This window comes from Falsiroseomonas stagni DSM 19981 (genome assembly GCF_900114315.1).
GTDB lineage: Bacteria > Pseudomonadota > Alphaproteobacteria > Acetobacterales > Acetobacteraceae > Falsiroseomonas > Falsiroseomonas stagni.
The window spans coordinates 1-55,327 of the sequence record NZ_FOSQ01000004.1; the positions used below are offsets into that span (position 1 = coordinate 1).

At 70.5% G+C, this 55,327-nt stretch carries 53 protein-coding genes and 2 tRNA genes (1 of these 55 cut by a window edge); 24 read left to right on the forward strand and 31 right to left on the reverse strand.

The annotated features are described in order from the left end of the window. From BM041_RS12365 to BM041_RS12380, 4 genes are all read right to left on the reverse strand, one after another. Window positions 1–234, reverse strand: a 234-nt coding sequence (locus BM041_RS12365; protein ID WP_245762059.1) for a helix-turn-helix domain-containing protein, incomplete at its 3' end; no start/stop codon positions are given. A gap of 67 nt (window positions 235–301) precedes the next feature. Continuing rightward, window positions 302–844, reverse strand: coding sequence for a 4-phosphopantoate--beta-alanine ligase (locus BM041_RS12370; RefSeq protein ID WP_092959893.1), 543 nt, complete (start codon window positions 842–844; stop codon window positions 302–304). A 78-nt stretch (window positions 845–922) separates the two neighbouring features. After that, window positions 923–2,431: a YifB family Mg chelatase-like AAA ATPase gene (locus BM041_RS12375; RefSeq protein WP_092959895.1), complete on the reverse strand. Its 1,509-nt coding sequence runs from the start codon at window positions 2,429–2,431 to the stop codon at window positions 923–925. 32 nt (window positions 2,432–2,463) lie between these two features. Then, window positions 2,464–3,495 (reverse strand): histone deacetylase family protein, encoded by a 1,032-nt coding sequence (locus tag BM041_RS12380; protein ID WP_092959897.1) that lies wholly within the window; start codon window positions 3,493–3,495, stop codon window positions 2,464–2,466. Between the two features lie 140 nt (window positions 3,496–3,635). On the opposite strand from BM041_RS12380, the gene BM041_RS12385 reads away from it, so the two are divergent. The 8 genes from BM041_RS12385 to BM041_RS12420 all read left to right on the forward strand — a co-directional run bounded on the left by BM041_RS12385 (window position 3,636) and on the right by BM041_RS12420 (window position 13,245). Next, window positions 3,636–5,186, forward strand: coding sequence for an ABC transporter substrate-binding protein (locus BM041_RS12385; RefSeq protein ID WP_245762060.1), 1,551 nt, complete (start codon window positions 3,636–3,638; stop codon window positions 5,184–5,186). 5 nt (window positions 5,187–5,191) lie between these two features. Beyond that, window positions 5,192–6,175, forward strand: coding sequence for an ABC transporter permease (locus tag BM041_RS12390; protein WP_175533894.1), 984 nt, complete (start codon window positions 5,192–5,194; stop codon window positions 6,173–6,175). After that, window positions 6,172–7,008: an ABC transporter permease gene (locus BM041_RS12395; protein WP_092959899.1), complete on the forward strand. Its 837-nt coding sequence runs from the start codon at window positions 6,172–6,174 to the stop codon at window positions 7,006–7,008. The genes BM041_RS12390 and BM041_RS12395 overlap by 4 nt, the downstream gene beginning before the upstream one ends. Then, on the forward strand, window positions 7,005–8,606 hold the full coding sequence (locus tag BM041_RS12400; RefSeq protein ID WP_092959901.1) for an ABC transporter ATP-binding protein: 1,602 nt from the start codon (window positions 7,005–7,007) through the stop codon (window positions 8,604–8,606). Before BM041_RS12395 ends, BM041_RS12400 begins: the two co-directional genes overlap by 4 nt. A gap of 11 nt (window positions 8,607–8,617) precedes the next feature. Continuing rightward, window positions 8,618–9,913 carry an ArgE/DapE family deacylase gene (locus tag BM041_RS12405; RefSeq protein ID WP_092959903.1) on the forward strand — a complete coding sequence of 432 codons (1,296 nt, stop codon included), beginning with the start codon at window positions 8,618–8,620 and terminating at the stop codon, window positions 9,911–9,913. After that, entirely contained in the window at window positions 9,910–11,148 is a 1,239-nt protein-coding gene (locus BM041_RS12410) for a Zn-dependent hydrolase (protein WP_217648706.1), read from the forward strand. The genes BM041_RS12405 and BM041_RS12410 overlap by 4 nt, the downstream gene beginning before the upstream one ends. Window positions 11,149–11,152: 4 nt before the next feature. Then, on the forward strand, window positions 11,153–12,658 hold the full coding sequence (locus tag BM041_RS12415) for a M81 family metallopeptidase (protein WP_092959907.1): 1,506 nt from the start codon (window positions 11,153–11,155) through the stop codon (window positions 12,656–12,658). Window positions 12,659–12,747: 89 nt separating this feature from the next. Then, window positions 12,748–13,245 (forward strand): GNAT family N-acetyltransferase, encoded by a 498-nt coding sequence (locus BM041_RS12420; RefSeq protein WP_175533896.1) that lies wholly within the window; start codon window positions 12,748–12,750, stop codon window positions 13,243–13,245. A 28-nt stretch (window positions 13,246–13,273) separates the two neighbouring features. Here BM041_RS12420 and BM041_RS12425 read toward each other — a convergent pair whose 3' ends face one another. The 5 genes from BM041_RS12425 to BM041_RS12445 form a co-directional block, all read right to left on the reverse strand. Continuing rightward, window positions 13,274–14,203 (reverse strand): sugar kinase, encoded by a 930-nt coding sequence (locus tag BM041_RS12425; RefSeq protein WP_092959911.1) that lies wholly within the window; start codon window positions 14,201–14,203, stop codon window positions 13,274–13,276. A gap of 85 nt (window positions 14,204–14,288) precedes the next feature. Next, window positions 14,289–14,918 carry a bifunctional 4-hydroxy-2-oxoglutarate aldolase/2-dehydro-3-deoxy-phosphogluconate aldolase gene (locus tag BM041_RS12430; protein ID WP_092959913.1) on the reverse strand — a complete coding sequence of 210 codons (630 nt, stop codon included), beginning with the start codon at window positions 14,916–14,918 and terminating at the stop codon, window positions 14,289–14,291. After that, a complete protein-coding gene (locus tag BM041_RS12435) occupies window positions 14,915–15,763 on the reverse strand; it encodes a MurR/RpiR family transcriptional regulator (protein ID WP_092959915.1) in 849 nt (282 codons plus the stop codon). The genes BM041_RS12430 and BM041_RS12435 overlap by 4 nt, the downstream gene beginning before the upstream one ends. Window positions 15,764–15,810: 47 nt before the next feature. Next, window positions 15,811–16,140, reverse strand: a complete 330-nt coding sequence (locus BM041_RS12440) for a hypothetical protein (protein WP_092959916.1) — start codon at window positions 16,138–16,140, stop codon at window positions 15,811–15,813. Between the two features lie 135 nt (window positions 16,141–16,275). Then, window positions 16,276–16,707 (reverse strand): DUF3429 domain-containing protein, encoded by a 432-nt coding sequence (locus BM041_RS12445; protein ID WP_175533897.1) that lies wholly within the window; start codon window positions 16,705–16,707, stop codon window positions 16,276–16,278. Between the two features lie 118 nt (window positions 16,708–16,825). Between BM041_RS12445 and BM041_RS12450 the strand changes: the two genes are divergently transcribed. Next, entirely contained in the window at window positions 16,826–18,163 is a 1,338-nt protein-coding gene (locus tag BM041_RS12450; protein WP_408735402.1) for a hemolysin family protein, read from the forward strand. A gap of 33 nt (window positions 18,164–18,196) precedes the next feature. On the opposite strand, the gene gpt is transcribed toward BM041_RS12450, so the two are convergent. Both gpt and BM041_RS12460 read right to left on the reverse strand, forming a co-directional pair. Continuing rightward, window positions 18,197–18,694 (reverse strand): xanthine phosphoribosyltransferase, encoded by a 498-nt coding sequence (gene gpt, locus BM041_RS12455; protein WP_092959920.1) that lies wholly within the window; start codon window positions 18,692–18,694, stop codon window positions 18,197–18,199. A gap of 26 nt (window positions 18,695–18,720) precedes the next feature. Further along, window positions 18,721–19,059, reverse strand: a complete 339-nt coding sequence (locus BM041_RS12460) for a tRNA-binding protein (RefSeq protein ID WP_092959922.1) — start codon at window positions 19,057–19,059, stop codon at window positions 18,721–18,723. Between the two features lie 122 nt (window positions 19,060–19,181). Here BM041_RS12460 and BM041_RS12465 point away from each other — a divergent pair, with 122 nt between their 5' ends. The 3 genes from BM041_RS12465 (at window position 19,182) to BM041_RS12475 (ending at window position 23,236) form a co-directional block, all read left to right on the forward strand. Further along, window positions 19,182–19,943 (forward strand): SDR family NAD(P)-dependent oxidoreductase, encoded by a 762-nt coding sequence (locus tag BM041_RS12465; protein ID WP_092959924.1) that lies wholly within the window; start codon window positions 19,182–19,184, stop codon window positions 19,941–19,943. A gap of 162 nt (window positions 19,944–20,105) precedes the next feature. Further along, a complete protein-coding gene (ggt, locus tag BM041_RS12470) occupies window positions 20,106–21,713 on the forward strand; it encodes a gamma-glutamyltransferase (protein WP_245762062.1) in 1,608 nt (535 codons plus the stop codon). Window positions 21,714–21,739: 26 nt separating this feature from the next. Further along, window positions 21,740–23,236 carry an amidase gene (locus tag BM041_RS12475; RefSeq protein ID WP_092959926.1) on the forward strand — a complete coding sequence of 499 codons (1,497 nt, stop codon included), beginning with the start codon at window positions 21,740–21,742 and terminating at the stop codon, window positions 23,234–23,236. A 41-nt stretch (window positions 23,237–23,277) separates the two neighbouring features. Here the strand turns inward: BM041_RS12475 and BM041_RS12480 are convergent, their stop codons facing one another. Next, on the reverse strand, window positions 23,278–23,526 hold the full coding sequence (locus tag BM041_RS12480) for a hypothetical protein (protein ID WP_092959928.1): 249 nt from the start codon (window positions 23,524–23,526) through the stop codon (window positions 23,278–23,280). A gap of 126 nt (window positions 23,527–23,652) precedes the next feature. Further along, window positions 23,653–23,907: an Lrp/AsnC ligand binding domain-containing protein gene (locus BM041_RS12485; RefSeq protein WP_092959930.1), complete on the reverse strand. Its 255-nt coding sequence runs from the start codon at window positions 23,905–23,907 to the stop codon at window positions 23,653–23,655. 280 nt (window positions 23,908–24,187) lie between these two features. Between BM041_RS12485 and BM041_RS12490 the strand changes: the two genes are divergently transcribed. From BM041_RS12490 to BM041_RS12500, 3 genes are all read left to right on the forward strand, one after another. Continuing rightward, on the forward strand, window positions 24,188–25,303 hold the full coding sequence (locus tag BM041_RS12490) for an efflux RND transporter periplasmic adaptor subunit (protein WP_175533898.1): 1,116 nt from the start codon (window positions 24,188–24,190) through the stop codon (window positions 25,301–25,303). Window positions 25,304–25,329: 26 nt separating this feature from the next. Further along, entirely contained in the window at window positions 25,330–28,500 is a 3,171-nt protein-coding gene (locus tag BM041_RS12495) for an efflux RND transporter permease subunit (RefSeq protein WP_092959934.1), read from the forward strand. A gap of 96 nt (window positions 28,501–28,596) precedes the next feature. Beyond that, on the forward strand, window positions 28,597–30,267 hold the full coding sequence (locus BM041_RS12500) for a thiamine pyrophosphate-dependent enzyme (protein WP_175533899.1): 1,671 nt from the start codon (window positions 28,597–28,599) through the stop codon (window positions 30,265–30,267). 111 nt (window positions 30,268–30,378) lie between these two features. Here BM041_RS12500 and BM041_RS12505 read toward each other — a convergent pair whose 3' ends face one another. Genes BM041_RS12505 through BM041_RS12520 form a run of 4 tightly spaced genes read right to left on the reverse strand, consistent with a single transcriptional unit; the run spans window position 30,379 to window position 34,033 of the window. Further along, window positions 30,379–31,347, reverse strand: coding sequence for a Bug family tripartite tricarboxylate transporter substrate binding protein (locus BM041_RS12505; protein ID WP_092959936.1), 969 nt, complete (start codon window positions 31,345–31,347; stop codon window positions 30,379–30,381). A 35-nt stretch (window positions 31,348–31,382) separates the two neighbouring features. Continuing rightward, on the reverse strand, window positions 31,383–31,784 hold the full coding sequence (locus tag BM041_RS12510) for a hypothetical protein (RefSeq protein WP_092959938.1): 402 nt from the start codon (window positions 31,782–31,784) through the stop codon (window positions 31,383–31,385). 54 nt (window positions 31,785–31,838) lie between these two features. Further along, window positions 31,839–32,186 carry a hypothetical protein gene (locus BM041_RS12515; protein ID WP_217648707.1) on the reverse strand — a complete coding sequence of 116 codons (348 nt, stop codon included), beginning with the start codon at window positions 32,184–32,186 and terminating at the stop codon, window positions 31,839–31,841. A 59-nt stretch (window positions 32,187–32,245) separates the two neighbouring features. Then, window positions 32,246–34,033 (reverse strand): gamma-glutamyltransferase family protein, encoded by a 1,788-nt coding sequence (locus BM041_RS12520; RefSeq protein WP_092959942.1) that lies wholly within the window; start codon window positions 34,031–34,033, stop codon window positions 32,246–32,248. Between the two features lie 88 nt (window positions 34,034–34,121). On the opposite strand from BM041_RS12520, the gene phnN reads away from it, so the two are divergent. Continuing rightward, complete coding sequence (gene phnN / locus BM041_RS12525; protein WP_092959944.1) at window positions 34,122–34,700, forward strand: phosphonate metabolism protein/1,5-bisphosphokinase (PRPP-forming) PhnN; 579 nt, start codon at window positions 34,122–34,124, stop codon at window positions 34,698–34,700. On the opposite strand, the gene BM041_RS12530 is transcribed toward phnN, so the two are convergent. From BM041_RS12530 to phnG, 8 genes are all read right to left on the reverse strand, one after another. Next, a complete protein-coding gene (locus BM041_RS12530) occupies window positions 34,639–35,310 on the reverse strand; it encodes a DUF1045 domain-containing protein (RefSeq protein ID WP_092959946.1) in 672 nt (223 codons plus the stop codon). The two genes, phnN and BM041_RS12530, sit on opposite strands and share 62 nt — an antisense overlap. Beyond that, window positions 35,310–36,452, reverse strand: a complete 1,143-nt coding sequence (locus BM041_RS12535) for an alpha-D-ribose 1-methylphosphonate 5-triphosphate diphosphatase (protein WP_092959948.1) — start codon at window positions 36,450–36,452, stop codon at window positions 35,310–35,312. Before BM041_RS12535 ends, BM041_RS12530 begins: the two co-directional genes overlap by 1 nt. Continuing rightward, a complete protein-coding gene (gene phnL, locus BM041_RS12540) occupies window positions 36,449–37,150 on the reverse strand; it encodes a phosphonate C-P lyase system protein PhnL (protein WP_092959950.1) in 702 nt (233 codons plus the stop codon). Before phnL ends, BM041_RS12535 begins: the two co-directional genes overlap by 4 nt. 62 nt (window positions 37,151–37,212) lie before the next feature. Further along, window positions 37,213–37,971 carry a phosphonate C-P lyase system protein PhnK gene (gene phnK, locus BM041_RS12545; RefSeq protein WP_092959952.1) on the reverse strand — a complete coding sequence of 253 codons (759 nt, stop codon included), beginning with the start codon at window positions 37,969–37,971 and terminating at the stop codon, window positions 37,213–37,215. Next, window positions 37,968–38,819 carry an alpha-D-ribose 1-methylphosphonate 5-phosphate C-P-lyase PhnJ gene (locus tag BM041_RS12550; protein ID WP_092959954.1) on the reverse strand — a complete coding sequence of 284 codons (852 nt, stop codon included), beginning with the start codon at window positions 38,817–38,819 and terminating at the stop codon, window positions 37,968–37,970. The genes phnK and BM041_RS12550 overlap by 4 nt, the downstream gene beginning before the upstream one ends. Next, window positions 38,816–39,892 carry a carbon-phosphorus lyase complex subunit PhnI gene (locus BM041_RS12555; RefSeq protein ID WP_092959956.1) on the reverse strand — a complete coding sequence of 359 codons (1,077 nt, stop codon included), beginning with the start codon at window positions 39,890–39,892 and terminating at the stop codon, window positions 38,816–38,818. Before BM041_RS12555 ends, BM041_RS12550 begins: the two co-directional genes overlap by 4 nt. Window positions 39,893–39,895: 3 nt before the next feature. Beyond that, complete coding sequence (phnH, locus tag BM041_RS12560) at window positions 39,896–40,468, reverse strand: phosphonate C-P lyase system protein PhnH (protein WP_092959958.1); 573 nt, start codon at window positions 40,466–40,468, stop codon at window positions 39,896–39,898. Further along, on the reverse strand, window positions 40,465–40,953 hold the full coding sequence (gene phnG / locus BM041_RS12565; RefSeq protein WP_092959960.1) for a phosphonate C-P lyase system protein PhnG: 489 nt from the start codon (window positions 40,951–40,953) through the stop codon (window positions 40,465–40,467). Before phnG ends, phnH begins: the two co-directional genes overlap by 4 nt. Window positions 40,954–41,047: 94 nt before the next feature. Here phnG and phnF point away from each other — a divergent pair, with 94 nt between their 5' ends. Then, complete coding sequence (gene phnF / locus BM041_RS12570; RefSeq protein WP_245762064.1) at window positions 41,048–41,806, forward strand: phosphonate metabolism transcriptional regulator PhnF; 759 nt, start codon at window positions 41,048–41,050, stop codon at window positions 41,804–41,806. Beyond that, entirely contained in the window at window positions 41,807–42,946 is a 1,140-nt protein-coding gene (locus BM041_RS12575) for an alpha-D-ribose 1-methylphosphonate 5-triphosphate diphosphatase (RefSeq protein WP_092959962.1), read from the forward strand. Window positions 42,947–43,063: 117 nt separating this feature from the next. On the opposite strand, the gene BM041_RS12580 is transcribed toward BM041_RS12575, so the two are convergent. Together BM041_RS12580 and BM041_RS12585 are read right to left on the reverse strand one after the other, a co-directional pair. After that, the gene (locus BM041_RS12580) at window positions 43,064–46,351 is read right to left on the reverse strand and encodes a calcium-binding protein (RefSeq protein ID WP_139226043.1); all 3,288 of its coding nucleotides are present in this window, start codon (window positions 46,349–46,351) and stop codon (window positions 43,064–43,066) included. Window positions 46,352–46,408: 57 nt separating this feature from the next. Further along, on the reverse strand, window positions 46,409–47,077 hold the full coding sequence (locus tag BM041_RS12585) for an HAD hydrolase-like protein (protein ID WP_092959966.1): 669 nt from the start codon (window positions 47,075–47,077) through the stop codon (window positions 46,409–46,411). Between the two features lie 175 nt (window positions 47,078–47,252). Between BM041_RS12585 and BM041_RS12590 the strand changes: the two genes are divergently transcribed. After that, window positions 47,253–47,594: a hypothetical protein gene (locus tag BM041_RS12590; RefSeq protein WP_092959968.1), complete on the forward strand. Its 342-nt coding sequence runs from the start codon at window positions 47,253–47,255 to the stop codon at window positions 47,592–47,594. 104 nt (window positions 47,595–47,698) lie between these two features. Here the strand turns inward: BM041_RS12590 and BM041_RS12595 are convergent. Both BM041_RS12595 and BM041_RS12600 read right to left on the reverse strand, forming a co-directional pair. Continuing rightward, window positions 47,699–47,773: transfer RNA gene (locus tag BM041_RS12595), tRNA-Asn, on the reverse strand. Window positions 47,774–47,889: 116 nt separating this feature from the next. Then, window positions 47,890–47,960: transfer RNA gene (locus BM041_RS12600), tRNA-Cys, on the reverse strand. A gap of 146 nt (window positions 47,961–48,106) precedes the next feature. Here BM041_RS12600 and BM041_RS12605 point away from each other — a divergent pair. The 3 genes from BM041_RS12605 to BM041_RS31815 all read left to right on the forward strand — a co-directional run bounded on the left by BM041_RS12605 (window position 48,107) and on the right by BM041_RS31815 (window position 50,881). Further along, window positions 48,107–48,805, forward strand: a complete 699-nt coding sequence (locus BM041_RS12605) for a protein-L-isoaspartate O-methyltransferase family protein (RefSeq protein WP_245762065.1) — start codon at window positions 48,107–48,109, stop codon at window positions 48,803–48,805. Window positions 48,806–48,912: 107 nt separating this feature from the next. Then, a complete protein-coding gene (locus BM041_RS12610) occupies window positions 48,913–50,313 on the forward strand; it encodes a TolC family outer membrane protein (protein ID WP_092959970.1) in 1,401 nt (466 codons plus the stop codon). A gap of 4 nt (window positions 50,314–50,317) precedes the next feature. Then, on the forward strand, window positions 50,318–50,881 hold the full coding sequence (locus BM041_RS31815) for a DUF2497 domain-containing protein (protein WP_281244541.1): 564 nt from the start codon (window positions 50,318–50,320) through the stop codon (window positions 50,879–50,881). Window positions 50,882–50,899: 18 nt separating this feature from the next. Here the strand turns inward: BM041_RS31815 and BM041_RS12620 are convergent, their stop codons facing one another. Beyond that, window positions 50,900–51,868, reverse strand: a complete 969-nt coding sequence (locus tag BM041_RS12620; RefSeq protein WP_092959972.1) for a tripartite tricarboxylate transporter substrate binding protein — start codon at window positions 51,866–51,868, stop codon at window positions 50,900–50,902. A 102-nt stretch (window positions 51,869–51,970) separates the two neighbouring features. Here BM041_RS12620 and BM041_RS12625 point away from each other — a divergent pair, with 102 nt between their 5' ends. Then, window positions 51,971–54,661, forward strand: coding sequence for a valine--tRNA ligase (locus BM041_RS12625; protein ID WP_092959974.1), 2,691 nt, complete (start codon window positions 51,971–51,973; stop codon window positions 54,659–54,661). Window positions 54,662–54,665: 4 nt separating this feature from the next. Continuing rightward, window positions 54,666–54,851, forward strand: coding sequence for a hypothetical protein (locus BM041_RS12630; protein WP_092959976.1), 186 nt, complete (start codon window positions 54,666–54,668; stop codon window positions 54,849–54,851). 4 nt (window positions 54,852–54,855) lie between these two features. Here BM041_RS12630 and BM041_RS12635 read toward each other — a convergent pair whose 3' ends face one another. Further along, on the reverse strand, window positions 54,856–55,327 hold the 3' portion of the coding sequence (locus BM041_RS12635; protein WP_092959978.1) for a Uma2 family endonuclease. 98 nt of this gene lie beyond the right edge of the window; the window shows 472 of its 570 coding nt (coding positions 99–570); its start codon lies off the right edge, out of view — the gene reads right to left on this strand; it ends in the stop codon at window positions 54,856–54,858.

The window sequence follows — 55,327 nt, forward strand, 5'->3', positions numbered from 1 at the left end:
GCCCTCCTTACGGTTCGACAGACCGGAAACGCCTTCGGCATTGTAGCGATGAACCCAGTCCCGCAGCGTCTGCCGATCCATCCCGCAGGTCTCTGCCGCAACCGCTCGCGGCACGCCCTCCAGCACCAGTGCCAGGGCCAGCATGCGGCGCGCCGCCGAGGCGTCACGGCTTCCCGCCGCCAGGCGTCGCAACTCCGACGCCGTATGGTCCTTCCGGTCTACCGACACCGCCATGATCCGCCCCTTCCGCCCTCAGGCGCAGCGAATCACACATCGACAGCGCACCAACATCACCATCGAGTCAGCCATTCAGGGCGCTGGTATCATGCGGGATGATGCGGATCGGCAGGTCGAGGTCCGCGACCACGCGCTTCACCACCTGCAATTGCTGCCAGTCCTTCTCCCCGAACACCGCGACATCCGCACCGGTCTGGCTGAACAGCTTGGTGCAGACGGTGGCGACGCCGCGGAAATGGCCGGGGCGGGCGGTGCCCTCGAAGCCCTGGGCGGGGCCGGTCACCTCGATCGTGGTGGCGGCGCCGGGGGGATACATGGTGGCGACATCGGGCATCCAGACGAGGTCGGTGCCGAGGCTTTCCAGCTTGCGGAGGTCGCCATCCTCGTCGCGGGGATAGCGGGCGAGGTCCTCGGTGGGGAGGAACTGCAGCGGGTTGACGAAGATGGAGACGACCACCGCCTCCGCATGGCGCCGCGCCTCCGTCACCAGCGCCAGGTGACCCTCATGCAGCGCGCCCATGGTGGGGACGAGGGCGAGGCGCTGGCCGGCCATGCGGCAGGCGGCGGTGGCGGCGCGCAGCGCCGCAAAGTCGCGGATGACCCGCATGGTGGTGGCTTCTCCCGGGCTTGTTGGGCGGGAGAGTGGGGAGGGTGGGCAGGGCGCGGCAAGGGTGCGGGGCGCGGATCACCCATTCCGCCCGGGCATCCGGTGCCGGAAGGCGAGCGCCTCCGCCACATGCGCCCGGGCCGTGCGCGCCAGGCCGGCGAGGTCCGCGATGGTGCGCGCCACGCGCAGCGCGCGGACGGTGCCGCGGGTGGAGAGGCGAAGCCGCGTGCTGGCGGTTTCCAGCAGCGCCAGGGCTTCCGGATCGGCCGTGGATTGCAGCGCGTCCCACTCGGTCTCCGCATTGCAGCGGGCGCCGCCGCGGCTGCGCTGGCGGTCGCGGGCCGCGGCGACGCGGGCGGCGACGATGTCGGATGTCTCGCCGATGGGCGCGCGGGCGAGTTCGGCGGGGGGCAGGGGCTGGATCTCAATCGTCAAATCCATGCGGTCCAGCAGCGGCCCCGACAGGCGCATCTGGTAGTCCTGCCCGCAGCCCGGCGCCTTGGCGCATTCCCGCGCGGGATCGCCGAGATGGCCGCAGCGGCAGGGGTTCATCGCCGCGATGCATTGGAAGCGCGCGGGGTAGGTGACATGGGCGTTGGCGCGGCTGATCGTCGTGCGGCCGGTCTCCATGGGCTGGCGCAGCGCCTCCAGCGCCGGCCTCGGGAATTCGGGCCATTCATCGAGGAACAGCACGCCGAGATGCGCCAGGCTGATCTCCCCCGGCCGCGCGCGATGCCCACCGCCCACGAGGGCGGCGACGGAGGCGCTGTGATGCGGTTCCCGGAAGGGCGGGCGGCGCAGCAGCAACCCGTCCTCCAGCATCCCCGCGACGGAATGGACCAGGGAGACGTCGAGCGCCTCCGCCGGCGTGAGGTCTGGCAGCAGGCCGGGCAGGCGCGCGGCGAGCATGGATTTCCCGGCGCCGGGCGGGCCGACCATCAACAGATTGTGGCCGCCGGCGGCCGCGATCTCCAGCGCGCGCTTGGCGCTTTCCTGGCCGCGCACCTGGCTGAGGCAGGCGGTGTGGTGGACGCGGTCATCGAGCCGGGGCGGGGAGGGGGCGGAGAGGGTCTGCGTGCCCCTGAAATGGTTGATGAGCGCGGGCAGGTCGGGCGGCGCCAGCACCTGGATGCGCCCGGCCCAGGCGGCTTCCGGCCCCTGGCGTTCGGGGCAGACCAGGCCGAGTTCCCGCGCGCTGGCCGCCATCGCCGCGGGCAGCACGCCGGCCACGGGGGCCAGCGTGCCATCCAGCGCCAATTCGCCGAGCGCCGCGAAATCGGCGAGTTCGTCGCGTGGCAGGATCTCCATGGCCGCCAGCACGCCGAGCGCGATGGGCAGGTCGAAATGGCTGCCCTCCTTCGCCAGATCGGCGGGCGCCATGTTCACCAGCACGCGCTTCGGCGGCAGGGACAGGCCGATGGCGGTCAGCGCGGCGCGGACCCGTTCGCGCGATTCGCCCACGGCCTTGTCGGGCAGGCCGACGACGAGGAAGGCGGGCAGGCCCGGCGCGATCTGGACCTGGACCTCGACAGGCAGGGCTTCGACGCCGCTGAAGGCGAAGGTCTGGATCCGGGCGATGGTGCTCATTCGCCCCAGGGTTGATTAATTCCGCGCCGGGATCAACCATTCCATCCGCTGATGAAACGGACAAGCAGCGTGCCCAGCAGGTCCACGTTGTAGCCGCCCTCCTGGACGATCGCGCTCGGCAGGCCGGCCTTCGCGATCATGGCACCGGCGCGGGCGAAGCCGTCCTCCGTCACGCTCAGGGCGTTCAGCGGTTCATGCTCGCTGGCGTCGAAGCCGAGCGAGACGACCAGCGCCTCCGCCCCGAATTGCCGGATGGCGGCCAGGCCGTGCTCGATGGCGGGAAGCCAGGCGGCGTCGCCGGAACCGATCGCGAGTGGCAGGTTGAGGTTGCAGCCGAGGCCCGCGCCGCCGCCCCGCTCGCCCTGGTAGCCGACATACCAGGGGTAATAGCCCGTGGGGTCGCCATGGACGGAGACGGTGAGCACATCCGGCCTCTCCCAGAAGATGCCCTGAGTGCCGTTGCCGTGGTGGCTGTCGATGTCGAGCACGGCGACGCGGTCGGCGCCGGCGCGACGCAGCGCCTCCACCGCGATGGCGGCGTTGTTGAGGTAGCAATGCCCGCCGGCGCGCGCAGCGTAGGTGTGGTGGCCGGGCGGGCGGCAGAGGGCATAGGCGCTGCGGCCGGCGGCGGCTTCCTCCGCCGCCGCCAGCGCGCAGGCGGCGGCGCCGAGGCTTGCTGCCCAGGTGCCGGGGCCGATCGGGCAGGCGGTGTCGGCGGTGTACCAGCCGATGCGGCCGATCAGGCCGGAGGGGCAGGGCGCGCCCTGGGCCAGCATCTCCGGGCTGGGATGGACATTCGCCACGATCTCCGGCCCCGCGCCCGGCAGCGCGGCCCATTCGGCCGGCGCGTCGCGCAGGAAGTCGAGGAAGGGCGCGGGGTGCACGGCCTCCAGCGCCGCCCGCGATGCGTCGGTCGGCGTGGCGGGCGGCAGGCCGAGGCGATGGAGGCCTTCGAGGAGCGAGGCTGCGCGGGCCGGAACCTCGAAATTCGGGCGCACCTGGCCGCGCATCAGGAAGAAGCGCGGGCTGTGCAATTCCTGGGCAGGATGGGCGAAGGTTTTCATGGGGCTGACGGTAAGTGGCGTTTCGTGGCCTTGTCCATGCGAGGCCGGGCGGCGTAGCGTTCGCCGGTAGGGTTGGGAGACTTCATCAAATGAGCATTTCGCGCCGCGGCCTCATCGCCGCTTCCGCTGCCGCTGCGGGCATGGGTCCGACGCTCATGCGGGTGGAGGATGCGCTGGCCCAGGGCATCGCGCCCCGCCGTGGCGGCACGCTGACCACCATCCTGCAGCCGGAACCGCCGGTGCTGCAGATCGGCGTGAACAACCAGGGGCCGACGCTGATCGCGGCGGGGAAGATCTTCCAGGGGCTGGTGAAGTTCAGCCCGACGCTGGAGCCGCTGCCGGAACTGGCGGAATCCTGGACCATCAGCCCGGACGCGCTGACCTACACCTTCAAGCTGCGCAACAACGTCAAGTTCCATGACGGCACGCCGATGACGGCGGATGACGTCATCTTCTCCATCATGAAGTTCCACATGGAAGTGGCGCCCCGCGCGCGCGCCATCTTCCAGCGCATCGACAAGGCGGAAGCGCCGGACGCGCATACGGTGGTGCTGACGCTGAAGGCGCCCTTCGAGCCCTTCCTGCTGATGTTCGACGTGACGGCCTGCGCCATCGTGCCGAAGCATCTGTTCGACGGGCAGGATTACCGCACGGCGCCCGCCGTGCAGCGCCCGATCGGCACGGGGCCCTTCCGCTTCGCCGAATGGCAGCGCGGCAATTTCATCCGGCTGGAGCGTTTCGCCGACTACTGGAAGCCGGGGCAGCCCTACCTCGACGCCATCATCTATCGCATCGTACCGGACAGCCAGAGCCGCCGCCTGGCGCTGGAGACGGGCCAGGTGCTGATGACGGCGGCGGGCGATATCGAGCCCTTCGACACCCCCGCGCTGCGCGCGCGGCCGAACCTGGAGGTGCTGACGACGGGGTGGGAATACTTCTCTCCCTTGAGCTGGATCGAGACCAACCATCGCGTCGCGCCGCTCGGCGATGTGCGCGTCCGCCAGGCGATCAGCCGCGCCATCGACCGCAACTTCATCGCCCAGCGGCTGTGGTTCAACATCGGCAAGCCGGCGACGAATCCCGTGGCCAGCACGACGAAGTTCCACGACCCCAGCGCCCGCATCGCGGGCTTCGATCCCCGCGCGGCAATGCAGCTGCTGGATGCGGCCGGGCTGCGGCCGAACGCCCAGGGCGTGCGCGCCACCATCAAGCACCTGGTCCTGCCCTATGGCGAGGTCTGGACGCGGCTCGCGGAATATCTCCGCCAGTCGCTCCGCCAGGTCGGCATCCAGCTGGAGCTGGAAAGCACCGATGCCGGCAGTTGGGCGCGGCGGATCGGGGCGTGGGAATACGAGACCTCGATCAACTTCGTCTACCAGTTCGGCGACCCGACGCTGGGGGTGGAGCGGACCTACGTCTCCTCCAACATCCAGCGCGTCACCTTCACCAACACCGGCGGCTATTCCAACCCGCGGGTGGACCAGCTGTTCGCCGCCGCACGCGATGGCCAGACGGCGGAGCAGCGCCGCGCGGCCTTCAGCGAGGTGCAGAAGATCCTGGTCGAGGAAGTGCCGCAGATCTGGCTGATGGAAATGGCCTTCCCCACCATCCATGACAAGCGCGTGCAGAATGCCGTGCGCCTCGGCACCGGCGTGCATGCGAGCTATGACGACGTGTTCCTGACCTCGTAAGAGGGATGGACCCGTCGAAGCTGCCGGGGTTTCTCGCGAAACGGCTGGTGAAGGCGGCGATCGTCGTATTGGCGATCGTCGTCTGCAATTTCTTCCTGATCCATGCGGCGCCGGGCGACCCGGCTTCCGTCATCGCCGGCCAGTCCGGCGCGGCGGATGAACGCTTCCTGCAGCAGCTGCGGACCCAGTTCGGGCTGGACCAGCCGCTTTATGTCCAGCTCTGGATCTATGTGAAGGGCGTGCTGACGCTCGACCTTGGATTCAGCCACCGCCAGCAGATGCCAGTGGCGACGCTGATCCTGGACCGGCTGCCGGCGACGCTGCTGCTGACGGGGGCTGCCTTCGCCTTCGCCATCACGCTGGGCATCACGCTCGGCACGCTGGCGGCGCAGCGCGTGGGGTCCTGGGCGGACAGCGTCATCACCGTGCTGGCGCTGACCTTCTACGCCACGCCGCTGTTCTGGGTCGGCCTCATGCTGGTGCTGTTCTTCAGCGTCTGGCTGGAATGGCTGCCGAGCTTCGGGATGATGAGCGTGGGGGCCAACCTGACCGGCATCGCCGCGGTGCTTGATGTGGCGAAGCATTTGCTGCTGCCGGCGCTGACGCTCGGCCTGTTCTACATGGCGGTCTATGCGCGGCTGACGCGCGCCACGATGCTGGAAGTGGCGGACCAGGATTTCGTGAAGACGGCGCGGGCCAAGGGCGTGCCGGAGGGGCAGGTGGTGCGGCGGCATGTGCTGCGGAACGCGCTGCTGCCCGTCATCACCTTCGCGGGAATCCAGGCGGGGCAGTTGGTCGGCGGATCGATCCTGGTGGAGACGGTCTTCGCCTGGCCGGGCATCGGGCGTTTGGCGTTCGAGGCGCTGCTGGCCCGCGACTATCCCGTGCTGATGGGCGTCTTCTTCGCGACCTCCGTCATGGTCGTGCTGTTCAACCTGCTGACGGACCTCCTCTACGCCGTGGTCGATCCCCGCGTGGAGGTCGCATGATGGCCTTCTTCAGGAGCTTCGCGCGCAACAAGGGCGCGGTGGTCGGGCTGGTGGTGCTGGCGCTGGTCTTCGCCATGGCCGGGCTCGCGGATGTGATCTTCCCCGGCACGCCCTGGGACATGGTCGCCGCGCCCTTCATGCCGCCGGGCGAGATGGACATGTGGCTGGGCTCCGACAGCCTCGGCCGGGACGTGGCGGCGGGCATCGCGCATGGGTCGCGCATCTCGCTGCTGGTGGGCGCGGTCAGCACGGTGGTGGCGCTGGCGCTGGGGGTTTCGCTGGGGGCCGTCGCGGGCTACCTCGGCGGCTTCGTCGATGACCTCGTGATGCGCTTCACGGAGTTCTTCCAGACCATCCCGAGCTTCGTGCTGGCGATCCTGCTGGTCGCGATCTTCACACCGACGATTTCGTCGGTGGTCTTCGCCATCGCGGTGGTGTCCTGGCCGCCGGTCGCGCGCGTCGTCCGCGCGGAATTCCTGTCGCTGCGCTCCCGCGAATTCGTGCAGGCGGCGGAGGTGCTGGGGAAATCGCGGCTGTCGATCGTGGTCGGTGACATCCTGCCCAATGCGCTGTCGCCGATCATCGTGCTGTCGTCGCTGATGGTGGCGAATGCGATCCTGCTGGAAAGCGCGCTGTCCTTCCTGGGCCTGGGCGATCCGAACCTGATGACCTGGGGCTTTCTCATCGGCTCCGGGCGCAGCGTCATCCGCCTTGCCTGGTGGATGAGCGTCTTCCCCGGCATCGCGATCTTCCTGACCGTGCTGGCGCTGAACCTGGTGGGGGAGGGGCTGTCGGACGCGCTGAACCCGCGCCTGGCGGGGCGCCGGACATGAGCCTGCTGCGCGTCGAGGGCCTGACCGTCGCGCTGCCGCCGGGCGGCGACCGTCCCCATGCGGTGGAACAGATCGACCTGACGGTGGATCGGGGTGAGATCGTCTGCGTCGTGGGCGAATCCGGATCGGGCAAGTCCATCACCGCCAATGCCGTGATGGGGCTGCTGCCGAAGACGCTGCCGCGGAAGGCGGGGCGCATCTGGCTGGGCGATACGGAGCTGACGGCGCAATCGCCGGAGCAGCTGCGCGCGCTGCGCGGCAGCCGCATGGCGATGATCTTCCAGGAACCGATGACGGCGCTGAACCCGCTCATGCGCGTCGGCGACCAGATCGCGGAAGCCCTTGCCGTGCATGGGGAGAAGCGGCGGGCGCGGGACCGCGTGCCGGAATTACTGGCGGCGGTGAACCTGCCGGACCCGGCCGCGCTGGCGAAGGCGCATCCCTTCCGCCTCTCGGGCGGGCAGCGGCAGCGCGTGATGATCGCCATGGCGCTGGCGCTGGAACCCGCGCTGCTGATCGCGGATGAACCGACCACGGCGCTCGACGTCACGACCCAGATGCAGATCCTGCGCCTGGTGCGGGAGATCCAGTCGCGCAAGGGCATGGGGGTGATGTTCATCACGCATGATTTTGGCGTGGTGGCGGAAATCGCGGATCGCGTCGCCGTGATGCAGCGCGGCCGCATCGTCGAACAGGGTCCTGCCAGCGCGGTGCTGAACAACCCGCGGCACGACTACACCCGCGCGCTGATCGCCGCCGTGCCGCATGGCGCACCCGCGCATACCCGCGCGCCCGTCACGACGGAAACCGTGCTGGAAGCGAAGGGCCTGGCGAAGACCTACAGCCGGGGCGGCTGGTTCGGGGCGCGGGCCGTGGTGAAGGCCGTCCATGATGCGGATTTCACGCTTCGACGAGGCGAGACGCTGGGCCTGGTCGGTGAATCCGGGTCCGGCAAATCGACCCTCGCCCGCTGCGTGGTGGATCTGGTGCGGCCGGAGGCCGGGCACATGCTGTTCCATGGCCAGGATCTGCGGCCCCTGTCGCGTGCCGACCGAAAGCCTTTCCGCAAGCGCATCCAGATGGTCTTCCAGGACCCCTATGCCTCGCTGAACCCGCGCCGGCGCGTGGGGGATATCATCGCCGAAGGCCCCATCACCCATGGGGAGCCGCGCGCCCAGGCGCTGGACCGGGCGCGGGATCTGCTGCGGCTGGTGAAGCTGGATCCCGGCGCCATGGATCGCTTCCCGCATGAATTCTCCGGCGGCCAGCGGCAGCGCATCGGCATCGCCCGCGCGCTCGCGATGGAGCCGGAACTGCTGATCGCGGATGAACCCGTCTCGGCGCTCGATGTCTCGGTCCAGGCGCAGGTGCTGGCGCTGCTGGCGGAGATCCGCGCGCGGCTCGGCCTGACCATGCTGTTCATCACGCATGACCTGCGCGTCGCCGCCCAGGTCTGCGATCGCATCGCCGTCATGCAGCGCGGTGCCATTGTCGAGATCGGGCCGACGGCGGAGGTCTTCGGCAATCCGCAGCACAGCTATACGCGCGCGCTGCTGGACAGCATCCCCGGACGGGGGTGGACTCCGCCCGTTTTCTGACAGGACTTTCCATGACCGAACCCGCTCTCGACCCCGGTGCCCGCCGGGCCATCCTGGAGGCCTGCGACAGCTTGCGGGCGGAGGCGGAGCAGGTGCTGATGCGCCTGGTGCGCTGCCCCTCTACGCTGGGCAACGAACATTCGGCGCTGTCGGAGATGGGGCGGCAATATGAGGCGCTGGGCCTGAAGCCCTTCGCGGTGCCGACGGATGTCGCGGCGCTGGAAGGCCATCCCGGCTTCTCGCCGCCGCTGATCCCCTATGCCGGGCGCGACAACATCGTGGCCGTGCATCGCCCCCGCCAGGCCACGGGCCGCAGCCTGGTGCTGCAGGGCCATGTGGATGTGGTGCCGGAAGGGGCGGAGGATGAATGGACCACGCCGCCCTATGAGCCCGTGATCCGCGGCGGGCGCATGTATGGCCGCGGCGCGGGGGACATGAAGGCCGGCATCGTCAGCTACCTCACGGCCTTCCGCGCCATGAAACTCGCGGGGCTGCAACCCGCCGCCGAGGTGCAGATGCAGTCGGTGATCGAGGAGGAATGCACCGGCAATGGCGCCCTGGCCTGCATGGTCGCGATGCCCAAGGCCGATGCCGTCATCATCCCCGAACCCGGGCCGGGTCTGCCCGCCCTCTATTCGGCGGAGGTCGGCGTGGTCTGGGCCTGGGTCACCGTCACGGGTCGCCCGGCGCATGTGCGCGACAAGCAGGCAGGGGTTAACGCGGTCGAGGCCGCGATGGCCGTGTGGCGCCGCTTCGAGGAATACGAGCGGGAGATGAATGACGGGTCCCGCATCCATCCGAGCTTCCGCGGCGTGAACCATCCCGTGAACGTCAACCTCGGCACTTTCGAGGGCGGCGAATGGAATTCCTCCGTGCCCACGCGCGCGAAGCTCGGCCTGCGGGTCGGCGTGATGATGGGCAACACGGCCGCCAAGGTCCGCGCCGACATCGAGCGCATCGTGGATCAGGCGCGCGGCGATGGCGCGATGAAGGGCGCCAAGGTGAAGCTGGAATTCCAGGGCTTCATGGCGGATCCCTGCGTCTTCGACATGCAGGCGCCGATCGTTCGCATGGCTGCAACAAGTTACGCCGATCTGACGGGGCATGAGCTTCGGCACTACCCCGCCACGGGCCTCACGGATGGACGATTCTTCCAGCTCTACCAGGGCACGCCGGTTGCCTGCTTCGGGCCGGATGCGCAGGACATCCACGGGATCGACGAAAGCGTCGGCATGGACAGCATGCACGACATCACGCGGACCATCGCGGTGACGATGGCGGGCTGGTGCGGAGTGGAGAAGCTGTGAGCAATTTTCGTCCGTCCGGAGCGCGGCTCTGGGACAGCCTCATGGAGTTTTCCCGAATTGGCGGCACGGCCAAGGGGGGCTGCAACCGGCAGACGCTGACGGACCTCGATGCCGAAGGCCGCGCGCTGTTGCAGCGCCAGGCGGAAGCGGCCGGCGCCACGCTGACCGTCGATCGCGTCGGCAACATGGTGCTGACGCGCCCCGGGCGTGATCCTGCCCGCAAGCCGGTCGCCATCGGCAGCCACCTCGATACCCAGCCGACGGGCGGCAAGTTCGATGGCGTGCTCGGTGTCCTCGCGGGTCTCGAAGTGCTGCGCGCGCTGCAGGAGGCGGGGATCGAGACCGAGGCCCCCATCACCCTGGTGAACTGGACCAATGAGGAAGGCGCCCGCTTCTCCCCCCCCATGATGGGCAGCGGCGCCGCCATGGGCATCTTCACCGAGGCCGAGGTGCTGGCGAAGCAGGACAGCACCGGCGCGGTCTTCGGTGCGGAACTCGCCCGCATCGGCTGGGCCGGGGCCGCCGATCCGGCGGCGTTGCAGGACCTCGGCGCCTATTTCGAACTGCATATCGAACAGGGGCCGGTGCTGGAGAGGCTCGGCCTCGACCTCGGCATCGTCACTCACGCCCTGGCGCAGCACTGGTTCGAGGTGACGGTGACGGGCGAGGAAGCCCATGGCGGCAGCGCCATGACGGGGCGGCGCGACGCCATGATGGCCGCGGCCGAGATGATGGTGGCGATCGAGCGCCTGGCCCTGGCCTGCGGCGCCCGCGCCACGGTGGGCCGCGTCACGGTCCATCCGGACAGCCGCAACGTCGTCCCCGGCCGGGTCTGGTTCAGCCTGGACACCCGCCACGACCACGAGGACGATCTGGCGAAACTCGCCGACGGGTTGCGGGCGGAGGCCGCCGCCATCGGCGCGCGGCGCCCCGGCATCGCGATCGAGGTCGCGGATTTCTGGATCTCGCCAGCCACGCCCTTCGATGCCGGGCTGGTGGGCAGGTTGCGCGACGCCGCGGTTTCCCGGGGGATTCCGCACCAGGAGATGCCGACCGCCATCGGGCACGATGCAGTGTATTGCGCGCGTCGCGTGCCGAGTGTGATGATCTTCGTGCCCTGCCACGGCGGCGTCAGCCACAACGAGGCGGAGAGCATCACCCCAGAATGGGCCGAAGCCGGGCTGCTTGTCCTCGCCGATGCGGTGCTCGCCACCGCCGGTGTCGCGAAGGAGTAGGGGCGTGACGCGCATCGCCATCGGGGGCTTTCTGCACGAAAGCCATTCCTTCGCCCCCGTGCCGACCACCTGGGCGGATTTCCTCTCCCCCGGTGGATGGCCCGCGGTGCAGCGGTCGGCCACGCTGCTCGACACGTTGCGACCCTCCGCCGTGCCAGCCGCCGGTGCCATCAAGGCGGCGGAAGCCGCTGGCGTGACGCTTGCGCCGCTCTCCTGGGGTTTTGCCAATCCCGCAGGCCCCGTCACGGCGGAGGCCTTCGAACGCCTGGCCGCGCTGATCTTCCACGACCTCCAGGCGGCGCTGGATGAAGGCCCGCTGGATGGCCTCTACCTCGACCTCCATGGCGCCATGGTGGCGGAGCATTTCCCGGATGCGGAGGGCGAGTTGCTGCGGCGCGCGCGGGCGATCCTCGGCCCCGATGTGCCCATCACCGCCAGCCTCGACCCCCACTGCAACCTGACGGCGGCGATGGTGCAGCACGCGGATGCGCTGGCGCCCTTCCGCACCTATCCGCATGTGGACATGAAGGAAGCGGGGGCGCGGGCGATGGCGCTGCTGCTGGAGCGCATCAAGCTGGGGCGGCCCTTCGCCAAGGCGTTTCGGCAGCTGGACTACCTGATCCCGATCACCGGGCAATGCACGCTGGTGCCGCCGATGGCGGATGCCATGGCCGCACGCGCGGCGCTGGCGTCCCGCATGGGCGTCGCGGAACTCGGCCTCTGCTTCGGCTTCCCTTATGCGGATTTCCCGGATTGCGGCGTCGGCATCGCGGCCTATGCGGTGGACCAGGCGCGCGCCGATGCGGCGGCGGACGGGCTGCTGGCCGACCTCAAGGCGCGGGAGGCTGCCTTCGTGCCGGACATCCACACCGCCAAGGACGGCGTGGCGAAGGCGATCAAGCTGGCGGACAAGGCCCGCAAGCCCATCGTGCTGGCCGATACCCAGGACAATCCCGGCGGCGGCGGCCATGGCGACACCACCGGCCTGCTGGCCGAGCTGATCGCCCAGCGCGCCGAAGGCGCCGTGCTGGCGCTGATCAATGACGCGGAGAGTGCCCGCGCCTGCCATGCGGCCGGGGAGGGGGCGCTGGTGCCCCTCAGCCTCGGCGGCAAGTCGGATGGCGCGCCGCTGGCGGTGCAGGCGCGGGTGCTGCGGCTGACCGATGGCGGCTTCATGTGCACGGGGCCGATGGCGGGCGGCAACTGGGCGGATCTCGGCCCCACCGCGCTCATCAGCCCCGCGCCGGGCGTTCGCGTGATCGTGACCAGCCGGAAGATGCAGGCCTATGACCAGGCGCTGTTCCGGCATGTGGGGATCGAGCCTTCGGCGCAGCGCATCCTCGCGCTCAAATCCTCCGTGCATTTCCGCGCGGATTTCCAGCCGATTGCGGAAGCCGTGCTGGTGGTGGCGGCCCCCGGCCCGGTGGTGGCGGACCCCGCCACGCTGCCCTTCACGAAGCTCAGGCCGGGGCTGAGGCTGCGCCCCGGGGACAACCGACGGACCGCATGATCGCTTCCCCTCCTGGTGTCGCCGCTTCTACACCCCCAACTGCGCGCGTGATCCCGATCAACCTTCGCAGCCCGCAAAGGACCCCGCCCGTGTTCCGCCCCGCCCGCCCGGTCATCCCCCAAGGCGCCGCCCCTGGCACGACGACGCTCCGCATCGAGCGCATCGTCCAACTGCCCGCGGGCTTCGCCGACCTGGCCGCGGATGCCCATGGCAGCGGGGAACGGATGCTGGAGGTGCTGCGGGAGGATTGGGAGGCCGGGACCATCCGCTTCGATGGCTGGGGGGAGGCGCTGTTCGCGGCGCTGGGGCCGAATGGCCTGGTCGGCATCGGCGGGCTGACGCGCGACCCCTTCGCGGGGGATGACGTGGTCGGCCGCGTGCGGCGCTTCTACATCCGGCGCTCCGCCCGCCGCGCCGGCGCCGGCCGCGCGCTGCTGGCTGCCATCGTCGCGGAGGCATCGGCCTCCGGCTATCCGCGCCTGCGCGTGCGCGCCCCGGCCTCCGCCTTCGCCTTCTACGAAGCCTGCGGCTTCCTCCGCGCGGTGCGGGAGAAGGGGGCGACGCACATCATGCCCCTCACGGCCTGACCGGCCGCGCCTCGGTCAGAAACCCCGGTCAGGCACCCCTGGCCGCGAGGAAGGCGTTGACATCCGCGGCGCTCGGGATGGGGGCGACGGCGCCGTAGCCGGTGGTGGACAGCGCCGCGGCCGCATTGGCGTAGCGCGCGGCCTGCCAGACATCGTCGCCCGCCACGGCGCGGGCCAGGAAGGCGCCGGCGAAGGTGTCCCCCGCGCCGGTTGCATCCACCGTGTCCACCGCGAAGCCCCCAACCGTCGCGCGGGCTTCGCGCGTCGCGACCATCACGCCATCCGGCCCCAGCTTCAGCAGCACCAGCGGGCAGAGCGCCAGGTAGAAATCGGCGATGGCTTCCGGCTCCTGCAACCCGGACAGCAGCCGCGCATCGTCCAGGCTGGGGAAGCAGATATCCGCCAGGCCCACCGCGGTATGGATGCAGGCGGAAGCGCGCCGCAGCGGCCAGAGGCGCTGGCGCAGATTGGTGTCGAAGCTGACCGTCACGCCCGCGCTGCGCGCGACCTCGATCGCGCGGAAGGCGGCATCGCAGGCGCTGTCGGAAATGCCGAGGCTGATGCCCGAGAGGTGCAGGACCCGCGCGCGGCGAATGGCCTCATCCGGCACATCGGCGGGCTTCATGCGGCTGGCGGCGCTGCCCTTGCGGTAGAAGGTGAAGTGGTGACCTGAATCGTCATGGGTGACGAAATAGACGGCGGTCGGCGCATCGGGGTCCATCCGCACGCAACTGGCATCCACCCCCTCCATCGCCCACAGCGCGCGGAAGCTGTCGCCGGCCGCATCCTCGCCAAGGTGGGTGAGCATGCCGACATCGGCCCCGCTGCGCGCGGCGGCCACGGCGGCGTTGGAGATGTCGCCGCCATGGCCCTCCAGATAGAGGCGCCGGCCATCGGGCCCCGGGGGAAGCTGGTTGAACTCCAGCATGGGTTCACCCAGGCACAGGATGTCCGGCATGGCGGCTTCGTCCCCCGATCAGGCCTTACGCTACACTGTCTGCTTGGGCGACTTCGCCCGCGGGATCAAGCGGGTGTGACCGCATTCAGGCCTGCATGAGGCCGAGCACGTCGCGCGCCGCGGCTTCGATGCCCGCGCGGTCGCCGCGGGCGAGCAGCCCTTCATCCACCAGGCGCCCCCCGATGCCGACAAAGGCGGCGCCGGCGGCCAGGTAGTCCGGCGCGTTGCGCGAATCGACGCCGCCGGTCGGGCAGAAGACCGTGTCCGGGAAGACGGCGCGCAGCGCCTTCACATGGGCGGGGCCGCCGGCGGAACTGGCGGGGAAGATCTTCACCACATCGGCGCCGCCGGCGATGGCCGCGCGCACCTCGGTCGGCGTCATCGCGCCGAGCATGGCGATCGCGCCCGCGCCATGCGCGGCTTGCGCCACGACAGGATCGACCCAGGGGCAGACGAGGAAGCGCGCCCCGGCCGCCAGGCAGGCTTCCGCCGCCGCGCGGTCCGGCACCGTGCCGGCACCCACCAGCAGCGCGGGATCGCTGGCGAGGTCGCGGATCAGCGCCGGCGCATCCGGCACCGTCATCGTGATCTCGAACACCGTCAGCCCCGAAGCGCGCAGCCATTCGACCGCGCGGGCGGCAAGGGCGGCACTGCTGGTGCGCACCACGGGGATGACTCGGGCCTGGCGGAGGCGGGGGATCAGGGATTGGCTCATGGGGCGATCCTGCGCGATTCGAGGGCTTCCGTCATCCGGGCGTGCCGTGCCTCCGCCGCCGGTGGCGCCAGCAGCGCGACCGCGACGCAGATTGCGTCGCCGAACGCGAATTGTACCAGCCGGGAGGTCAGCGGCGCCCGCAGCGCCGTCCGCTCCTCCACCACGCAAGACACCAGGTGGGTGGCAGCGGCCGCGAGGGGGGAGGCCGGGCGCGTCAGGGCGATGACGGTGGCGCCGGCCGCCGCTGCCTCTCGCGCGGCCTGCACCACCGCGCGCGACCGGCCGGTGAGGGAGAGGCAGAGCACAACGGATTCGCCATCCAGCGTCGCGGCGGCCAGGGCCTGGGCGTCCGGATCATGCCGCGCGACCACGCCGCGGCAGGTCGCCATCAGGCGGTGGGCGAGGTCCATGGCCAGGCCGGCGGCGGCGCCGAGGCCCCAGACCTCCACCCGCCCGGCCCGGACCAAGGCGATGGCCGCGCGTTCCACCGCCGCGCCGTCCAGCTGCCGCCGTGCCGCCGTGAGGGAAGCGATGGCGCTGTCGAATACCGCGCCGGTTGCCTCCGCGATGGGCATGCCGGCTTCGATGACCCGCGGCGGGCGGGGCGGCGCCGTGCCTTCCGCCACCGCATCGGCGCGGTTCAGCGCCAGCCGCAGATCGGCGAAACCCTCGTACCCCAGGCTGCGGCAGAATCGGACGACGGTGGGTTCGGAGACGCCGGCAGCCCGCGCCAGGCTGGCGACGGTGGCCGCCATGGTGCCGGCCGGGTCGGCCGCGACCAGCTCCGCCACCTTGCGCTCGGCCGGGCTCAGCCGGTCGAGCACCTGGGCAATGCGATCCCGCACCCGTCACCCCCCCAACCATCGCGGCGTCACTACACCGCGGCGGGGTCTCAGGCGAGGCGGGACATCGCCTCCGCGGTGGCCTGCAGGCGCAGCGCCTCCGCCTGGGCGCGGGCGGTATCCTCGGCGGCGGCGGCGAGGTTGGTCTTCAGCGTCTCCGCGCTCTGCCCGAGGCCGGTCATGGCGGTGTTGAGGCTGGCGATCTGGGCGCGGAATTCCGCGACGGCGGCGCGCTGTTCCTCCAGCGCGTCATCCAGGCGGCGGAGCGCGAGGCGGAGGCGGCGTTCCCCGGCATCGGGGAAGGCCAGGATCTGCGCATCCTGCGCGGGGGTGGATTCGGCCTCGGGGGAGGGGATCAGGCTGGCCGTCTCGTCGCGCATCGGATGCCTCCGGTGTGGGAAGTGTTGCCGGAACCTTAATCCGTCTTGGAAAAGAGACAAGCCAATTTTAAAGGGACGGTTCATCTTTTCCCTCTACCCACCACGGATTGCGCTCACCCACCGGTGGGTGGCGGGTCAGGCCAGCAGCGCGCCCAGGCCCAGGCTGGTCGCCGCGCCGATGGAAAGCGCCCACCGCAGCCGCATATAGGCCGGCGGCACCAGGCCGCGGGCCGCCGCCGCCGCTTCCGCCGCCGAAGTCGCCAGGATCGCCACCGCCAGCAGGGCCAGCCCCGGCCGCAGCGGCAGCAGCAGCGCCACCCAGGCGATGAGGGAGGGCAGGACGCCGAGCGCCAGGCGCGGCAGTTCCGCGCCCGATTCGGAGTCCGGGGCGCGCAGCGCCAGGCCCCAATGGACGGCGCCGAGGAAGGCCAGGATGGCCGCGCCATAGGCGGCCAGGGCCGATGGCGCCCAGCCGAAGCCCAGCGCGCTGGCCGCGGCCAGGCCAAGAAAGGGGATCAGCCCGGCGGCGCCGAGCAGGAGGGCGGAGGGGGGCAAAGGGCGGTTCATGGCCGCCATATGCGCCGATCCCGCCGGCGGGAAAGCCCCGTCCTGGACCGATCGTGCATGGGATGCCGTTTCAACCGGGGCCCCGCACCGCTACATGATGCGGCTTCAACCACCAGGGATGACCATCGCGATGGCCTCGGGCCTCGAACTGCTGCTGATCCTCGTCCTCGTCCTGCTGAACGGTGCCTTCGCGATGAGCGAGCTGGCCATCGTCTCCGCCCGCCGAACCCGGCTGGCGGCCATGCAGCGCAAGGGCAGCGCGGGGGCCGCGGCGGCGATCGCGCTGGCGGAGGATCCGCAGCGATTCCTGCCGACCGTGCAGGTGGGCATCACCCTGGTCGGCATCCTGGCCGGCGCCTTCGGCGGCGCCCGCCTGTCATCCACCATCGCCGATGTCCTGGCGCCGGTCCCGGTGATCGGTGCCTTCGGCGCGGAGATCGGCTTCGCCCTGGTGGTGATGCTCATCACCTATCTCAGCCTGATCCTCGGGGAGCTGGTGCCGAAGCAGCTGGCGCTGCGCAACCCGGAGGCGATCGCGATCGTCGTCGCTCGCCCGCTGGCGACCCTGGCGCGCGTCACGGCGCCGGTGATCTGGCTGCTTTCCACCTCCTCCGCCCTCGTGCTGCGCCTGTTCGGGCGGCACGACCCCTCCGACAATTCCGTGACGGAGGAGGAGGTGAAGGCCGTGGTGGCGGAGGGCGCGACCTCCGGCGCCATCGAGACCGAGGAGCGGCACATGATCGAGCGTGTGCTGCGCCTGGCGGACAAGCCCATCCGCGCGCTGATGACGCCGCGGACGGAGATCGAGTGGATCGACCGCACCGCGCCGCCGGAGGATGTGGCCGCGCGGCTCCGCGCTTCCGGCGTCACGCGCTTCGTCGTCGCCGACCGGCGCGTGGACAATGTGGTGGGCGTGGTCGCGGCGAAGGACCTGCTGGACCAGCTGCTGGAAGGCGCGCCGCTGTCGGTCGCCCGCGCCCTGCGCCAGGCGCGCGTGCTGCCGGATACGCTGAGCGCACTCGATGCCCTGGAAAGGCTGCGCGACGATCCGATCGGCATGGCGCTGGTGATGGACGAATACGGCAGCTTCGAGGGCGTGGTGACGGCCTCCGACCTGCTGGAGGCGATCGTGGGCGAACTCGGCCCGGTGGCCTCCGACGATTCCGCGCCGGTGCTGCGCCATGATGGCAGCCTGCTGCTGGAAGGCATGATGCCGTCGGATGAGCTGAAGGCGCGGCTCGACCTGCCGGACCTGCCGAAGGAGGGGACCTACCACACGGTCGCCGGCCTGATGCTGGCGCTGCTGCAGCGCGTGCCGAAGGAGGGCGACCGGATCGCCTGGGCGGGCTGGCGGTTCGAGATCATCGACATGGACGGCCGCCGCGTGGACAAGGTCCTGGCCGTCAAGGACGACACGCTGGCGATCCCCGGGCCCGCCGGCGCGCCGAAGGGGTGATGCCGGTGCCCGGAAGGGCAACGGCGCCGCCGTCTACTGCCCGCCGCCGCCGTTGCCGCGGGCCTTGGCGATGGGGGCGATGAACTGGGGCTCCGTGTCCCAGGGGAACAGGATCCAGGTGTCCTGGCTGACTTCCGTGATGAAGGTGTCGACGGTCGGCTTGCCGGCGGGCTTGGCGTAGACCGTCGCGAAATGGGCCTTGGGCAGCATGGCGCGCACGACCTTCGCGGTGGTGCCGGTATCGACCAGGTCGTCGATCAGCAGCCAGCCCTCGCCCTGGCTTTCCAGCGCGGCCTGGGGCGGCTTGACCACCTGGGGATGGCCGCGCTGCTCCTCGTCATAGGTCACGACGCTGACGGTCTCGATCAGCCGGCAGTCCAGCTCCCGCGCCACGATCGCGGCCGGGATCAGCCCGCCGCGGGTGATGGCGACCATGCCGGTCCAGGGGCCGCGTTCCACCAGCCGCCAGGCCAGCGCCTTGCCGTCCCTGTGCAGCTGGTCCCAGGTCACGGTGTAGTAGCGCGGCGCCATCGAATTTTCCTCTGTCTCAGGCACGGTCAGAACATCTTCCCGCCATCGGGGACCTTCAGGTCCGGCTTCAGCAGCACCACGGCGCCGTTCTCATCCGGGACGCCGAGCACCAGGACCTCGCTCTCGAAGTCACCGATGCGGCGGGGCGGAAAGTTCACCACCGCCATCACCTGCCGGCCGATCAGGCGATCCGCGGAGTAGTGGACGGTGATCTGGGCGGCGGATCGCTTCGTGCCGATCTGCGGCCCGAAATCGATCCAGAGCTGGATGGAAGGCTTGCGCGCGGTCGGGTGGGGCTGCGCATCGACGATCGTGCCGGCCCGGATCTCGACCTTTTCGAAATCGGCGTAGGTGATCGGTTCCATGGCGCGTCCTACCGCGGGCTGGACAACAGGGGAAGGGGTCCTCTTGCGCCATCCGCCCGCCCGGCGCATTGACCGGAAAGCCCGACCGGGCGCCTGCGACACATGACGCGAGCCGCACCCGCATGCTTCCGACCACGCCGTCCTTCCGCCTCGACGGGCTTCGCGCCCTGGTCACGGGTGCCAGCAAGGGAATCGGGCGCGCGGGCGCCGTGGCGCTGGCCGCAGCGGGGGCGGAGGTGGTGGCCGCCGCCCGCAGCCTGGATGAGCTGGAGGCGCTGACCACCGAACTCGGCGAGGCCGGGCTGGCGGCGCGGGCCGCGCAGCTGGACGTGACGGACCGCACCGCGGTGCGCGCGCTGGTGGAGGCCGCGGGCCCCTTCGACATCCTGCTGAACAATGCCGGCACCAATATCCGCCAGCCTTTCCTCAGCGTGGAGGATGGCGCGCTCGATGCGCTGCTGGACCTCAATCTGCGCGCCATGTTCACGGTGGCGCAGGCGGTGGCGCAGGGCATTGCGGAGGCCGGGCGGGGCGGCGCCATCATCAACCTGAGCAGCGTCAACGGCCATGTCGCGGGCCTCAACCGCAGCGTCTACACCGCGACCAAGCACGGGATCGAGGGCCTGACCAAGGCCATGGCCGTGGAACTCGGCCCGAAGGGCATCCGCGTGAACACCATCGCGCCGGGCTTCGTGGACACGCCGCTGACGGCGGGCTTCCTGGCGGATGAGAAGGTGCGCCAGGCGCAGATCCGCCGCACGCCGCTGGGGCGCATCATGACGGTCGAGGACATCATGGGCGCCATCGTCTTCCTGGCCTCCCCGGCCAGCGCCATGGTGTCCGGCACCTGCCTGCTGATCGATGGCGGCTTCTGCGCGCAGTGAGCGGCTTCGCCGCTCATTGCCGTGTTCTTCAACTGCGCGGCACTGGCCGCGGGCGCCGTTCGGCGCCTCGGCGTGGCAACAGCCACGCCGCCTGTCTCCCGATGCTGCGTGGCAACAGCCACGCCGCCTGTATGGCTCAATGACGTCCAAGGGTTCCGAACCATGAAGCGCGATTTCCACGCCCCCGGCCGCAGCGCCGTCTATGCCGCGAACGGCATGGCCGCCACCTCCATGCCGCAGGCGACGCTCGCGGCGCTCGATATCCTGCGCGCCGGCGGCAACGCCATGGACGCCGCCATCGCCGCCTGCGCCGTGTTGGGCGTCGTGGAGCCGCAATCCACGGGCATCGGCGGCGACTGCTTCTGCCTCTACGCCCCCGCCGGCACGGGCCAGGTCATCGCCATGAATGGCTCCGGCCGCGCGCCGCGCGGCGCGACGCCGGAGGCGCTGCGGGCCTCGGGCTTGACGGCCATGATGCCGACCTCCGCCCATTCCGTGACGGTCCCCGGCGCCATCTCCGCCTGGGCAGCGCTGAACGCCGCCCATGGCCGCAAGTCACTCGAGGAAATCCTGGCGCCGGCCATCGCCTATGCGGAGGACGGCTTCTTCCTCTCCGCCCGCGTCGCCAGCGACTGGGAAGGCTCCGTCGGCAAGCTGTCCAAGCAGGCGGCGGCGGCGAAGCATTTCCTCAAGGACGGCGCCGCCTATGCGCTGGGCGACAAATTCGTGAACCCGAGGCTCGGCGCCACCATGCGCGCGATCGGCAAGCATGGCGCCAAGGCGTTCTATGAGGGCGCGATCGCCGCCGACATGGTGAGGACGCTGCGCGAGGCCGGCGGCACGCATACGGAAGAGGATTTCGCCCGCGGCGCGTCGGTTGCCGGCTTCGTGGACCCGATCAAGCGCCCCTATCGCGACATGGAGGTGTTCCAGTGCCCGCCCAATGGATCGGGCATGATCACGCTGATGATCCTGGGCATGATCGAGAAGCTCGGCTTCCCGGAGCAGGGCTTCCTGAGCGTGGAGCGCCTGCACCGCCATATCGAGGCCGCGCGCCTTGCCTATCGTGATCGCGATGCCTTCCTAGCCGATCCGTCCCAGGTCGATGTGCCGGTGGAGAAGCTGATCTCCGACGAGTACCTGAACCGCCTGGCCGCGCTGATCCGCGATGACCGCGCCCTGCCGGAACTGCCGCTGCCCGGGGAATCCGACCTCGCGAAGCACAAGGACACCGTCTACCTCTCCGTCGTCGATCGCGACGGCAATGCGGTGTCCTTCATCAACTCGCTGTTCGAGGGCTTCGGCAGCGGCATTTTCGCGCCCGAGGCCGGCGTGATGCTGCAGAACCGCGGCTACGGCTTCCGGCTGGAGGAAGGCCACCCGAACTGCATCGCCCCCGACAAGCGCCCGATGCACACCATCATCCCGGGGATGGTGATGAAGGGTGGGCAGGCGGTGATGCCCTATGGCGTCATGGGCGGGCACTACCAGCCGATGGGCCAGACCACCTTCCTGGCCAACCACTTCGAGTACGGGTTGGACGTGCAGGAGGCGCTGGACGCGCCGCGCCTCTTCCCCCGCCTCGGCAAGGTGCAGGTGGAGAAGGGCATCCCGGCCTCGGTCGTGGATCGCCTCAACCGGCTCGGCCATGAATGCGAGCTGATCGACAAGCCGCATGGCGGCGGCCAGGCCATCCTGATCGACCGCGAACGCGGCTGCCTTGTCGGGGGCTCCGACCCCCGCAAGGATGGCTGCGCGATGGGCTACTGAGCGACGCCCGGCGAAGGATCACGACCATGACCGAACCCTGCGACCTGACCGCCGTGGAGGCACGGCGCCTCATCGGCACGCGCAAGCTTTCCCCGGTGGAATTGCTGGAAAGCTGCCTGGCGCGCATCGACCGCGTGAACCATGCGGTGAACGCGATGGTGGCGATGGACACCGACCGTGCCCGCGAAGGCGCCAAGGCCGCGGAAGCGGCCGTGATGGCGGGCGCGACGCTCGGCCCGCTGCATGGCCTGCCCATCGGCATCAAGGATTTGGAGGAGACGAAGGGGCTGCGCACCACCTGGGGCAGCCCGATCTTCGCCGACCACATCCCGACGCGGGACGAGGCGATGGTGACGAACCTTCGCGCCGCGGGCGCCATCGTCATCGGCAAGACCAACACGCCGGAATTCGGCGCCGGCGCCAACACCCGCAACCTCGTCTATGGCGCCACGGGCAATCCCTTCGACCCGACGCGCTCCGCCGCCGGGTCCTCCGGCGGATCGGCCGTGGCGCTGGCCTGCGGCATGGCGCCGATCTGCTCCGGCAGCGACACCGGCGGTTCGCTCCGCAACCCCGCCGCCTTCAACGGCATCGTGGGCTTCCGGCCCTCGCCGGGCCTGGTGCCGGCGGAAAGGCGGGGCCATGGCTGGTCGCCGCTGCCGGTGCTCGGACCGATGGCGCGCAATGCCCGGGATGCGGCGCTGCTGCTCTCCGCCATGGCGGATGACGATGCGCTGGACCCGCTGGCCTATACGCTGCCGGATCGCCGGGTGCGGGGCGGGGACCGCAACCTGTTCCCGCCCATGCAGGTCGATCTCGGCGCGCTGCGGGTCGCGGCCACGCCCGATTTCGGCTTCGCGCCGACCGAGCGCCACATCCGCGACGTCTTCGCCAGCCGCGTGGCGGCGCTGGCGCCGCTGTTCGGCCGGGTGGAGCACGCGACGCCGGACTGCGCCGGCACCGACGAAAGCTTCGAGATCCTGCGCGCCACCAGCTTCGTCGCCAGCCATGCGGAGAAGTGCCGCACGCGGCCGCAGGATGTCGGCCCCAATGTGCGGGCGAATGTGGAGGAGGGGCTGCGCTACAGCTTGGCCGACTACGCCCGCGCCGCGACCGAGCAGACCCGCATCTACCGCGTCTGGCAGGGCTTCTTCGCCGACCACGACATCATCATCACCCCCGCCATCACCATCAGCCCGCGCCCCTGGTCGGAACTCTACCCCGCCGAGATCGATGGCCAGCCGACGCGGACCTATTTCCACTGGCTGGCCATGGCCTATGCGGTGACGCTGGTGGGCCATCCCGCCATCAGCCTGCCGCTCGGCGTCGACAAGGCCGGCATGCCCTTCGGCCTGCAGATCGTCGGGCCGCGCGGCGGGGATGCGCTGGTGCTGGCCGTGGCGGCGGCGATCGAGGAAGCGGTCGCGGGCGATTCCAGCCTGGCGCGCCCGGTGCCGGATATCGCGAAGCTGGCGGCGGCGGCGCCGATTTCCGCCATGCCCAACTTCAAGTCCTGGGCCTGAGACCGGTCGGGCGCGGCGACCAGCGCCGCGCCCGGGTGTTGCTACCAGCGGCGATAGCCCCGGTCGTATCCCCGGTCATACCCGTGATGCGGGCGGCCATAGCCGTAGGAGGAGCGCCGGTCGTCATGCCGGTGCCGCGGCTGGTCGTTGGCGGAGGCGATGGCGATGCCGGCCAGCGCCACGCCGGCGCCCAGCGCCAGGCTCGCCGGCAGGTTCACCGTGCCGTCCGGGTTCTGGCAGCCGCCCAGCAGCACGGCGGTGGAAAGGGCAAGCACGGGAAGGATGCGCATCGGGGGAACCTCCTGTGCAGGAAGCATCCCCCTTGGGCAGGGCGGGCGCAGGGCCGGATCATGGCGGCGCCGCGCGGATGATGGCGTCCGTGCGGCGTGTCCCGCTTCTGCCGCTCCCTGGCAGGGTCAGCCCTTCCCGCCGGAGAAGGCGTTGAAGGTCTGCAGGGTATAGGTGTCCTTGACCCCGGCGACGCTCTGCACCCGTTCCACCACGAACAGGCCGATATCCTGGTCGGCCTCCAGGTAGAACTTGCCCAGCAGGTCGTACTGGCCACTGATCGAATGCATCTCCGACAATTCGGGGATGCTGTCCGCCATCTCCCGCGCCACGCGGTAGGCCTGGCCCATCTCGCACTTGATCATGACGAAGATGGCTCGCATCGCGGGGTGCTCCATTAACCGATGAGGGCGCCAGATTGGCGCGGCGGGGCGTGGCAGGGAAGGGCGGCCTGCGGTGGCGGGCTTCCCGGCACGGTCATTGCATGGCTAAATTTGAGTGATACGTCTTGCAAACAGCCGAAAAGCGGGTCAACTGCCAGGGGATGGAAGGTTCCGCCCAATGGGTGGGACTTTTTATTCGGACTGGCCAATAGCAGGGTCGTCATTCTCGCTCGCTCCCTGTCGGGGCGGGCCAGAACAATGCTGTCAGGACTGGGGTCGCATGCGCACAACCTCCCAGCTAGCCGTTCTGGCCCTCATCGGGGGTCTTGGCGCGGCCTGGCATCTGTATGGTGAGCAGTACGGCCTGCCGCGCCCCCTGGCCCTGGTGGGGCTGGAGGCTGCGCCGGCACCGGCGGCGCGTGGTGGCGGGCAGGGCGGGCCGATCGGTGTCGCCGTCTCCCCCGTGCGGGTCGGGACCGTGATCGACCGCGCGGAAGCCGTGGGCACCGTCCGCGCCCGCGACTCGGTCTCCATCACCGCCAAGGTCACCGGCATCGTCACCGCCATCCGCTTCCAGGAAGGCCAGCGGGTGCGGGAGGGCGACCAGCTTGTCGATCTCGATGCCGGCGCCGTCCGGGCGGAGCTGGATCAGGCCCGCGCCTTGTTCGATGACGCCCGCAGCCAGGTGGTCCGCGCCCGCCAGCTCCAACCCGGCCAGTCCATCGCGGCGCAGCGGCTGGAGACGCTGGAAGCTGTCGCCCGCCAGACCGAGGGTCGCGTCCGCCAGGCGCAGGCCCGGCTGGAAGAACTGCGCGTCGCCGCCCCCTTCTCCGGCCGCGTCGGGCTGCGCCAGGTCAGTGTCGGCGCCCTGGTGCAGCCGGGCACGCTGGTGACCACGCTGGACGACATCTCCCGCGTCCGGGTCGAATTCTCGGTGCCGGAGGTGTTCCTGGCACGGGTCCAGGCTGGCGCCACGGTCGTGGCCCGCAGCAGCGCCTTCGGCGACCGCCGTTTCACCGGCACCGTCGCCGTGGTCGATACCCGCATCGACACGAACACCCGCACCATCCGCGTCATCAGCGAATTCGACAATGCGGATGAGGCGTTGAAGCCCGGCCTGTTCATGACGGTGGAAGTCGTCCTTAGCCGCCGCGACGACGCGATGCTGGTGGCGGAGGAAGCGCTGGACCCGCTGGGCGACCGCAACTTCGTCTATGTGATCCGCGACAACCGCGCCCGCCGCGTCGAAATCCGCGTCGGCCAGCGCCTGCAGGGTGAGGTCGAGGTCCTGTCGGGCGTGCAGCCCGGCGACCATGTCGTGGTCCGCGGCATCCAGCGCCTGCGCAACGACGCGCCCGTGCGCGTGACCGAGACCCTGACCCGCCCGACCTCCTGACCGGCTGCAAGACGGGATAACCGGCAATGGTGCTTTCCGACGTCTCCATCAAGCGTCCCGTCTTCGCGACGGTCATCAGCCTGATGCTGATGGTGCTGGGCCTGGCGGCGCTGATGCGCCTGCCGGTGCGCGAATATCCCGCCATCGACCCGCCGGTCGTCTCCGTCACCACCACCTATCGCGGCGCCTCCGCCGCGGTGGTGGACACGCAGATCACGGAAATCCTCGAAGCCGCCGTGGCGGGGATCGAGGGCATCAAGTTCATCACCAGCCAGTCGCGCGACGAGCGCAGCCAGATCACCATCGAGTTCCGCCTGTCCCGCAACGTCGATGCCGCGTCCAACGACGTGCGCGACCGCGTGGCGCGCTCCCTCGCCCGCCTGCCGGAACAGGCGGACACGCCCGTGGTCCAGAAGGTGGATGGCGATGCGCGGCCGATCCTCTGGGTCGCGCTGGTGTCGGACGTGCTGTCGCCCATGGAGTTGACGGAGGTGGCGCGCCGCCGCTTCGTCGATCGCCTGGCGATCGTCGAGGGCGTGGCCCAGGTGCTGGTGCTGGGTGAGCGCAAGCCCGCCATGCGGCTCTGGCTCGACCGCCAGGCCCTCGCTGCCCGCGGCCTGACCGTGCAGGACGTGGAGGATTCGATCCGCCGCGAGAATATAGAGCTGCCCGGCGGGCGGATCGAGAGCACGGCGCGGGAGCTGACGGTCCGCACCGATACGCGCATGAGCCGGCCGGAACAGTTCCGCCAGGTCGTGCTGTCCCGCAACGCGAACGGCCAGGTGACGCTGGGCGATGTCGCGCAGGTGGAAGTGGCGCCGGAGGACACGCGCGGCGAATACCGCATCAATGGCAAGCCCGGCGTCGGCCTCGGCATCCTCCGGCAATCCACCGCCAACACCCTGTCCGTCGCGCAGGGCGTGAAGGATGAGGTGGAACGGATCCGCGCCTCCATGCCCGATGGGGTGGAGGTCGTGATCGGCTACGACGAAAGCACCTTCATCAGCCGCTCGATCTATGAGGTCGAGCACGCGCTGGTCACGGCGCTCGTCCTCGTCGTCGTCGTCATCTTCTTCTTCCTGCGGTCCTGGCGCGCCACCATCATCCCGGCCGTCGCCATCCCCGTCTCCCTCATCGCCTCCTTCACCGCGCTGGCCGCGCTCGGCTTCTCGCTGAACGTGCTGACGCTGCTCGGCCTCGTGCTCGCCATCGGCCTCGTCGTCGATGACGCCATCGTGGTGCTGGAGAATGTGCATCGCCGGATCGAGGAGGGGGAGGACCCGCTGCTCGCCTCCATCCGCGGATCGCGGGAGATCGCCTTCGCGGTCATCGCGACGACCCTGGTGCTGGTGGCGGTCTTCGTGCCGCTGTCCTTCATGGGCGGCAATACGGGCCGGCTGTTCACCGAATTCGGCTTCGCGCTCGCGGCCTCCGTCGTGTTCTCCGGCCTCATCGCGCTGACGCTGACGCCGATGATGTGTTCCAAGCTGCTGAAGGCGCATGAGGGTGACAGCCGCCTGATCCGCTGGACGGAACCCTTCTTCCTCGGCATGAACTGGGTGCTGCGCGTCACGCTCAAGCGGGCGCTGGCCGCGCCGCTGATCACGCTGGCGGGCGTCGCGGTGCTGTCGGGGCTCGCGGGGGTGTTGTTCAACATCCTTCCCAAGGAATTCGCGCCCGTCGAGGATCGCGGCACCATCATCATCCCGACCACCGGGCCGGAAGGCGCATCCTTCGCCTATACGCGGGAACAGGTGGTGCGGGTGGAGCGGATCCTCCAGCCCTTCGTGGAACGCGGCGAGGTGGAGAGCCAGTTCGCCACCATCGGCGGCTTCCAGCGCCCCGCCCAGTCCAACGTCGCCAACATCTTCATGCGCCTGGCGCCGTGGGAGCAGCGGGACCGCAAGCAGCAGCAGATCGCGGCGGAGATGATGCCGCAGCTGCTCGCCATCCCCGGCGTGCGCGCCTTCGCGCTGAACCCGCCCTCCCTCGGCCAGCGTGGCTTCCAGCCGCCGGTGCAGTTCGTGATCGGCGGGTCTGACTACGGCACGCTGGTGCAGTGGCGCGACCGCTTCCTGGAACGCGCGCGGCAGAACCCGCGGCTGCTCAACCTGGACAGCAACTACCGCGAGACGAAGCCCGAGATCCGGGTCGAGATCGACCGCCGCAAGGCCGCCGAGATGGGGCTCTCCATCCAGGCCGTGGGCCGGACGATCGAGACGATGCTGGGGTCGCGGGAGGTCGGGACCTATGTCCAGGGCGGCGATGAGTACAAGATCCTGATCCAGGCGCGGGAAAGCGACCGCGCCACGCCCTATGACCTGCAGAACATCTTCGTCCGCACCAGCGCGGGCGGGCAGCTCGGCCTGATCGCGGGCAGCGGGTCCACCCAGGGCGCGCTCGTGCCGCTGTCGAACCTGGTGACGCTGACGGAGCGCGCGCGGCCGCAAAGCCTGGCGCGCGAGGACCGGGTGCGCGCCATCACCATCAGCGCCTCCCTCGCATCCGGCTACACGCTGGGCGAGGCCCTGGCCTTCATGGAACAGACGGCGCGGGACGTGCTGCCGCCGGAGGTGCGCATCAGCTATCGCGGCCAGAGCCTGGAGTTCAAGGAAAGCTCCGGCGCGCTCTACGTGACCTTCGCGCTGGCGCTGCTGGTGGTGTTCCTGGTGCTGGCCGCGCAGTTCGAAAGCTTCATCCACCCGCTCATCATCCTGCTCTCCACGCCACTCGCGCTGACGGGCGGGTTGCTGGCGCTGCACTTCACCGGCGGCACGCTGAACATCTTCAGCCAGATCGGCATGATCCTGCTGATCGGGCTGATGGCGAAGAACGGCATCCTGGTGGTGGAATTCGCCAACCAGCTGCGGGATCGCGGACTGTCCGTGCATGACGCGGTGCTGGAAGCCTCCGTCGTGCGGCTGCGGCCGATCCTGATGACCTCCATCGCGACGGTCTTCGGCGCGGTGCCGCTGGCCATGGCGACGGGCGCGGGCGCGGAAAGCCGCCAGGCGCTGGGCGTGGTGATCGTCGGCGGCGTCACCTTCTCCACCTTCATCACGCTCTATGCCGTGCCGGCGCTGTACCTGCTGCTGGCGCCCTTCACCAAGCCGATCGGCGCGGTGGCGGCCAAGCTGGCGGAGCTTGAGCGCACGCCGGGCAAGCCGCATGGCGGCCACCCCGCGCCGGCGGAATAGCCACCCAGGCGACGCAACGCTGCAAGGCGGCCGCCGGATAGCCCGGCGGCCGCTTCTGTTTTAAACCCCTTGGGTCAGATCAAGGGGAGGCCAGCAGTGGCAGGGATCGAGGCTCGGACCGGCGGGCAGTTGCTCGCGGATGCGCTGGTCGCGAATGGCGCGACGCATGTCTTCGCGGTGCCTGGCGAAAGCTATCTCGACCTGCTCGATGGCCTCTACGCCCAGCGGAACCGGGTGGAACTCGTGACCTGCCGGTTCGAGGCAGGCGCCGTCCACATGGCGGAAGCGCATGGCAAGCTGACCGGCCGCCCCGGCGTCGCCATCGTCACCCGCGGCCCCGGCGCCTGCCATGCCGCCATCGGCGTGCATGTCGCCTTCCAGGACAGCACGCCGCTGGTCCTGCTGGTCGGCCAGATCCCGATGACCGAGACGGATCGCGAGACCTTCCAGGAGGTGGATTACCGCCGCTTCTTCGGCCCCATCGCGAAGTGGGTCACGCAGATCGACGAAGCCGCGCGCATCCCGGAACTGATGGCGCACGCCTTCGATGTCGCCACCAGCGGCCGCCCGGGCCCGGTGGTGGTGGCGCTGAGCGAGGAGATGCAGAAGCACCTGGTGGAGGCCGTGGATGTCGGCCCGGCCCCCGTGCTGCCGCCGCACCCGGCGCCGGATGCGCTGCCCCGCCTCATGGCGATGCTCGAAAAGGCCGAGAAGCCGCTGGCGATCCTGGGCGGCAGCCGCTGGACCGACCAGGGGCGCGCGGACATCGCGCGCTTCCTGACCGCCAATGACATCCCCGTGGCCGTCGGCTTCCGCCGCCAGGGCCTGTTCGATGGCACCTCCGCCCATTTCGCGGGCGATCTCGGCGTCGGCGCGGATGCCGGGCTGGTGGCCAAGGCGAAGGAATCCGACCTGATCCTGGCCATCGGGACCAGGATCGGGGAGCCGGTGAGCCAGGGCTACACGCTGTTCGACATGGCGGGGTCGAAGCCCATCATCCATGTCTATCCAGACCAGGCGGAGATCGGGCGCGTCTATCGCCCGGCGCTCGGCATCGTCTCCGACCTCAATGCCTTCGCCGCCGCCGCGGCCGCGCTGCCGCCGGTGGCCTCGCCACGCTGGGCCGGCTGGCGCGCCAGCGTCCGCGCGGCGCGGGAGGCGCAGGCCAAGGCGCCGTCCTATGAGGGTCCGCTGAACCTCGCGGTGGCCTTGCAGGAACTCGAGAAGGTGCTGCCCGCCGACACCATCTTCACCAGCGATGCCGGCAATTTCGCCACCTGGCCGACGCGCTTCATGCATGTGTCGGAGAAGCAGGATTTCCTCGGCCCGACCAATGGCGCCATGGGCTATGGCATCCCGGCCGCCATCGGCGCGGCCATCACGCATCCCGACCGCACCGTGCTGTGCTTCGTCGGCGATGGCGGCGCGCTGATGACGGGGCAGGAGATCGCGACCGCCTTCCACCACGGCGTGGCGCCCATCGTGATGGTCTTCAACAACGGCATGTACGGCACGATCCGCATGTACCAGGAGAGGACCTATCCCGGCCGCGTTTCCGGCACCGCGCTGACCAACCCCGATTTCCGCCTGTTCATCGAAAGCTTCGGCGGCCACGGCGAAGTGGTCGAAACCACGGAGGAGATGGTGCCCGCCTTCCAGCGCGCGAAGGCCAGCGGCAAGCCCGCCATCATCGAGGTCCGGATGAACCCGGAGCAGGTGACCAACCGCGCGACGATCGCGCAGCTTCGGGCGCAGGCGACGAAGTAGCTTCGCGCCGAGGCGACGAAGTAGCTTCGCGCCGAGGCGACGAAGTAGCTTCGCGCCGAGGCGACGCAGTAGGGCAAAAACGGGGAGCGCCGTGGCGCTCCCCGTCCGGTTTCACTCCGGCTGCAGGCCCGTCGCGCGCACCAGGGTCTGCCAGGTGGTGCGCTGCGCGCGCATCAGCGCGCCGAATTCGGCCGGCGTCGTCGGGAAGGGCGCGTTGCCGAGCGCGGTCAGGCGTTCCACCAGCTGCGGGTTCTTCAGCCCCTCATTGATGACGCTGTTCATGCGCGTGACGATCGCATCAGGGATGCCGCGCGGCCCCATCACGGCGGAGAAGCTCGGCAGGTCGTAATCCGGCACGCCCTGTTCCTGCACGGTCGGGAATTCCGGCGCCAGCGGCCAGCGCGTGGGGTTGGTGACGGCCAGGGCCCGGACCTGGCCCGCGCGCACCGTGGGGATGATGCCGGAGAAGCTGTCGAACACCACCTGGATGTTGCCCGCGATCAAATCCGCCAGCGCCGGCGCCGCGCCGCGATAGGGAACATGCGTCAGCTCCACGCCCGTGCGCTGCATGAACAGCACGCCGAGCATGTGGTTGGCGCCGCCCGCACCCGCGCTGCCGTAGTTCAGCTTGCCCGGATTCGCGCGGGCATAGGCGATCAGTTCCTGGATGTTGCGCACCGGCAGGCTGTTGGTGACGCAGACCATGGCCGTGCCGGTGGCGAAGGTGGCGATGGCGGTGAAGTCGTCCACGCCCTCATAGCCCGGTGTCTTGAACAGCAGCGGCGCGCCGAGGTGGCTGGATGGGCTCGCCATCATGATCGTGTAGCCATCGGGGGCGGATTGCGCGACATGCGCCGTGCCGATGGTCCCGCCGGCGCCGGCCCGGTTGTCGACCACCACGGGCACGCCGAGGCCGTCCTGCAGCACCTGCGCCTGCAGCCGGCCCGCGATATCGCTGGCGCCACCGGGCGGATAGGGCACGACCAGGCGGATCTGGCGCGCGGGCCAGGGGGCCTGCGCGAAGGCGGGCGCGGCCAGCAGGGAGGCACCGAGGGCAGGCAAGGCGCGGCGGCGGATCATCGGCGGGGTTCCCGGATTCGTTGTGAGCCTGCCGATTAAGCCCTGGACAGGTTCGGCCGCAAAGCGCCTTGAGGGACGGAAGGCGCGGCGGGCGGTGGCGCGACGAGGCCCGGGCGCGGCGCGGCCGGCGGCGGCCGCGGCAAACGCTCGGCGCGGGGCGGCGTGCCCCCCGCCTCCCGCGTCGCGCGGCGCGGGCCGAGCATGAGTTCGCGGCGCTGGCCCGGCGTCATCGCATCCCAGCGGGCCTGCATCTCCGGCCGGTCCGGGCGGGCATCGCGTTCCAGGTCCCGGCCGAAGCGGCGCACGGCGCGGCCGCGCTGCTGGGTATCCAGCGCCGCCCAGTCGCGTTCCACCCAGGACAGGTCCGGCAGCGCGGCCTGGGCGGCGGCGGGGGGCGGCATCAGCAGCAGCGGCAGCAGGATGATGAATTTCAGCATGGCGGGGTTCCTCCTGGCGAGAATGGCAGGGGTGGCTGCCCGGATGCCAGTCCTTCAATCAGTGGCAGCGGCGGCGCGTGGCAGCCCCGGCCCGAAGACCAGCGCGTTGCGTTCCGGCAGGCCAAGCCCGTCCCAGACGGGCGCGGCCTCGGCCTCCGTCCGCGCCAGCGGCGTGTCGCCGCGCCGCAGGCGGGACAGCACCCGCCGCCGCTGGGTGGGGGTGAGTTGTTCCCAGAAGCGCGTCAGCCAGGCTTCCCGCCGCAGGCGCACGGCAAGGCTGGGCGGCGGTGGGGCGGGGGTGGTGGCGGCCGGGGCGGGTGGCGCGATGCGGGGGGCGGGAAGGGGGGCGCAGCCAGCCATGGCCAGCAGCAACCCCAGGGCCATTCCGTTGCGTCCCGCCATGGCGGCACCGTTGCAACCCCGGCGCCGCCCGGTCAATTCGACCGGGCGTCACGCCCGCGTCAGCGGCCGACCGCGTAGCCCTGCATGCCGCGGGGGTTGGCGCCGGCGAACAACTGGCCGTCATCCTCCTGCCGCGCGCCGGTCAGGCGCCCTTCGGACCATTCGCCGCCGGTCTCCACCAGGTGGCCACGGGCGGCCAGCGCCTCAGCGACCTCGGCGGGGTAGCGACCCTCGACCACCACCTTCCCGGGCTTGGCCACGCGCGGCCAGAAGCTGCTGGGCCAGTGTTCGGTGTGGAAGGAGGGCGCGTCGATCGCCTGCTGGATGGTCATCGCATGGTCCACCATGCGGCTGAACATGATGGGCTGCCACTGGTCCTGCTGCTCCCCGCCCGGGGTGCCGAAGCTGAGCCAGGGCTTGCCATCCTTCAGCGCCATGGCGGGGGACAGCGTGGTGCGCGGCCGCTTCCCGGGCTTGAGGCCGTTCGGCAGGTTCTCATCCAGCCAGAACATCTGCCCGCGCGTGCCGAGGCAGAAGCCCAGCCCCGGCACCGCCGGCGACGACTGGAACCAGCCGCCGGACGGCGTGGCGGAGACCATGTTGCCCTGCGCGTCGATGACATCGATGTGGCAGGTGTCGCCGCCGGAGGCGCCAAGGCGGGAGACGGTGGGTTCCCCGGCGCCGGGCGCGCGGGTGAGGAGTTCCGCGCGGGCGGCGGCGTTGTGGTCCACCCAGGGGGTCGCCATGCCGGGCAGGGAGCCAGGGCGCAGCTCCATCGAGGCCGTCTCCCCGATCAGCTTGCGGCGTTCCTCGTTGTAGGCGTCGGAGAGCAGGTGGTGGATCGGCACGTCGACGAAGTTGGGGTCGCCGTAGAAGGCCTCCCGATCCGCGAAGGCGAGCTTCATGGCCTCGATCACCGTATGGGCGAAGCGTTCGCCCATCGGGTCCATCGCGGCCATGTCGAAGCCTTCCAGCAGCGCCATGGTCTGCAGCATGGTCGGCCCCTGGGACCAGACGCCGCACTTCAGCAGCGTGGTGCCGCGGTAGTCGCGCTTCAGCGGCGCCTCGATGCCTGCCCGCCAATGCGCCATGTCATCGGCCGTCAGCACGCCGCGGTGGCGCTGGCCGGAGGTGTCCAGCATCTCGTTTTTCGCGAAGAAATCGCCGATGGCCTCCGCGATGAAGCCGCCATACCAGGCGTTGCGCGCGGCCTCGATCTGGGCGACGCGGTCATGGCCGGCGCTCTCGGCCTCCCGCAGCAGGCGTTCCCAGGTATCGGCGAGCGTCGGGTTGGCATAGAGGCCGCCGGCGACGGGGCCGCCATTGCGCAGCCAGATCTCCGCCGAGGTCGGCCATTCCGATTCGAACAGCGGCTTCACCGTGTTCATCGTGGCCACCACGCGCGGCACGTAGTGCACGCCGCGGCGCGCATAGCCGATGGCGTAGGACATGACGTCGCGCAGGGACCAGGTGCCCCAGTCCCGCAGCATCAGCGCCCAGGCATCGAAGGCGCCCGGCACCATGGCGGGCAGGAAGCCCGTGCCGGGCACCAGGTCCAGCCCGAGATCGTCCTTGATGTGCCCGACCGTCAGCTTCGCCGGCGCCACGCCCTGGCCGCAGACGACGCGCTGCGCGCCCGCCTTGGCGTCATGCAGGATGATGGGGCAGTCGCCGCCGGGGCCGTTCAGGTGCGGCTCCACCACGTTCAGCGTGAAGCCCGCGGCCGCCGCGGCATCGAAGGCATTGCCGCCGCGTTCCAGCACCGACATGCCGACCTGGGAGGCGATCCAGTGGGTGGAGGCGACGACACCGAAGGTGCCGGCGATCTCGGGGCGCGTCGTGAACATTCGGTGTCAGACCCATGCAACTGTCTTGAGTAACGGGATAGGCGCAGGCAGAAGCGGCGCGGTCAATATTGCGGTGCATGATCGGGCGATGCTGGTTGCAGTCGTGGGCCCTTCCGGCGCGGGCAAGGATACGCTGATGGCGGCAGCGCGGCTGCGGCTTGTCGCCGATCCCCGCTTCGTCTTCGCGCGCCGCGCCATCACCCGCCCCGCCGAGGCGGGTGGGGAGGATCATGAACCGCTGACGGAGAGCGACTTCGCCGCCCGCCGCGATGCCGGCGGCTTCGCGCTGTGGTGGGAAGCGCATGGCCTGTCCTACGGCATCCCGCGCGCCATCGAGGATGAGATGGCGTCCGGGCGCGTGGTGGTGGCGAATCTCTCCCGCGCCGTGCTGGCCGATGCCGACCGGCGCTACCGCCTGCGCGTGCTCCGCATCACCGCGCCGATCGCCGTGCTGACCGCCCGGCTGCTGGCGCGGGGGCGGGAGGATGCGGCGGATGTCGAGGCCCGGCTGGCGCGGGAGGTGAAGCTGCCCCCCGGCCTCGACATCGTGACGGTGATGAATGACGGACCGGTCGAGGCCGGCGTCGATGACGTGATCGTCGCCCTCAGCCGAGCAGCGGCAGACGCTCGGCCAGCAGGAAGGGCGCGCCCGGCGCCGCCTGGGTGAAGAGGCAGAGTTCCGTCACGCGGCGCGGCTGCGCCGGCACATCGCCGAGATGCGCCTCCAGCGCCGGCCAGACCACTTCGCGTTCCTCGGCGGTCAGGCGGCGCGTCAGCGTGACGTGGAACCACCACTGGTCCAGCACATAGTGGTAGCCGTACTGGTGCAGCAATTCGCGCTGCCGTTCCGTCATGCGGGCGGGGTTGCGCCGCGCGATCTCGGCGTCGGTCGGCGGCGCGCGATGGGAGTCGAGGCCGGTGACGCAGGCATCGCAGAGATGCTGCAATGGCTGGCACTTTTCGGATTCCAGCAGCGCCAGGAAGCCATGATGGTCCGCGAGCTTTAGCGGCGGCAGGGCGAAGGGGCGCGTCCGCGCCGCCAGCGCCATCGCATCCGCCCGCATCGCGGCCCAGGAGGTGCGGAGCCGGAAGGGCGGCTTCAGCGTGGCGTGCAGCCCGTAGCTCCGCGCATCGGCGGTGATCTCCGCGATGTCGAGGCCGGGCAAATCTGGCTGCGCGACCGTCGCGCCCGTTTCCGTGTCCCGCCCCAGCCAGGCGGAGCCGAGGCGGTGCAGCGGATCCTCCAGCCGTGGCGCCCAGTAGAGCGCGACGCGCATCACGCCACGCGCTCCCCCGCGCGCCAGACCTTGCGGACGATGGCGTGGCCCTCATGCGGGCGGACCTGCACGAGGTCGGCCCGCAGCCCGGCTTCTATGCGGCCGCGATCGGTGAAGCCGGCCATGCGGGCGGCGCGGTCGGTGATCATGGCCACCGCATCGGGCAGGGTCGTGTCGCCATGCCCCACCGCGAGCCAGGCGGCCTCGATCATCGCGGGGGGGACATAGTCGCTGGCCAGCACATCGACGGCGCCGGCGCGCACCAGGTCGGCGGCGGCGACATTGCCGGAATGGCTGCCGCCGCGGACGATGTTGGGGGCGCCGGCGATGACCTGCACGCCCAGGCGCTTCGCGGCCTCCGCGGCCTCCATCGCCACGGGGAATTCGCTGATCATGATGCCGTCGGCCGCATTGGCGGCGATCTCCTCCGGCGTCGCGTCGTCATGGCTGGCCAGCGGCAGGTTGCGGTGCTTCACGCGGTCGATGAGCCAGCGGCGCTGGGGTTCGCGCAGCCGCCCGCGCTGTTCCAGCAATTCCTCGATCCGCTGATCCACCTGCGCCGGCGACAGGCTGTGCTGGCGGACGCGCATCTTCTTGTAGCGATCCACGTCCCGGTACTGCCCGACGCCGGGGGAGTGGTCCATCAGGCTGATCATCCGCACCAGCGGATGGTCCGCGACCGTCTCCACCAGCTCCACCATGTCGGCGGCCGGCAATTCGCAGCGGAGGTGCAGGAAATGGTCGCTGCGCAGCAGGCCGGTGCCCGACAGCGCATCCAGGTCCTGCACGCCCTCCTTGAAGGTCTGGGTCCGCCCGGCATCGAAGCCGAGGTCGCCGAGGCACAGCGCGTCCAGCACCGTCGTGACACCCGCCGCCGCCGTCTGGCTGTCATGCGCGATCATGGCGGAGCGCGACGGCCAGCGCGCGGTCGCGCGCGGCTGCACCTGGCGTTCGAGGTTGTCGGTATGCACGTCCACGATGCCGGGGATGACGTGGTCGCCACCCAGATCATGGGCGCCAGCGGCATGGCTTCGGCCCGGTTGCACATCGGCTATCCGGTCGCCGCGAATGACGATGGTGCCAGCCAGCACCTCCGTCGGCAGGACGAGGAGGGCGTTGGTCAGGATGGTCTCGGAAATCATGCGGCGTCCTGGATCGGGGCAACGTCGAAAAGGCGGTCGGCGATGCGGTCACGCACCTCCGTATCATGGAAGATGCCGATGAGGGCGGCACCGCGGGCCTTGGCTTCCTCGATCAGGCCGATCACGACCTGGCGGTTGGCGGCATCGAGGCTGGCCGTCGGCTCATCCAGCAGCAGCACGGGGTAGTCGGCGGCGAAGCCGCGGGCAAGGTTGATGCGCTGCTGTTCGCCGCCGGAGAAGGTGGCGGGGGGCAGGTTGTGAAGGCGCTCCGGCAAATTGAGGCGAAGCAGCAGGTCCCGCGCCCGCGCCGTCGCAGCATCCCGCGCCACGCCGCGCGCCATCAGCGGTTCCGCCACGATATCGACGGCGCCGATGCGCGGGATGACGCGCAGGAACTGGGAGACGTAGCCGAGCGTGTCCCGCCTGATGGCCCGCACCAGGCGGGGATCGGCGGTGGCGAGGTCCACGACGGCATCGCCATGCCGGATCAGGATGCGCCCGGCGCCCGCGCCGTAATTGCCGTAGAGGCAGCGCATCAGCGTCGACTTGCCGGCACCGGACGGCCCGGCCAGCGCCACGCATTCGCCGGGCTCGACGGTCAGCGACACATCCGCCAGCACCGGAATGCGGACGCCACCCTGGAGGTGCAGCCGGAAATCCTTCGACAGATTCTCAGCCCTGAGAGCCCAGTTGCCCATCCGATTCAGACCTCCGGTACTCGCCTGCTCCGCAGGCTGCGCCCTGCGGTCATCGGAAGGGATCATGCCGCCAGCACCGAGGAGACGAGGAGTTGCGTATAGGCGTGCTGCGGATCGTCCAGCACCCGGTCGGTCAGCCCTTCCTCCACCACCTGGCCCTGGCGCATCACCAGGATGCGGTGCGCCAGCAGCCGGGCGGCGGCGATGTCATGCGTCACGATCAGCACGGCCAGGCCGAGATCCGCGACCAGCGCGCGGATCAGGTCCAGCAGCCGGGCCTGGACGGAAACGTCGAGCCCGCCGGTCGGCTCATCCATGAAGACGAGCCTCGGCCGCGTGACCAGGACGCGCGCGATCTGCAACCGCTGCTGCATGCCGCCGCTGAACTTGCCGGGGATGTCGTCCATCCGCGCGGGGTCGATCTCCACCCGCTTCAGCCATTCGGTGGCCTCCGCGCGGATGTTGCCGTAGTGCCGCGCGCCGACGGCCATCAGCCTTTCGCCGATATTGCCGCCCGCGGTGACGCCGAGCCGCAGCCCGTCGCGCGGGTTCTGATGCACGAACCCCCATTCCGTGCGCATCAGTCGCCGCCGCGCTGCTTCCGGCATGGCCAGCACATCCTGGCCGCGGTAGGTCACCGCGCCCGCATCCGGCCGCATCAGGCCCGACAGCACGCGCAGCAGCGTCGTCTTGCCGCTGCCGCTTTCGCCGACGATGGCCACGACCTCCCCAGGATGGATGTCGATCGCGACATCATCCAGCGCGGCGACGCGGCCGAAGCGGAGTTGCAGGCCGCGTGCCTCCATCAGGGGCGTGCTCATTCCGCGGCCTCCCGCATCGCCTGGCGTTCCTGGCAATGGTCGGTGTCGGAGCAGACGAAGATGCGCCCGCCCTTGTCGTCCACCAGCACCTCATCGAGGTAGGTGTCGCCGGAACCGCAGAGCTCGCAGCGATGCGGCGCGCGGATCGGGCGGAAGGGATGATCCTCGAAATCCAGGCTGCGCACCGCCGTGTAGGGCGGCACGGCGTAGATCCGCTTCTCCCGCCCCGCGCCGAACAATTGCAGCGCCGGCATCATGTGCATCTTCGGATTGTCGAAGGCCGGGATGGGGGAGGGCGACATCAGGTAGCGTTCGTTCACCATCACGGGGTAGCTGTAGCTGGTCGCGATATGGCCGTGCTTCGCGATGTCCTCGTAGAGCTTGACGTGCATCAGCCCGTAATCGGCCATGGCGTGCAGGCGCCGCGTTTCCGCGATGCGGGGTTCGAGGCGCGCGAGCGGTTCCGGGATCGGCACCTGGTAGACCAGGATCTGGCCCTCGGTCAGCCTGCGTTCGGGGATGCGGTGGCGGGTCTGGATGATGGTCGCCTCCGCCGTGCGCTCCGTCGTCGCGACCCCCGCCGTGCGGCGGAAGAAGGCGCGGATGGAGACGGCGTTGGTGGTATCGTCGCTGCCCTGGTCGATCACCTTCAGCACGTCGCGCGGGCCGAGTACCGACGCCGTCACCTGGATGCCGCCCGTGCCCCAGCCATAGGGCAGCGGCATCTCCCGCGACCCGAAGGGCACCTGGTGGCCGGGGATGGCGACGGCCTTCAGGATGGCGCGGCGGATCATCCGCTTCGTGCTCTCATCCAGATAGGCGAAGTTGTAGCCGGGGTCGTGGGTCATTCGCCCCGCTCCTTCATCACGGCCGCGCGCATCGTCCGCACATTCTCCAGCTCCGACTGGAAATCGACGTAGTGCGGCAGCTTCAGGTGCTCGACGAAGCCCGTCGCCTCGACATTGTCGCAGTGGGACAGCACGAATTCCTGCTGCTGCGCCGGCGCCTCCGACCCCTCGCCCAGCTCGGGCGAGCGCAGCGCGCGATCGACCAGCGCCATGGACATGGCCTTGCGTTCCCCATGGCCGAAGACCAGGCCGTAGCCGCGGGTGAATTGCGGCGGCTCCGTCCGGCTGCCCTTGAACTGGTTCACCATCTGGCATTCGGTGACGGTGATGTCGCCGAGGTCCACGGCGAAGCACAGCTCCTCCGGCACGAATTCTACCGCGATCTCGCCCATGCGGATCTCACCCACGAAGGGGTGGTTGCCGCCATAGCCGCGCTGGGTGGAGTAGCCCAGCGACAGGAGAAATCCCTCATCGCCCCGCGCCAGCGCCTGCAAGCGCAGGGGGCGGTCGGCGGGGAAGGACAGGGGCTGGCGCGTCAGGTCACCGGGCTCCGCCTCCTCCGCCGCTTCCCGCTGCATCAGCCCGTCCTGCGCGAGCAGTTCGGTGACCCGGGGTGTCGGTGCCAGATCCGGTTCGCCCTGGGGTGCCCCGCCTGGCAACGCGCCCGCGGCAGCCAGCCGGAAATCGAGCAGGCGGTGCGTGTAGTCGAAGGTCGGGCCGAGCACCTGGCCGCCGGGCAGGTCCTTGTAGGTCGCGCTGATGCGGCGGCTGAGCACCATCGCGTTGGTGTCGAGCGGCAGGCTGGCGCCGAAGCGGGGCAGGGTGGTGCGATAGGCCCGCAGCAGGAAGGCGGCCTCGATCAGGTCGCCGCGGGACTGCTTCACCGCCAGCGCGGCCAGGCCGCGGTCGTGGCAGGAGCCTTCCGCCATCACCCGGTCCACCGCGAGGCCGAGCTGTTGCTCCACCTGCGCGGCGGTGATCTCGGGCTGGGCGGGGTCGCCGCGGCGCACCTCCTCCAGCCAGGCATGGGCGGCGCCGATGGCGCGTTCGCCACCCTTGGTCGCGACATACATTGCTCAGCCCTCCTCGATCGCAATGCCGCGGGGCAGGGCGGCGATGCGATCCCCGGCGCAGAGGATGACATCCACGCCGCGCGGGAAGCGGGCGCGGCTGGCGGCCCAATCCGCCAGGAAGCCGTCCCGCACGCCCGCCACGGCCAGGCGGTGCGTGGCCTGGATGCCGGGGCCGGACAGGCGCCAGCCCGACCCCTCCGACAGGCTTTCGACCTCCAGGATCAGGGTCGCGCCCCGCTCCGGCTCCTCCTCCGTCCCCGGATCGAGGTCGAGCAGCCCCGCATCGGAGTCCAGCACGAAGGCGGCTTCCGCGGCCGGGGCGGCGCGGGCGCCGGTGTGGAAGCGGATCCATGCCTGCGCCTCCGCCCCCGCCGCCAGGCGGATGGGGGTATCGGCATCGGCCAGCGCCAGAAGCACGGCCGCCGCGGCGGGGCCGATGCCCGGCGGCAGTTCGGGCGGCACCGGCAGGCGCTGGATGCGGCCGGGGCGACTCATCGCTTCCAGCACCGCGCGGAAGGCGGCCTGCGAATCGAGGACGGGGTCGGCGAAGCCCGCCAGGGCGGTACCGGCGCTCATCGCATCTGGGTCATGGTGAAGAACTCCACCTTGGTGGCGGCGGCGCGGCGCGCGGTCGCGGCGCGGCGTTCGGCCTGCGCGGCTTCCAGCGGCGCGATCACCAGCGCCTCCAGCCGCGGGCGCCAGGCATCCTGCTGCATCAGCGCATCCAGCACGGCGGCGATTTCCGCCTGCGCCTGGTCGCGCCCCGCGGCATGGGCATGGCCGATCGTGCCGTCCTCCATGCGCACGCTGCAGCGCGTGACCGTCATCTCGCCGAGGTTGAAGGGCGCGCCATCGCCCCCGGCCCGGCCGCGGACCATCACCAGCCCCGTCTCAGGCCCCCGCAGCCGGCGATGCGCGGGCAGGGGGGGGAGATCGGCGAGGTGGCGGACGATATCCTCCGCCGCGGCGCGGGCGAGGACGGACATCCAGCGCTGCCGCGCGGCGGTTGCGGGCGGCGCCGTTTCCGGGCCTGCTGATTGAGGGGCTGTTGTTGCGGTCATGGATCTTGCCAAATTCATCTAGACGACTAGTTATCCGGGTCGTTAAGGTCAAGTGAAACTGCCACGACAAGGCACTCGGGAGGTTGAACGTTCGATGACAGATGCCGGCGATATGGGCATGAAGTCGGGGCCGTTGCTGGCGCGCGGAGAGGGGGTCGCCCTCTGGCGCCAGATCACCCAGCAGATGGAACGCGAAATCAGCGGGGGGCAGTACGGCCCGGGTGCGCGCCTGCCGACGGAGGCGGAGCTGGCCGAGCGCTTCGCCGTGAATCGCCACACCGTGCGCCGCGCGATGGAGGAGCTGGAAGGCCGCGGCCTGGTCCGCATCGAACAGGGCCGCGGCAGCTTCGTGGCGGAGGATGTGGTGGATTACCGCCTCGGCCCGCGCACCCGCTTCTCGGAAATCATCCGCCGCCAGAACCGCGAACCCGGCGGCCGCGTGCTGCGGATCGAGGAAGTGCCGGCGGAGGCCACGATCGCGGATCTGCTCGGCATCCGGCGCGGGCGGCCGGTGGTGGTGGTGGAGAGGCTGTCGCTGGTCGATGGCCGTCCGCTGCTGATCGGCACGCACCATTTCCCCGCGCTGCGCTTCGGCCGGATTCCCGAACTGCTGAAGGAGGATCCCTCCATCACCGCGGCGCTGGTGGCCTGTGGCGTGCCGGATTACCGCCGCAAGGTCACGCGCATCACCGCCCGCCTGCCGACCGCCGAGGAATCCGACCTGCTCCAGCAATCCCGCAACCGGCCGGTGCTGGTGAGCGAGGCCATCAATGTCGATCCGGCGGGCGAGGTGGTGGATGTCACAATCGCCCGCTACGCCGCCGGGCGCATGCAGATGGTGGTGGAAAGCTGAATGGACTGGATGATCGCGGGCGGGACGGTCCTGCGCGACGGCGTGCTCGCCCCGGGCGAGGTCGCGCTGTCCGGGGGCTTCATCGCGGCCGAAGCGGCCGGTGGCGCGCGGCGCCTGGATGCCACGGGGCTGCTGGTGATGCCGGGGCTCGTGGACATCCATGGCGATGCGCATGAACGCCAGATGCAGCCACGGCCGGGCATCGGCTTTCCTGCCGGGCTCGGCATGCGGGACAGCGCGGCGCAATTGCTGGCCGCCGGCATCACGACCGCCTGCCTCGGCGTCACCCTGTCCTGGGAACCCGGGCTGCGGGGGATCGAGGCCTGGCGCGCCACGCTGGCGGCGGTGGAGGCCGTGCGCCCCGCCGCCGGCTGCGACCTGCGTATCCATTGCCGATTCGAGGCCGACAATTTGGATGCGCTGGACGAATTGCTGGCGGATATGGCGGCCGGCCGGGTCCACCTGCTGGCCTTCAACGATCACACGCCGGGAATCGTGAAGCGCATCGCGGACCCCGCCAAGGCCGCCGCCTATGCCGCCCGCGCCGGCGTGAAGGCGGCCGATTTCATCGCGCTCGCGGAGCGCGCCGCCGCCATGCGGCCCGATGTGCCGGCGGCCCGCCAGCGCCTGGCCGATGCCGCGCGGGCCCGGGGCATCCCGATGCTGAGCCATGACGACGCGACCCCCGCCATGCGGGCGACGTTCCGCGCGCTCGGCGCTGCCGTCTGCGAATTCCCGATGAGCGAGGCGGTGGCGGAGGCCGCGCGCGCGGAGGGGGAGGCGGTGGTGATGGGCGCGCCCAATGTCGTGCGCGGTGGCAGCCACATGGGCTGGGCTTCCGCCGCGCCGCTGGCGGAGCGCGGCCTCGTGACCGTGCTGGCCAGCGACTACTACTGGCCGGCGATGCTGGAGGCCGCCTTCGTGATCGAAGCCCGCGGCGTGCTGGATTTGGCGCGGGCCTGGGCGCTTGTCTCCGCCAACCCGGCCGCGGCGGCGGGGCTGGCGGATCGTGGCCGCATCGCCGCCGGGCTGCGGGGCGATGTGGTGGTGGTGGATGCCGCCCGCCGCGCGCCGGTGGCGACCTTCGCGGCGGGGCGGCTTGCCTGGCTGGCGCCGGGGGCGGCGGCGCGGATCGCCTGAGAGCTTGTGAATTAATGCCCGAAAGCGCCGGAATCCGAGGAAAAAGCCCGATGATTTCACCGGGCATTAATGCTCAAGCTCGATTCCTTGACAGGCGCTGACCCGCGCCGCGCGGGTTCAGCCGAACAGGTCGATATCGGCCGCCGACAGGTTCGGCCTGTTCGCCAGGACCAGCAGGGCCATGCCGTCATCCGCAGCGCCCTCCGCCCACCAGGACAGCAGGCCGGTGCGTCGGTCATAGACCAGCTGGGCATCGTCGCCGATCGCGGCGGTGCCGAGGGTCAGGCGCAGCGTCTCCATGCCGGGCAGGGGGGCTTCGAAGCGCAGGCGGTCCTGGCCGATCCGCATGTCGGTGAACAGATCCGCGCCGCCCAAGAGATCGAGCAGCAGCACATCCAGGCCGGACCCGCTTTCGATGACATCGCTGCCCGCCCCGGCCTGGAGAAGGTCGTTCCCCCGGCCGCCCGAGATCGAATCATTGCCGCTGCCGCCTTGCAGCGTATCGGCGCCGTCCCCGCCCGCCAGCGTGTCATCGCCCAGCAGGCCGCGCAGCCAGTCATTGCCCCGGCCGCCATCGAGATTGTCATGGGGCATGGACCCCGCGGGCTGGTCACCGCCGGCGGCGAGGTCGAATTCGTCGCCCCGCAGCACGTCGTCATGGTCGCCACCCCGCAGCGTATCGGCCCCCCAGCTGCCACGCAGCGTGTCGGCACCGGCGCCGCCATCGAGGAGGTTGCCCTCATCGCCCAGCACGATGCCGACCCCATCCCCGCCCCAGAGCAGGTCATGCCCCGCGCCGCCCAGCAGCGTATCCGCCCCGAAGCCGGCGGTCAGGCTGTCATTCCCGTCCTCGCCAAGCAGGCTGTCATTGCCGGCACTTTCGATGATGCGATCATTGCCCGTGCCGCCCGCGACGGTGTCGTGCCCGGCATCCAGCGGCAGGAAGCCCTGGTCGGTAAGCGCGAGGTCGCCGGCGATGATGACGTCGTCGCCGCTGTCACCCGAGACGCGGTCATCGCCGCCGCCGGCGATGATCGTATCCGCGGAATCGCCGCCGAAGATGGTATCGGCGCCGCCATCCGGCAGGCCTGTGCCGGCCAGGTCGCCATGGATCAGGTCGGCGTCCATGCCTCCGTCCAGCCGGTCACCGGCCTGGTTGCCGAACAGCGTGTCCGCGCCCAGGCCCCCCTGGATGGTGCCCCCAAGGCTGCTGAGGCGGGCAATGTCGTCGCCCCCATCGCCGAGCAGCAGGTTGGGTCTCAGGTCCCATTCCTCGGGGTTCCAAGGCACCGAATCCGCAACCAGCGAATCATTGCCCCAGCCGCCGAGTAGCGTGTCGTCGCCGAAGACCGCGCGCAGCGTGTCATCGCCGATGCCGCCATCAAGGCGGGATGCATCGATGCTCCCGACCAGCAAATCGTCGCCGTCATCCCCCATCAGGGTATGCGCGCCCTCCTGGCTGAGCAGGGTATCGTTGCCATCCTCCCCCGATACGATGCTGCGATTGTTGTCCGTGAGGACTTTGTCGTCGCCTGCACCGAGCAGGATGGTCAGGGTTTCCGGTCCATAGATCAACCAAAGGGGAGAGGCGTCGAAAAAGTCGTTGCCCGCGCCGAAGCGGTACCCCTCGAAGCCATTGAACTGGTCACCAGTGTCTTCGCTGTACCCGCCAACGATCCGATGGTCGCGATCATCGAACACCACCCAATCATAGCCTTGGCCGTCGCCGCCGTGCAGCGAGTCGGCGCCGTCGCCACCCATCAGCGTATCGGCACCTTCGAGGCCCAGCAGCGTGTCATCGCCACTGCCGCCGATAAGGCTATCATTCAGTACGGCGTCCGGCGGATACAGCGCGTCGTTGCCGAATTCGGCGATGTCCCCCGTCAGGTGGTCGTTGCCGTCGCCGCCAATCAGCGTATCGGCACCGAAGCCGGCGATCAGCGTGTCGTCGCCGGCATCGCCCTGCAGGCTGTCGGCGCCAGCGCCCTCCGTGACAAGGTCGTTGCCCTCACCGCCGGACACGGTATCGTCGCCGGCGCCGCCGCCCCCATCCGGTCCGTTGGTGATGGTGTCATCACCGTCGCCGCCATCCACGCGGTCATTGCCGGCGCCGCCCAGGATGGTATCGGCCCCGGCGCCGCCGACCAGGCTGTCATTCAGCAAGGCGCCCTGCGGATACAGGGTCGGATCGATGAAGTAGGCGTTGTCGCCCGTCAGGCTGTCATCGCCATCGCCGCCGAGCAGCGTATCCGCCCCCCAGTCGCCGAGCAGCGTATCGGCATCCGCCCCGCCATCCAGCCAGTTGCCGCCATCGCGGCCATCCAGCAGCGAGAAGGTGCTGCCGCCCCAGAGTGAATCGGCGCCGTCGCCGCCCAGCAGCGTATCGGCGCCGAAGCCGGCGATCAGCGTGTCGTCGCCCCCATCGCCCTGCAGGCTGTCGGCGCCATCACCCTCCATGAGGAGGTCGTTGCCCGCCCCGCCGGACACGGTATCGCGGCCGGCGCCACCGCCCTCCCGCATGCCGTCGATGAGGGAGTCGTCGCCGTCGCCGCCATCCACGCGGTCATTGCCGGCGCCGCCCAGGATGGTATCGGCCCCGGTGCCGCCGAAGATCGTATCGCGGCCACCAGGCACCAGCGGATCGAGGCTCGAGCGATCGGCGTCGATGAAGTCGTCGTCCGCGCCACCATCCAGCCGGTCGGCACCGCTGCCGCCGATCAGCATGTCGTCGCCGGCATCGCCCTTGCCGATGCCGCCGAGGTCGCTGGTCGAGATGGTGTCGTCGCCCGCGCCGCCGGTCATCAGGTCGCGGCCCAGCCGCTGCGTCAGGCCGAGATGCTCGAGGTCCAGGATGACGGCGGTCAACTGGTCGTTGCCGCTGCCGCCCCGCAGCGTGTCCCCGCCATTGACCGCGCCCAGCGTATCATTGCCGCTGCCGCCATCCACCAGGCCGGCGCCCCAGCCGGCCACCAGCGAATCCTGGCCGCTGCCGCCCATGATCACCGTCGCGCCGAGCAAGCCAGCGATCGTGTCATCGCCGGCATCGCCCAGCAGCGTGTCGGCGCCCAGGCCCCCGGTGACCGAATCACTCCCCGCGCCCATGCTGGCGTGGATGCCCTCAGCCACGCCGGACCAGGACAGCGTGTCGTTGCCGCTGCCGAAGCGGAATGCCTCGACGTTCAGATAGACGTCGCCCTCGGCCTCACCGCCCAGGACAGTGTTGCGGAGGTCGATGACCGTTGGGGTATTCCGGAAGAGGACGAGGTCGAAACCCTCTCCGCCATCGAGCGTGTCGGCGCCGAGCCCGCCCCACAGCGTATCGGCCCCCCCGAGTCCGAGGAGGCTGTCCGCGCCCCCGCTGCCGTCCAGCCTGTCATCCACCTGGGAGCCAACGCGACGTATCATCCTCGACAACCAACGCCCTTGTTGCGGGCGGATATGAACCAACCATTATCGGATAGGTCAACCCAGGGTGGAGTTGGCGAGCTCCACCGGGCCCGGATCGTAGGGCAGGCCCAGCCAGTGGGGCAGGGCCTCGATCGCCGTGATGATCGCATCGGGCCGCGCCGCCGCCAGTGCTTCGGGCGTCGCGTAGCCCCAGGTGACGGCCGCCACCCGGATGCCGGCGCGGCGGGCGGCCTCGACATCGCGCGATTCGTCCCCGATCGCGACGGCGTCCTGCGGGGAGACGCCGGCGCGTTTCACCATGGCGCGGAACCGTGCCGCCTTGCCGAACAGCGCGGTATCACAGGCCCAGTGGCTGATGGTCTGCGCCGCCGGCCCCAGCGCGCGGCGCGCCGTCGCCTCGGCGTTGGAGGTCACGAGTGCCAGGGTGATGCCGCCCGCCGCCAGCCGGTGCAGCATGGCGGCGGTGCCGGGGAACAGAGGCGGGGGTGGCGCGGCGGCGGCCAGGCGCCGCATGTGCAGCGCGATCATCGGCACCTGCCAGGGCGCGACGCGAAGCGCGCGCAGGATGGCCGCGGTGGGCAGGCCGCGCAGAGCCTCGGCTTCCTCCGGCGTCACGCGACGGAAGCCGAATCGCCGCGCCGCATCATCCAGCGCGCCGAGGAACCAGGGCCGGCTATCGGCCAGGGTGCCATCGAAATCGAGAATCAGCAGGCGCGGGGGCATGGGAAGCGCAGGATCGGGCAATGCCGGTCGGCGGCAAGGGCAGGGCGCTGCCGCCGGCACTTCGTCGCGGATGCGCAGCGTATCATTTCTGTCATGTTCAATCACATTGGTTCCGGCGCGGAAGGGGCGGTCCTAGGCTCGGCGCGTGGCGCAATCCCGCGCCCAGGAACGTCCCATGCTTCGTCGTGTACTCCTCGCCCTGCCGCTTCTGGCCGCGACCGCCCTGGCACCGGCCCAGGCGCAGAACTGCGACACGCGGTTCAACTTCCACAACCGTTCCAGCCGGACGGTGATGGAGATCTACTTCGACTCCTCCAGCAACCCGAACTGGACGCGCGACGAACTGGGTGCCGATGTGCTGCCCGCCGGCCGCAGCCGCGCGTTCCGCGCCGCCTATAGCGGCCTCTACGACTTCAAGGCGGTGCTGGAGACGGGGCAGAGCGTGGAACTTCGCCGCGTGGACATCTGCCGGATCACGGATGTGACGCTGACGGATCGCGGGCTGTCCGCGCAATAGGCGCTGCACGCGGCGCGGCAAATCCTGCCGCGCCGGGTGGCGCAGGACGACGCCGCGCCGGGTGGCGGGCGATCGACTTTTCGATGTGCAGGATTGGGAAAGCTTGGCTCCGGCGGTTGGATTCGAACCAACGACCAACGGATTAACAGTCCGCTGCGCTACCGCTGCGCCACGCCGGATCAGCCAAGGCGGCGGGCTATAGCGAGCGCCCGACGCGGGGTAAAGACCCCCCGGATCAGAAAGCGACACTACCTTCCGGTAAAGTCGCCCCCCGCCCCGGAAGGCAGGAAAACCAAGGCCGCGGCCGGAATCGAACCGGCATATACGGATTTGCAGTCCGCTGCATCACCACTCTGCCACGCGGCCGCAGGTGATGCGCCCTCATATCCGGCAGCCGGCGCCGATGGTCAAGCGCGGTCGGCATTCTGTTAACGCAGTCATGCGAGGTAACCACGTGTTGCGGCGCAGTGGCGCCGCTTGGCCGCCGCGGCGGCCCCTCGTATAACCGCGCGATGCAAGAGGCCGCGACGATGGAAGTGTTGACCGCGCTGGATACCACGGAAGCAAGGCGCCGGATGGTCGATGGGCAACTCCGGCCCAACAAGGTGACCGATCCGCGCGTGATCGCCGCCATGCTGGACCTGCCGCGCGAACGCTTCCTGCCCCCCGCCCTCGCGGCCCGTGCCTATGGCGACGGGATCATCGCGCTGCCCGGCGGCCGCGCGATGGTGACCCCCATGGTGACGGCGCGGCTGATCCAGCTGCTCGGCCTGCGGGACGGCGACCGCATGCTCGTCGTCGGCGCGGGCACCGGCTACCTCGCCGCCGTCGCCGCCCATGGCGGCGCCCGCGTGACGGCGCTGGAGGAGGACGCCGCGCTCCGGGGCATCGCCGCGAAGGCCCTGGCCGGGCTGTTCCCGCCCGGTGCGGTGACGCTGGTGGCCGGCAGCCTGCGCGACGGCCATGCCGCCGGCGCCCCCTATGACGCCCTGCTGATCGAGGGCGAGGTCCCGGCCATTCCCGCGACGCTCAGCGGCCAGCTGGCCGAGGGCGGTCGCCTGGCCGCGATCCTGGGGGCCAAGGGCCCGGGTGCCGGGCCGCGCGCGGTGATCGGCCGCAACGCCGGTGGCAGCTTCAGCGTGACGGACGCCTTCGACTGCGCCACGGTGCCGCTGCCGGCCTTCCAGCCGGCCCCTGGTTTCGTGTTCTGACCTAACGATATCCGCCGTGGGCCGCCGGTTTGCGCGGGCCACGCCGCTTTGTCTTTGATCCCCGGACGGACCCGCTATGCTCGGCGGGACGCAGGAGCCGCCAGACCATGACGCTGTCCCGCCACGCGCTTGCCCTGACCGCCCTGATGCTGTCGCCGCCCGCGCTCTACGCCACCGCCCGCCCGGCGGAAGCGCAGACGCTGCAGGAGGCGCTGGCGATGGCCTATGCCAACAACCCGACCCTGCAGGCCGCCCGCGCCCAGCTTCGCGCGGTGGATGAGAATGTGCCGGCGGCGCTGGCGGGGTGGCGGCCCACGGTGCAGATCACCAGTAGCGTCGGCCAGGCCACCACCTCCACCAATGCCAGCGACCGCATCACCTCCCCCTGGCGGTCGCGCGACATCGTCTCCAACCAGGCCTCCGTCACCCAGCCGATCTTCCGCGGCGGCCGCACCACAGCCTCCACCCGCCGCGCGGAAAACCAGGTCCTCGCTCAGCGCGCCCGCCTGATCGCCACCGAACAGCAGGTGATGCAGGACACGGTGAACGCCTATGTCGCCGTGATCCGGGACCAGGAGGAGGTCCGCCTCAACATCAACAACGAACAGGTGCTGACGCGCCAGCTGCAGGCCACCAACGAACGGTTCCGCGTCGGCGAGATCACGCGGACGGACGTCGCGCAGGCGGAAAGCCGGCTTGCCGGGTCCCGCGCCTCCCGCGCCGATTCGGAAGGGCGCCTCCAGCAATCCCGCGCCACCTTCGCCCGCCTGGTCGGCCAGCCGCCGCAGCGCCTGGTGGCGCCGCAGCCGCTGCGCGTGCCGGTGGCGGATGCGCGGGAAGCCGGCACCATCGCCAGCCAGAACAACCCCAACGTCGTCGCCGCGCTGTTCGACGAAGCCGCGGCGCGCGACCTGGTGGATGTGAACTTCGCCGCCCTGCTGCCGCAGGTCAGCGTCACCGGCACCACCTTCCGGAACGACAATTCCACCACCTCCATCGACACGCGCATCAACGGCACGCAGGTCACGGCCAACCTCACCGTCCCGCTCTACCAGGGTGGCGCCGAGCATGCCGCCGTCCGCCAGGCGCGGCAGAGCGCGCAGCAGGCCCGCCAGGTGGTGGAGGATCAGCGCCGCGCCGCCACCCAGCAGGCCACCCAGGCGTGGGAGACGCTGACCGCCGCCCGCGCCCAGGTCGACAGCGTCCGCGCCCAGATCCGCGCGGCGGAGATCGCCCTCGATGGCGTGCAGCGCGAAGCCGTGGTCGGCAGCCGCACGACGCTTGACGTGCTGAACGCCGAGCAGGAACTGCTCAATGCCCGCGTCAGCCTGGTGCGGGCGCTGGCCAACGTCATCACCGCCTCCCACAGCCTCGCCTCCTCGCTCGGCCGCCTGACGGCGCGGGACCTGAACCTGCCCGTGCAGATCTACGACATGGAAGGCTACTACCGCGAAGTGCGGAACCGCTGGGCGGGCTGGGGAGACTACACCCCGACCGCGGGGCGCTGAGCGCATGAGTGGCGCTGACGGCAAGCCTGGACCGCAGGGCGCGCCGCAGGGCGCGGACCCGGCGATGGATGACATCCTCGCCTCGATCCGCCGCATCCTGAACGAGGATGAGACCCCCGCGGCGCAGACGCCGTCCGGCCCGCCGCCGTCGGAGCCGTTGGAACTGACCGAGGCGATGCTGGTGGCAAGCCCGCCGCCGCCGGAAGCGCCGCCCGAACCACCCGCGGCGCCGACCCATGTCTCCCTGCCGCCGGATCCCGAACCGGAGCGCCCGCCCCCGCCGCCCATCCAGCCCGTCGCCGTCGCGGCGCCGCCGGATACCTCGATGGAGGGCCTCGTCGCCCCCGCCGTCGCGGCCGCCACCACCGCGGCCCTCGGCCAGTTGCTGCGCAGCGTCGCGGCGGAGCGCCAGGCCCCGGTCTATCGCAGCGGCCCGAGCATCGAGGATGTGGTGCGGGAGGAATTGCGCCCCCTGCTGAAGGAATGGCTCGACCAGCACCTGCCGCCCCTGGTGGAGCGGCTGGTGCGGACGGAGATCGAGCGCGTGGTGGGCCGGGCGCTGGGGTGAAGGCCCGCCCGGCCAGGGCTATTCCGGCCGGATGTTGTTCTCCCGGATCACCGTCGCCCAGGTCTCCGTCTGACGGTCGATGAAGGCGCCGAATTCGGCTGGCGTATTGCCGACGATCTCGACGCCCATCGGGCCGGTCAGCCGGTCCCGCACCTCCGGCACCTGCAGCGCCTTCACGATGGCGTCGCGCATCCGCGTCACGATCGCCTCTGGCACCCGCGCCGGCGCCAGCATTCCCCACCAGGCCAGCGCATCGATTCCCGGCACGCCGGCCTCGGCCACCGTCGGCAGGTCCGGGAACAGGCTGGACCGCTGCGCGCCCGTCTGGGCCAGCGGTCGCAGCGTGACGCCGACCTGCCCGCCGAGCCCGGCATGGCTTGCCACGGGCATGTCCAGCTCCCCGGCCGCGGCTGCCGCGCTCATCGGCCCGCCGCCGCGATAGGGAACATGGATCATCGTCACCCCCGCCAGCTGCTGGAGGCGCGACATGGTCAGGTGCGACAGGCTGCCGACGCCGATCGAGCCATAGGTGATGGTGTCCGGCTTCGCCCGCGCGGCCTCGATCACCTGGCCGAGCGTGGTCCAGGGGCGGGCGCGGTGCGTGGTGATGATCATCGGCGCCGATCCCACCAGGCTGACGGGCTGGAGGTCCCGCTTCGGGTCGAAGCCGAGATTCGGGATGAAGGACGGGTTCACCGAATGGCTGTCGAAGACCATGACGAAGGTCAGCCCATCCGGCTGCGCCCGCGCCGCGACGGCGGTGCCCAGCGCCCCTGACGCGCCGGGCCGGTTCTCGATGACGATGGACTGGCCGAGATCCGCGGCGATGCGCGGCTGCAGCAGGCGCGTGATGGTGTCCATGCTGCCGCCGGGCGGGAAGGGGACGATGATGCGGATGGGACCCGACGGCCAGGCAGGTTGCGCCAGGGCCGGCGCGGCCAGCCCGCCGAGGCCCGCCAACAGCATCAGGCGGCGTGTCGCGCGCATGGTGTTTCCTCCGCTTTCTTGGCGGCAGGATGCGGCGCGCAACCGGCTGCCGCAAGCCACGCGCCCTTGACGTGCGCGCGCCGGCGGGGAAGGGATGCCGCCATGCTCGACAAATCCTTCGACCCCGCCGCCGTGGAAGCCCGCCTCTACAAGGGGTGGGAGGATAGCGGCGCCTTCGCCGCCAACCCGGCATCGCCCGCCAGGCCCTTCACCATCATGATCCCGCCGCCCAACGTCACGGGCAGCCTGCATATCGGCCATGCGCTGACCATGTCGGTGCAGGACATGCTGACGCGCTTCCGGCGGATGCAGGGGCGCGATGCGCTGTGGCAGCCCGGCACGGACCATGCCGGCATCGCGACGCAGATGGTGGTGGAACGCCTGCTGGGCAGCCAGGGGCTGGACCGCCGGACGATGGGGCGGGACGCCTTCCTCCAGCATGTCTGGGAATGGAAGGGCCAGTCCGGCGGCACCATCACCCGCCAGCTTCGCCGCCTGGGTGCGTCACTCGACTGGCCGCGCGAACGCTTCACGATGGATGAGGGCCTGTCCAAGGCGGTGCGGGAGGTCTTCGTGACCCTCTACCGCCAGGGCCTGCTGTATCGCGACCGCCGCCTGGTGAACTGGGACCCGGTGTTCCAGACCGCGATCTCCGACCTCGAGGTCGAGAGCCGGGAGGTGAAGGGCAGCCTCTGGTACCTGAAATACCCCGTCGAGGGTCAGCCCGGCCGCTTCCTGACGGTCGCGACCACGCGGCCGGAGACGATGCTGGGCGACACCGCCATCGCCGTGCATCCGACGGATGAGCGCTTTGCCGACCTGGTGGGCAAGAACGTCATCCTGCCGCTGACCGGCCGGCGCGTGCCGGTGGTGGCCGATGAATATTCCGATCCGGAGAAGGGCACCGGCGCGGTGAAGATCACCCCCGCGCATGACTTCAACGATTTCGAGGTTGGCAAGCGCCACAGGTTGGCGATGCTCTCCGTGCTGGATGCCGACGCCAAGGTGACGGTGGCGGAGATCGGCGCCGCGCTCACCGCCGATGGCGGCGACCCCGACTTCGTCCGCGGCCTGGACGGCATGGACCGCTTCGCCGCCCGCAAGGCGATCGTGGCGAAGCTGGAGGAGCTGGGCTTCCTCGAGAAGATCGAGCCCCACACCCACCAGGTGCCGCATGGCGACCGCAGCGGCGTGCCGATCGAGCCGCGGCTGACCATGCAGTGGTATGTGGACGCGAAGACGCTCGCCCAGCCCGCCATCAAGGCGGTGGAGACCGGCCAGACCACCTTCGTGCCCAGGCAGTGGGAGAACACCTTCTTCGCCTGGATGCGCGATATCCAGCCCTGGTGCGTGTCCCGCCAGCTCTGGTGGGGCCACCAGATCCCCGCCTGGTACGCGCCGGATGGGGAAGTCTTCGTCGCCAAGACGGAGGAGGAAGCCCAGGCGCTGGCCCGCGAGAAATTCGGCCGCGACGTGACGCTGGTGCGAGACGAGGACGTGCTGGACACCTGGTTCAGCAGCGCGCTGTGGCCGTTCAGCACGCTCGGCTGGCCGGACAAGACCGCTGAACTGGACAAGTACTACCCCGGCGATGTGCTGGTGACGGGCTTCGACATCATCTTCTTCTGGGTCGCCCGCATGATGATGATGGGCATCCACTTCATGGGGGAGGTGCCGTTCAAGCACGTCTACATCCATGGCCTGGTCCGGGACGAGAAGGGCCAGAAGATGTCGAAGTCCAAGGGGAATGTGATGGACCCCCTGGAACTGATCGACGCCTTCGGCGCCGACGCGCTCCGCTTCACCATCGCGAGCCTGACGGGCCCCGGCCGCGACGTGAAGCTCGGCCGCAAGCGCGTGGAGGATTTTCGCTCATTCGGAACCAAGATCTGGAATGCGGCGCGCTTCCTGGAGATGAACGGGATCGCGGCCGACAAGGGCTTCGACCCCGCGACGGCCACGCTGCCGCTCTCCCGCTGGATCCTGGATGGGGCGAACCGCGCGGTGGCGGAGGCGACGGCGGCGCTGGAAGCCTACCGCTTCGATGAATACGCGAACGCCTGCTACCGCTTCGCCTGGGGCAGCTTCTGCGACTGGTTTCTCGAGTTTGCCAAGCCCGTGTTCAACGGAACCGATGAGGCCGCGAAGGCCGAGGTGAAGGGCGCGGCGCAGCATGTCTTCGGGACGCTGCTGAAAATGCTGCACCCCGCCATGCCCTACATCACGGAGGAACTCTGGCACCTGTTTGGCTACGGCCCCGAATGCACGCTGATCCGGGAGAGCTGGCCCGGCGCCGCCGATGTGCGGGACGCCGAGGCGGCGCGGGAGGAACTCGACTGGGTGGTCTCCTTCATCGGGGAGGTCCGCGCCGTGCGGTCGGAGATGAACGTGCCGCCTTCCGTCACCGTGCCGCTGCTGCTCTCCGGCGCGTCGGGCACCACGCTCGCCCGCGCCGATCGCTGGATCGACGTCATCCGCCGCATGGCCCGCGCGACCGAGGTGACGGCGCTGGACGGCGCCGCGCCGAAGGGTGTCGCGCAGGTGGTGGTGGGGGAGGCGACGGTGATGCTGCCGCTCGCCGATGTCATCGACCTGGCCGCGGAGCGCGCGCGCCTCGCCAAGGCCCGCGCCGCCGCGGAATCCGAGGCGAAGAAGATCGCGGGCAAGCTCGCCAACGCCGATTTCGTCGCCCGCGCGAAGGAGGAGGTGGTGGAGGAGAACCGGGACCGCCTGGCCGCCGCGCAGGCGGAGATGGCGCGCCTAGACGCCGCCATGGCGCGGATCGCGGGGTAGGGGGATGGATTCCGGCACCCTCAAGCTCTTCGCCGCGATCTTCCTGTTCAGCCTGCCCGTGCTGCTCGGCACGCCGCAGCTGACGGGGCGGCGCATCGGCAACCATGTGGTGACGAAGGCGGAGGCGCAGGCGCTGACTGCCATCGCCGGCCTGGCGCTGGGCGTGGGCTACCTGCTGGTGGTGGGCTGAGGGGTCAGTCCTCGAACAGGCTCTCGACCTGCACGGTGATGCCGGGCGGGTCGAGGGTGAGGGGGCCCGCGCCCAGGATCGCGCTCTGGATCGTGCCGTCCCCGTCGCGCCGGTGATGCAGCACGACCAGCGCCTCCGGGTCCAGGATCAGGTAGTGGCGCACCGACGGAATGCGGAAGTAGTCGCGGAACTTGCCGACCGTGTCCTCGCGGTGGGTGGAGGGGGACAGCACCTCCACCACCACAACCGGCTCCGGCAGGACGCGGCTGTCATTGTCCGGGACCTGGCCGCAATTCACGGAGGCATCGGGGATCCGGATCGTGTCCGTGCCGACCTGCACGCCAACGCCATCCATGAAGGCCTCGCAGCCGCTGTGGTCGCGACGCAGGGCCTCCCGCAGGGCCAGCCAGGCCGCCATCTTGGTGCGGGCGTGGCGGATCAGGGCGGGCGCCATCGCTTCCACCACGACGCGGCCT

Excerpts from the sequence above, each read along its gene's own strand:
- BM041_RS12370 (WP_092959893.1), bottom strand. The coding sequence starts at position 844 with ATGCGGGTCATCCGCGACTTTGCGGCGCTGCGCGCCGCCACCGCCGCC.
- BM041_RS12375 (WP_092959895.1), bottom strand. The coding sequence starts at position 2,431 with ATGAGCACCATCGCCCGGATCCAGACCTTCGCCTTCAGCGGCGTCGAA.
- BM041_RS12380 (WP_092959897.1), bottom strand. The coding sequence starts at position 3,495 with ATGAAAACCTTCGCCCATCCTGCCCAGGAATTGCACAGCCCGCGCTTC.
- BM041_RS12385 (WP_245762060.1), top strand. The coding sequence starts at position 3,636 with ATGGGTCCGACGCTCATGCGGGTGGAGGATGCGCTGGCCCAGGGCATC.
- BM041_RS12390 (WP_175533894.1), top strand. The coding sequence starts at position 5,192 with ATGGACCCGTCGAAGCTGCCGGGGTTTCTCGCGAAACGGCTGGTGAAG.
- BM041_RS12395 (WP_092959899.1), top strand. The coding sequence starts at position 6,172 with ATGATGGCCTTCTTCAGGAGCTTCGCGCGCAACAAGGGCGCGGTGGTC.
- BM041_RS12400 (WP_092959901.1), top strand. The coding sequence starts at position 7,005 with ATGAGCCTGCTGCGCGTCGAGGGCCTGACCGTCGCGCTGCCGCCGGGC.
- BM041_RS12405 (WP_092959903.1), top strand. The coding sequence starts at position 8,618 with ATGACCGAACCCGCTCTCGACCCCGGTGCCCGCCGGGCCATCCTGGAG.
- BM041_RS12425 (WP_092959911.1), bottom strand. The coding sequence starts at position 14,203 with ATGCCGGACATCCTGTGCCTGGGTGAACCCATGCTGGAGTTCAACCAG.
- BM041_RS12430 (WP_092959913.1), bottom strand. The coding sequence starts at position 14,918 with ATGAGCCAATCCCTGATCCCCCGCCTCCGCCAGGCCCGAGTCATCCCC.
- BM041_RS12440 (WP_092959916.1), bottom strand. The coding sequence starts at position 16,140 with ATGCGCGACGAGACGGCCAGCCTGATCCCCTCCCCCGAGGCCGAATCC.
- BM041_RS12445 (WP_175533897.1), bottom strand. The coding sequence starts at position 16,707 with ATGAACCGCCCTTTGCCCCCCTCCGCCCTCCTGCTCGGCGCCGCCGGG.
- BM041_RS12450 (WP_408735402.1), top strand. The coding sequence starts at position 16,826 with ATGACCATCGCGATGGCCTCGGGCCTCGAACTGCTGCTGATCCTCGTC.
- gpt (WP_092959920.1), bottom strand. The coding sequence starts at position 18,694 with ATGGCGCCGCGCTACTACACCGTGACCTGGGACCAGCTGCACAGGGAC.
- BM041_RS12460 (WP_092959922.1), bottom strand. The coding sequence starts at position 19,059 with ATGGAACCGATCACCTACGCCGATTTCGAAAAGGTCGAGATCCGGGCC.
- BM041_RS12465 (WP_092959924.1), top strand. The coding sequence starts at position 19,182 with ATGCTTCCGACCACGCCGTCCTTCCGCCTCGACGGGCTTCGCGCCCTG.
- ggt (WP_245762062.1), top strand. The coding sequence starts at position 20,106 with ATGAAGCGCGATTTCCACGCCCCCGGCCGCAGCGCCGTCTATGCCGCG.
- BM041_RS12475 (WP_092959926.1), top strand. The coding sequence starts at position 21,740 with ATGACCGAACCCTGCGACCTGACCGCCGTGGAGGCACGGCGCCTCATC.
- BM041_RS12480 (WP_092959928.1), bottom strand. The coding sequence starts at position 23,526 with ATGCGCATCCTTCCCGTGCTTGCCCTTTCCACCGCCGTGCTGCTGGGC.
- BM041_RS12485 (WP_092959930.1), bottom strand. The coding sequence starts at position 23,907 with ATGCGAGCCATCTTCGTCATGATCAAGTGCGAGATGGGCCAGGCCTAC.
- BM041_RS12490 (WP_175533898.1), top strand. The coding sequence starts at position 24,188 with ATGCGCACAACCTCCCAGCTAGCCGTTCTGGCCCTCATCGGGGGTCTT.
- BM041_RS12495 (WP_092959934.1), top strand. The coding sequence starts at position 25,330 with ATGGTGCTTTCCGACGTCTCCATCAAGCGTCCCGTCTTCGCGACGGTC.
- BM041_RS12505 (WP_092959936.1), bottom strand. The coding sequence starts at position 31,347 with ATGATCCGCCGCCGCGCCTTGCCTGCCCTCGGTGCCTCCCTGCTGGCC.
- BM041_RS12510 (WP_092959938.1), bottom strand. The coding sequence starts at position 31,784 with ATGCTGAAATTCATCATCCTGCTGCCGCTGCTGCTGATGCCGCCCCCC.
- BM041_RS12515 (WP_217648707.1), bottom strand. The coding sequence starts at position 32,186 with ATGGCGGGACGCAACGGAATGGCCCTGGGGTTGCTGCTGGCCATGGCT.
- BM041_RS12520 (WP_092959942.1), bottom strand. The coding sequence starts at position 34,033 with ATGTTCACGACGCGCCCCGAGATCGCCGGCACCTTCGGTGTCGTCGCC.
- phnN (WP_092959944.1), top strand. The coding sequence starts at position 34,122 with ATGCTGGTTGCAGTCGTGGGCCCTTCCGGCGCGGGCAAGGATACGCTG.
- BM041_RS12530 (WP_092959946.1), bottom strand. The coding sequence starts at position 35,310 with ATGCGCGTCGCGCTCTACTGGGCGCCACGGCTGGAGGATCCGCTGCAC.
- BM041_RS12535 (WP_092959948.1), bottom strand. The coding sequence starts at position 36,452 with ATGATTTCCGAGACCATCCTGACCAACGCCCTCCTCGTCCTGCCGACG.
- phnL (WP_092959950.1), bottom strand. The coding sequence starts at position 37,150 with ATGGGCAACTGGGCTCTCAGGGCTGAGAATCTGTCGAAGGATTTCCGG.
- phnK (WP_092959952.1), bottom strand. The coding sequence starts at position 37,971 with ATGAGCACGCCCCTGATGGAGGCACGCGGCCTGCAACTCCGCTTCGGC.
- BM041_RS12550 (WP_092959954.1), bottom strand. The coding sequence starts at position 38,819 with ATGACCCACGACCCCGGCTACAACTTCGCCTATCTGGATGAGAGCACG.
- BM041_RS12555 (WP_092959956.1), bottom strand. The coding sequence starts at position 39,892 with ATGTATGTCGCGACCAAGGGTGGCGAACGCGCCATCGGCGCCGCCCAT.
- phnH (WP_092959958.1), bottom strand. The coding sequence starts at position 40,468 with ATGAGCGCCGGTACCGCCCTGGCGGGCTTCGCCGACCCCGTCCTCGAT.
- phnG (WP_092959960.1), bottom strand. The coding sequence starts at position 40,953 with ATGACCGCAACAACAGCCCCTCAATCAGCAGGCCCGGAAACGGCGCCG.
- phnF (WP_245762064.1), top strand. The coding sequence starts at position 41,048 with ATGACAGATGCCGGCGATATGGGCATGAAGTCGGGGCCGTTGCTGGCG.
- BM041_RS12575 (WP_092959962.1), top strand. The coding sequence starts at position 41,807 with ATGGACTGGATGATCGCGGGCGGGACGGTCCTGCGCGACGGCGTGCTC.
- BM041_RS12580 (WP_139226043.1), bottom strand. The coding sequence starts at position 46,351 with ATGATACGTCGCGTTGGCTCCCAGGTGGATGACAGGCTGGACGGCAGC.
- BM041_RS12585 (WP_092959966.1), bottom strand. The coding sequence starts at position 47,077 with ATGCCCCCGCGCCTGCTGATTCTCGATTTCGATGGCACCCTGGCCGAT.
- BM041_RS12590 (WP_092959968.1), top strand. The coding sequence starts at position 47,253 with ATGCTTCGTCGTGTACTCCTCGCCCTGCCGCTTCTGGCCGCGACCGCC.
- BM041_RS12605 (WP_245762065.1), top strand. The coding sequence starts at position 48,107 with ATGCAAGAGGCCGCGACGATGGAAGTGTTGACCGCGCTGGATACCACG.
- BM041_RS12610 (WP_092959970.1), top strand. The coding sequence starts at position 48,913 with ATGACGCTGTCCCGCCACGCGCTTGCCCTGACCGCCCTGATGCTGTCG.
- BM041_RS31815 (WP_281244541.1), top strand. The coding sequence starts at position 50,318 with ATGAGTGGCGCTGACGGCAAGCCTGGACCGCAGGGCGCGCCGCAGGGC.
- BM041_RS12620 (WP_092959972.1), bottom strand. The coding sequence starts at position 51,868 with ATGCGCGCGACACGCCGCCTGATGCTGTTGGCGGGCCTCGGCGGGCTG.
- BM041_RS12625 (WP_092959974.1), top strand. The coding sequence starts at position 51,971 with ATGCTCGACAAATCCTTCGACCCCGCCGCCGTGGAAGCCCGCCTCTAC.
- BM041_RS12630 (WP_092959976.1), top strand. The coding sequence starts at position 54,666 with ATGGATTCCGGCACCCTCAAGCTCTTCGCCGCGATCTTCCTGTTCAGC.